The organism is Streptomyces viridifaciens, from assembly GCF_001888885.2.
In the GTDB taxonomy this organism is placed as follows: Bacteria; Actinomycetota; Actinomycetes; order Streptomycetales; family Streptomycetaceae; genus Kitasatospora; species Kitasatospora aureofaciens.
The window spans coordinates 3,053,172-3,108,802 of sequence record NZ_CP090841.1; the positions used below are offsets into that span (position 1 = coordinate 3,053,172).

At 72.8% G+C, this 55,631-nt stretch carries 51 protein-coding genes and 2 tRNA genes (2 of these 53 cut by a window edge); 23 read left to right on the top strand and 30 right to left on the bottom strand.

Translation table 11 applies throughout. The features are described from left to right. The 6 genes from BOQ63_RS20570 to BOQ63_RS20595 all read right to left on the bottom strand — a co-directional run. Window positions 1–216, bottom strand: partial view of a glycosyltransferase 87 family protein gene (locus BOQ63_RS20570; RefSeq protein ID WP_051835514.1) — the 5' end (the start) only. Its footprint begins 1,194 nt before the window's first position; only the first 216 of its 1,410 coding nucleotides appear in the window; its start codon is at window positions 214–216; its stop codon lies beyond the left edge, outside the window. Window positions 217–344: 128 nt separating this feature from the next. After that, complete coding sequence (locus BOQ63_RS20575; RefSeq protein ID WP_079183681.1) at window positions 345–1,898, bottom strand: amino acid permease; 1,554 nt, start codon at window positions 1,896–1,898, stop codon at window positions 345–347. Window positions 1,899–2,074: 176 nt separating this feature from the next. Further along, the gene (locus tag BOQ63_RS20580) at window positions 2,075–3,583 is read right to left on the bottom strand and encodes a penicillin-binding transpeptidase domain-containing protein (protein ID WP_079183682.1); all 1,509 of its coding nucleotides are present in this window, start codon (window positions 3,581–3,583) and stop codon (window positions 2,075–2,077) included. After that, a complete protein-coding gene (locus BOQ63_RS20585; protein WP_072656310.1) occupies window positions 3,583–4,944 on the bottom strand; it encodes an FtsW/RodA/SpoVE family cell cycle protein in 1,362 nt (453 codons plus the stop codon). Before BOQ63_RS20585 ends, BOQ63_RS20580 begins: the two co-directional genes overlap by 1 nt. Before the next feature lie 146 nt (window positions 4,945–5,090). After that, on the bottom strand, window positions 5,091–5,774 hold the full coding sequence (locus BOQ63_RS20590) for an ABC transporter (protein ID WP_150476018.1): 684 nt from the start codon (window positions 5,772–5,774) through the stop codon (window positions 5,091–5,093). After that, on the bottom strand, window positions 5,771–6,625 hold the full coding sequence (locus tag BOQ63_RS20595; protein WP_037830243.1) for an ATP-binding cassette domain-containing protein: 855 nt from the start codon (window positions 6,623–6,625) through the stop codon (window positions 5,771–5,773). The genes BOQ63_RS20590 and BOQ63_RS20595 overlap by 4 nt, the downstream gene beginning before the upstream one ends. Window positions 6,626–6,800: 175 nt before the next feature. Between BOQ63_RS20595 and BOQ63_RS20600 the strand changes: the two genes are divergently transcribed. The 3 genes from BOQ63_RS20600 to BOQ63_RS20610 all read left to right on the top strand — a co-directional run bounded on the left by BOQ63_RS20600 (window position 6,801) and on the right by BOQ63_RS20610 (window position 9,535). Then, entirely contained in the window at window positions 6,801–8,135 is a 1,335-nt protein-coding gene (locus BOQ63_RS20600) for a VWA domain-containing protein (protein ID WP_072654758.1), read from the top strand. Between the two features lie 2 nt (window positions 8,136–8,137). Next, window positions 8,138–9,004, top strand: coding sequence for a hypothetical protein (locus BOQ63_RS20605; RefSeq protein WP_046386537.1), 867 nt, complete (start codon window positions 8,138–8,140; stop codon window positions 9,002–9,004). Window positions 9,005–9,091: 87 nt separating this feature from the next. Then, a complete protein-coding gene (locus BOQ63_RS20610; protein WP_150476019.1) occupies window positions 9,092–9,535 on the top strand; it encodes a universal stress protein in 444 nt (147 codons plus the stop codon). A 1-nt stretch (window position 9,536) separates the two neighbouring features. Here the strand turns inward: BOQ63_RS20610 and BOQ63_RS20615 are convergent, their stop codons facing one another. The 10 genes from BOQ63_RS20615 to BOQ63_RS20660 all read right to left on the bottom strand — a co-directional run bounded on the left by BOQ63_RS20615 (window position 9,537) and on the right by BOQ63_RS20660 (window position 19,197). Then, window positions 9,537–11,156, bottom strand: coding sequence for a DUF2079 domain-containing protein (locus tag BOQ63_RS20615; RefSeq protein ID WP_223885991.1), 1,620 nt, complete (start codon window positions 11,154–11,156; stop codon window positions 9,537–9,539). A gap of 26 nt (window positions 11,157–11,182) precedes the next feature. Next, a complete protein-coding gene (locus BOQ63_RS20620) occupies window positions 11,183–12,571 on the bottom strand; it encodes a glycosyltransferase 87 family protein (protein ID WP_072654759.1) in 1,389 nt (462 codons plus the stop codon). Window positions 12,572–12,816: 245 nt separating this feature from the next. Beyond that, window positions 12,817–12,890: transfer RNA gene (locus tag BOQ63_RS20625), tRNA-Ala, on the bottom strand. A 71-nt stretch (window positions 12,891–12,961) separates the two neighbouring features. Further along, entirely contained in the window at window positions 12,962–13,966 is a 1,005-nt protein-coding gene (gene sepX, locus BOQ63_RS20630) for a divisome protein SepX/GlpR (protein WP_030286454.1), read from the bottom strand. Between the two features lie 150 nt (window positions 13,967–14,116). Then, complete coding sequence (locus BOQ63_RS20635; RefSeq protein ID WP_370863250.1) at window positions 14,117–14,701, bottom strand: GNAT family N-acetyltransferase; 585 nt, start codon at window positions 14,699–14,701, stop codon at window positions 14,117–14,119. A gap of 38 nt (window positions 14,702–14,739) precedes the next feature. After that, window positions 14,740–15,255 (bottom strand): MogA/MoaB family molybdenum cofactor biosynthesis protein, encoded by a 516-nt coding sequence (locus BOQ63_RS20640; RefSeq protein ID WP_030286455.1) that lies wholly within the window; start codon window positions 15,253–15,255, stop codon window positions 14,740–14,742. Further along, the gene (gene moaC / locus BOQ63_RS20645; protein ID WP_030286457.1) at window positions 15,252–15,752 is read right to left on the bottom strand and encodes a cyclic pyranopterin monophosphate synthase MoaC; all 501 of its coding nucleotides are present in this window, start codon (window positions 15,750–15,752) and stop codon (window positions 15,252–15,254) included. Before moaC ends, BOQ63_RS20640 begins: the two co-directional genes overlap by 4 nt. Window positions 15,753–15,955: 203 nt before the next feature. Next, complete coding sequence (gene glp / locus BOQ63_RS20650) at window positions 15,956–17,293, bottom strand: molybdotransferase-like divisome protein Glp (RefSeq protein ID WP_030552341.1); 1,338 nt, start codon at window positions 17,291–17,293, stop codon at window positions 15,956–15,958. 26 nt (window positions 17,294–17,319) lie between these two features. Beyond that, complete coding sequence (galU, locus tag BOQ63_RS20655; RefSeq protein WP_030286461.1) at window positions 17,320–18,240, bottom strand: UTP--glucose-1-phosphate uridylyltransferase GalU; 921 nt, start codon at window positions 18,238–18,240, stop codon at window positions 17,320–17,322. A gap of 51 nt (window positions 18,241–18,291) precedes the next feature. After that, window positions 18,292–19,197 (bottom strand): GGDEF domain-containing protein, encoded by a 906-nt coding sequence (locus BOQ63_RS20660; protein ID WP_050366614.1) that lies wholly within the window; start codon window positions 19,195–19,197, stop codon window positions 18,292–18,294. Window positions 19,198–19,258: 61 nt separating this feature from the next. On the opposite strand from BOQ63_RS20660, the gene BOQ63_RS20665 reads away from it, so the two are divergent. Continuing rightward, window positions 19,259–19,834 (top strand): 5-formyltetrahydrofolate cyclo-ligase, encoded by a 576-nt coding sequence (locus BOQ63_RS20665; protein WP_030552343.1) that lies wholly within the window; start codon window positions 19,259–19,261, stop codon window positions 19,832–19,834. Between the two features lie 63 nt (window positions 19,835–19,897). Here the strand turns inward: BOQ63_RS20665 and BOQ63_RS20670 are convergent, their stop codons facing one another. Then, window positions 19,898–22,621 (bottom strand): penicillin acylase family protein, encoded by a 2,724-nt coding sequence (locus BOQ63_RS20670; protein WP_072654762.1) that lies wholly within the window; start codon window positions 22,619–22,621, stop codon window positions 19,898–19,900. 308 nt (window positions 22,622–22,929) lie between these two features. On the opposite strand from BOQ63_RS20670, the gene BOQ63_RS20675 reads away from it, so the two are divergent. From BOQ63_RS20675 to mscL, 6 genes are all read left to right on the top strand, one after another. After that, window positions 22,930–24,414 carry a potassium/proton antiporter gene (locus BOQ63_RS20675; protein ID WP_030286474.1) on the top strand — a complete coding sequence of 495 codons (1,485 nt, stop codon included), beginning with the start codon at window positions 22,930–22,932 and terminating at the stop codon, window positions 24,412–24,414. Between the two features lie 18 nt (window positions 24,415–24,432). Then, entirely contained in the window at window positions 24,433–24,555 is a 123-nt protein-coding gene (locus tag BOQ63_RS20680) for a hypothetical protein (RefSeq protein ID WP_318299368.1), read from the top strand. A 223-nt stretch (window positions 24,556–24,778) separates the two neighbouring features. Beyond that, window positions 24,779–26,155, top strand: a complete 1,377-nt coding sequence (locus BOQ63_RS20685) for an MFS transporter (RefSeq protein ID WP_223885992.1) — start codon at window positions 24,779–24,781, stop codon at window positions 26,153–26,155. A gap of 125 nt (window positions 26,156–26,280) precedes the next feature. After that, window positions 26,281–26,613 (top strand): FmdB family zinc ribbon protein, encoded by a 333-nt coding sequence (locus tag BOQ63_RS20690; protein WP_072654763.1) that lies wholly within the window; start codon window positions 26,281–26,283, stop codon window positions 26,611–26,613. Between the two features lie 347 nt (window positions 26,614–26,960). Beyond that, entirely contained in the window at window positions 26,961–27,233 is a 273-nt protein-coding gene (locus BOQ63_RS20695; protein WP_141763705.1) for a hypothetical protein, read from the top strand. Window positions 27,234–27,263: 30 nt separating this feature from the next. Continuing rightward, window positions 27,264–27,680 (top strand): large conductance mechanosensitive channel protein MscL, encoded by a 417-nt coding sequence (gene mscL / locus BOQ63_RS20700; protein ID WP_030286478.1) that lies wholly within the window; start codon window positions 27,264–27,266, stop codon window positions 27,678–27,680. Between the two features lie 26 nt (window positions 27,681–27,706). Here mscL and BOQ63_RS20705 read toward each other — a convergent pair whose 3' ends face one another. Next, on the bottom strand, window positions 27,707–28,006 hold the full coding sequence (locus tag BOQ63_RS20705; RefSeq protein ID WP_141763704.1) for a hypothetical protein: 300 nt from the start codon (window positions 28,004–28,006) through the stop codon (window positions 27,707–27,709). A gap of 145 nt (window positions 28,007–28,151) precedes the next feature. Beyond that, on the bottom strand, window positions 28,152–29,123 hold the full coding sequence (locus BOQ63_RS20710) for a sigma-70 family RNA polymerase sigma factor (RefSeq protein WP_030286482.1): 972 nt from the start codon (window positions 29,121–29,123) through the stop codon (window positions 28,152–28,154). Between the two features lie 423 nt (window positions 29,124–29,546). Between BOQ63_RS20710 and BOQ63_RS20715 the strand changes: the two genes are divergently transcribed. Continuing rightward, entirely contained in the window at window positions 29,547–30,491 is a 945-nt protein-coding gene (locus tag BOQ63_RS20715) for a phosphatase PAP2 family protein (RefSeq protein ID WP_072654764.1), read from the top strand. Window positions 30,492–30,580: 89 nt separating this feature from the next. On the opposite strand, the gene BOQ63_RS20720 is transcribed toward BOQ63_RS20715, so the two are convergent. Together BOQ63_RS20720 and BOQ63_RS20725 are read right to left on the bottom strand one after the other, a co-directional pair. Continuing rightward, window positions 30,581–30,653 (bottom strand) — tRNA-Arg (locus BOQ63_RS20720). A gap of 120 nt (window positions 30,654–30,773) precedes the next feature. Continuing rightward, entirely contained in the window at window positions 30,774–33,173 is a 2,400-nt protein-coding gene (locus BOQ63_RS20725) for a hypothetical protein (RefSeq protein WP_191093579.1), read from the bottom strand. A 299-nt stretch (window positions 33,174–33,472) separates the two neighbouring features. Between BOQ63_RS20725 and BOQ63_RS20730 the strand changes: the two genes are divergently transcribed. The 3 genes from BOQ63_RS20730 to BOQ63_RS20740 all read left to right on the top strand — a co-directional run bounded on the left by BOQ63_RS20730 (window position 33,473) and on the right by BOQ63_RS20740 (window position 35,737). Continuing rightward, the gene (locus BOQ63_RS20730; protein ID WP_030286487.1) at window positions 33,473–34,213 is read left to right on the top strand and encodes a GOLPH3/VPS74 family protein; all 741 of its coding nucleotides are present in this window, start codon (window positions 33,473–33,475) and stop codon (window positions 34,211–34,213) included. A gap of 454 nt (window positions 34,214–34,667) precedes the next feature. Then, entirely contained in the window at window positions 34,668–35,531 is an 864-nt protein-coding gene (locus tag BOQ63_RS20735) for a helix-turn-helix domain-containing protein (protein WP_030286488.1), read from the top strand. Continuing rightward, window positions 35,528–35,737: a DUF397 domain-containing protein gene (locus BOQ63_RS20740; protein WP_030286489.1), complete on the top strand. Its 210-nt coding sequence runs from the start codon at window positions 35,528–35,530 to the stop codon at window positions 35,735–35,737. The genes BOQ63_RS20735 and BOQ63_RS20740 overlap by 4 nt, the downstream gene beginning before the upstream one ends. A 174-nt stretch (window positions 35,738–35,911) precedes the next feature. Here the strand turns inward: BOQ63_RS20740 and BOQ63_RS20745 are convergent, their stop codons facing one another. Next, window positions 35,912–37,027, bottom strand: a complete 1,116-nt coding sequence (locus BOQ63_RS20745; protein WP_072654766.1) for an ADP-ribosylglycohydrolase family protein — start codon at window positions 37,025–37,027, stop codon at window positions 35,912–35,914. Between the two features lie 173 nt (window positions 37,028–37,200). Beyond that, complete coding sequence (locus tag BOQ63_RS20750; protein ID WP_030286492.1) at window positions 37,201–39,789, bottom strand: bifunctional FO biosynthesis protein CofGH; 2,589 nt, start codon at window positions 39,787–39,789, stop codon at window positions 37,201–37,203. 181 nt (window positions 39,790–39,970) lie between these two features. Here BOQ63_RS20750 and BOQ63_RS20755 point away from each other — a divergent pair, with 181 nt between their 5' ends. From BOQ63_RS20755 to BOQ63_RS20765, 3 genes are read left to right on the top strand one after another with little or no spacing between them, the layout of a single operon-like run. Further along, window positions 39,971–41,236: a LolA family protein gene (locus tag BOQ63_RS20755; RefSeq protein WP_072654767.1), complete on the top strand. Its 1,266-nt coding sequence runs from the start codon at window positions 39,971–39,973 to the stop codon at window positions 41,234–41,236. Between the two features lie 3 nt (window positions 41,237–41,239). Further along, the gene (locus BOQ63_RS20760) at window positions 41,240–42,325 is read left to right on the top strand and encodes an ABC transporter ATP-binding protein (RefSeq protein ID WP_030286496.1); all 1,086 of its coding nucleotides are present in this window, start codon (window positions 41,240–41,242) and stop codon (window positions 42,323–42,325) included. Continuing rightward, the gene (locus tag BOQ63_RS20765) at window positions 42,312–43,187 is read left to right on the top strand and encodes an ABC transporter permease (protein WP_030286498.1); all 876 of its coding nucleotides are present in this window, start codon (window positions 42,312–42,314) and stop codon (window positions 43,185–43,187) included. The genes BOQ63_RS20760 and BOQ63_RS20765 overlap by 14 nt, the downstream gene beginning before the upstream one ends. A 40-nt stretch (window positions 43,188–43,227) precedes the next feature. Here the strand turns inward: BOQ63_RS20765 and rarD are convergent, their stop codons facing one another. Together rarD and BOQ63_RS20775 are read right to left on the bottom strand one after the other, a co-directional pair. Then, window positions 43,228–44,232 (bottom strand): EamA family transporter RarD, encoded by a 1,005-nt coding sequence (gene rarD / locus BOQ63_RS20770; protein WP_030286500.1) that lies wholly within the window; start codon window positions 44,230–44,232, stop codon window positions 43,228–43,230. Between the two features lie 144 nt (window positions 44,233–44,376). Further along, window positions 44,377–45,225 (bottom strand): SDR family oxidoreductase, encoded by an 849-nt coding sequence (locus BOQ63_RS20775; protein WP_030286502.1) that lies wholly within the window; start codon window positions 45,223–45,225, stop codon window positions 44,377–44,379. Between the two features lie 98 nt (window positions 45,226–45,323). Between BOQ63_RS20775 and BOQ63_RS20780 the strand changes: the two genes are divergently transcribed. Continuing rightward, on the top strand, window positions 45,324–45,728 hold the full coding sequence (locus BOQ63_RS20780; RefSeq protein WP_051824471.1) for a winged helix-turn-helix transcriptional regulator: 405 nt from the start codon (window positions 45,324–45,326) through the stop codon (window positions 45,726–45,728). Here BOQ63_RS20780 and BOQ63_RS20785 read toward each other — a convergent pair. Next, entirely contained in the window at window positions 45,715–46,482 is a 768-nt protein-coding gene (locus BOQ63_RS20785) for a TetR/AcrR family transcriptional regulator (protein ID WP_030286506.1), read from the bottom strand. The genes BOQ63_RS20780 and BOQ63_RS20785 overlap by 14 nt on opposite strands. Window positions 46,483–46,538: 56 nt before the next feature. Between BOQ63_RS20785 and BOQ63_RS20790 the strand changes: the two genes are divergently transcribed. Further along, entirely contained in the window at window positions 46,539–46,736 is a 198-nt protein-coding gene (locus BOQ63_RS20790) for a DUF6011 domain-containing protein (protein ID WP_030286508.1), read from the top strand. A 35-nt stretch (window positions 46,737–46,771) separates the two neighbouring features. On the opposite strand, the gene BOQ63_RS20795 is transcribed toward BOQ63_RS20790, so the two are convergent. Beyond that, window positions 46,772–48,688: a tetratricopeptide repeat protein gene (locus BOQ63_RS20795; protein WP_072654768.1), complete on the bottom strand. Its 1,917-nt coding sequence runs from the start codon at window positions 48,686–48,688 to the stop codon at window positions 46,772–46,774. A gap of 231 nt (window positions 48,689–48,919) precedes the next feature. Between BOQ63_RS20795 and BOQ63_RS20800 the strand changes: the two genes are divergently transcribed. Continuing rightward, window positions 48,920–49,639, top strand: a complete 720-nt coding sequence (locus BOQ63_RS20800) for a chitinase (protein WP_107048788.1) — start codon at window positions 48,920–48,922, stop codon at window positions 49,637–49,639. Window positions 49,640–49,873: 234 nt separating this feature from the next. On the opposite strand, the gene BOQ63_RS20805 is transcribed toward BOQ63_RS20800, so the two are convergent. Continuing rightward, entirely contained in the window at window positions 49,874–50,989 is a 1,116-nt protein-coding gene (locus BOQ63_RS20805) for an alpha/beta hydrolase (protein ID WP_030552363.1), read from the bottom strand. A 122-nt stretch (window positions 50,990–51,111) separates the two neighbouring features. Next, the gene (locus BOQ63_RS20810; RefSeq protein WP_072654769.1) at window positions 51,112–51,561 is read right to left on the bottom strand and encodes a hypothetical protein; all 450 of its coding nucleotides are present in this window, start codon (window positions 51,559–51,561) and stop codon (window positions 51,112–51,114) included. A gap of 294 nt (window positions 51,562–51,855) precedes the next feature. Here BOQ63_RS20810 and BOQ63_RS20815 point away from each other — a divergent pair, with 294 nt between their 5' ends. Continuing rightward, window positions 51,856–52,575, top strand: a complete 720-nt coding sequence (locus tag BOQ63_RS20815) for a hypothetical protein (RefSeq protein ID WP_051747022.1) — start codon at window positions 51,856–51,858, stop codon at window positions 52,573–52,575. 73 nt (window positions 52,576–52,648) lie between these two features. On the opposite strand, the gene BOQ63_RS20820 is transcribed toward BOQ63_RS20815, so the two are convergent. Then, complete coding sequence (locus BOQ63_RS20820) at window positions 52,649–53,302, bottom strand: TetR/AcrR family transcriptional regulator (RefSeq protein WP_072654772.1); 654 nt, start codon at window positions 53,300–53,302, stop codon at window positions 52,649–52,651. A gap of 416 nt (window positions 53,303–53,718) precedes the next feature. Here BOQ63_RS20820 and BOQ63_RS20825 point away from each other — a divergent pair, with 416 nt between their 5' ends. Both BOQ63_RS20825 and BOQ63_RS20830 read left to right on the top strand, forming a co-directional pair. Beyond that, on the top strand, window positions 53,719–54,072 hold the full coding sequence (locus BOQ63_RS20825; RefSeq protein WP_143174755.1) for a DUF6542 domain-containing protein: 354 nt from the start codon (window positions 53,719–53,721) through the stop codon (window positions 54,070–54,072). Beyond that, on the top strand, window positions 54,065–55,631 hold the 5' portion of the coding sequence (locus BOQ63_RS20830; RefSeq protein ID WP_051747024.1) for an LCP family protein. The gene runs 101 nt beyond the window's last position; the window shows 1,567 of its 1,668 coding nt (coding positions 1–1,567); the start codon lies at window positions 54,065–54,067; its stop codon lies beyond the right edge, outside the window. Before BOQ63_RS20825 ends, BOQ63_RS20830 begins: the two co-directional genes overlap by 8 nt.

Consider the following 55,631-nt stretch of genomic DNA (forward strand, 5'->3'; position numbering starts at 1 on the left):
GCGCAGCGAGGCGAGTCGGGCGGGATTCCACCGATCGGGCGTGGGCGGAAAGGTGCTCTCGCCACGCTGCCGGGGGAACGGTCGGGTCGAGAAGCCCGTCGGCGGCCGTCTCCGTCTGGACGGCAGTTCGGCGCTGATGGACTGGGCCGGCGTTCTGGCGCGGCCGGTGAAGCGGCCGCGCGGGCGGGAGAAGCCGGGCGTGCGGGTGCTCACCATGGTGGAAGGTTATGGGTGCGGGCGGGGCCCTGTCGCCATCGCGTCGGGCGGTTGATGGCGGTTTACGCGCGTAGGGCCGCCCGGTGTCGTACCTGGCGGCGGCCCTTCACGATTGGGTAACGGCACGGTCAGCCGGCGTTGGTGTCGACCGGGACGGGCTGTTCGGCCCGCTCCAGCCGGGAGTGCTTGATGCTGTAGCCGAAGTAGACGGCCACGGCGACGGCGAGGGCGATCGCCCCGGCCCGGAAGGTGTCGGCGTGCAGGCCGGTGATCAGGTAGATGCAGAAGCCGACGCTGAGCAGCGGGACGACCGGGTAGCCGGGGACCTTGAAGCCGCGCGGCAGGTCGGGCTGGGTGCGGCGCAGGACGATCACGCCGATCGAGACCACCGAGAAGGCGATCAGGGTGCCGAGGCTGGTGATGTCGGCCAGGACGTCCAGCGGGATGAACGCGGCCAGCGCGCCCACGCCGACGCCGACCACCAGGGTGTTCCAGACCGGGGTGCCGGTGCGCGGGGAGAGCTGGGCGAAACGCTTGGGCAGCATGCCGTCGCGGCCCATCGAGTACAGGATGCGGGTCTGGCCGTAGATCACCACGAGCGTGACGCTGAAGATCGAGATGATCGCGCCGACCGCGAAGATCATCGCCGGCCAGCTCTGGCCGGTGATGTTCTGCATGATCTGGGCGAGCCCGGCCTCCTGGCCGCCGAACTCGGTCCACGGCTGGGCGCCGATGCCGGCCAGGGCGACCAGGATGTAGAGCAGGGTCACCACGACCAGCGAGATGATGATCGCCATCGGCAGGGTGCGGCGCGGGTTCTTGACCTCCTCACCGGCGGTGGACACGGCGTCCATGCCGATGAAGGAGAAGAAGATGCTGGAGGCCGCCATCTGCACGCCGCCGACGCCGAGCGGCATGAACGGGGTCAGGTTGCCGGACTTGAAGCCGGTGAGGGCGACGCCGATGAACAGCAGCAGGATGACGATCTTGATCCCGACCATGGCCGCGTTGACCTTCGCCGACTCGCTGACGCCGCGGACCAGCAGGAAGCAGACCATGGCGACCAGCAGCAGCGCCGGCAGGTTGAACCAGTGGCCACCGCCGGGGGCGCCGGAGAGCTGCTCGGGGATCCTGAGCCCGAAGGCCAGGTCGAGGAACTTGTTCAGGTACTCGGCCCAGCTCACCGCGATAGCGGAGGCGGACACGCCGTACTCCATCAGCAGGCAGATGCCGACGCCGAAGGCGACGCCCTCGCCGAGGGTGGCGTAGGCGTAGGAGTACGAGGAGCCGGAAACCGGGATCGCGGAGGCCATCTCGGCGTAGCAGAGCGCGGTGAGCCCCGCGGTGATCGCGGCGACCACGAAGGACAGGATGACGGCCGGTCCGGCCTGCGGGACGGCGCTGCCGAGCACGAAGAAGATGCCGGTGCCGATGGTGGCGCCGATGCCGATGGCGGACAGCTGCCAGAGGCCGATCGAGCGGCGCAGGTGGATGCCGGAGCGTCCGCCTTCCTCGGGTGCGCCGGCCGGAAGGCCGTGGCCCTCGCTCTCCGCGATCAGGGTCGAGACGGGCTTGCGTCGCAGCAGACGCGCACCAAAGGTGTTGCTGGCCAAAACTGCGGTCCTTCTAGGCGGGGGAGGGTGTCCTAGGGGCCGGTCACCCGAGGCACTGGGAGGTGTCATCGGGAACCAACCGAACAAACATGGGACAGTACCCGGCGAAGACACCAGTGTCGCAAACAAACAATACTGATCGGCGCATTGTACGAATTGGCGTATCAGACATCACAAACCGGACACTTCGCACGCGGCGGAGTTTCCGGGCCTTGGCTAGAAGAGCAGGTCAGAGGCCTGCCGGGTCAGCGGCCCAGCACCGCCCGCATCACCGAGCGGGCGATCGGGGCGGCCAGTGCGCCACCCGTGACGTCCGTGGCGTCACTGTCCGCCACCACCACGGCCACCGCGACCGGCGGCACCGCGTCCGAGCCGGCCGGCCCGGCCCAGGAGATGAACCAGGCGTACGGTGTCCCGCTGTTGTCCACCCCGTGCTGGGCGGTGCCGGTCTTCCCGCCGACCACCGCCCCCGCGATCCGGGCGTTGCCGCCGGTGCCGTTCTCCACCACGTCGGTCATCAGCTTCCGCACCTGCCCCGCCACCGCCGGGGTGACCGCCCGCCGGTAGACGGCCGGCCTCATCAGCTCCACCTCGGTGCCGTCGCTCCTGGTCAGCTTGTCCACGAGCTGCGGACGCATCACCGTCCCGTCGTTGGCGATCCCGGCCGCGACCATCGCCATCACCAGCGGGGTGGCCGCGGTGTCGAACTGCCCGATCGAGGAGAGCGCCAGCTCGGCGGGGTCCATCGAGGTGTCCACGTTGGACCGGACCGGGCGCACCGGCACGTCCAGCCGGGGGTCGTTGAAACCGAAGCCCTCGGCCGTCGCCACCACCTTCGACAGCCCGGTCCGCACCCCGAGGTAGCCCAGCACGCTGTTGCAGCTGGCGGTCATCGCGGCGTCCAGCGACAGCCCCGGCCGGTCGCAGTCCGCGCTGTCGTTGACCAGCGGCGTGGTCGTCCCCGGCAGCACGTACGGGAAGGGCGCGTCGGTCGGCGCACCCGGATCGGTGACCACCCCGGCGCTCAGCGCCGCGGCGGCGGTGACCACCTTGAAGGTCGAGCCCGGCGGGTAGGTCTGGCGCAGCGCCCGGTTGAGCATCGGCTGGTCGGTGTCGTCCCGCAGCCGGTTCCAGGCCGTCCGGTCGGCGCCCGAGGAGCCGGCGAAGTCGCCCGGGTCGTAGGAGGGGGTGCTGGCCAGCGCCAGGATCCGCCCGGTGGCCGGCTCGATCGCGGCCACCGCGCCCTTCCGGCCGCCGAGCCCGCTCATCGCGGCCTGCTGGGCCGCCGGGTCGATCGTGGTGTGCACGTCCCCGCCGGGGTTCTGCCGGCGGGTGATCGCGTCCCACAGCGACCAGCCGGTCAGCCGGCCGTCGGTGCCGGTCAGCAGGCCGTCCTCGGTGCCCTCCAGCTGGCTGTTGCCGTACGCCTGGGAGGCGAAGCCGGTGACGGCGGCGTACGTCGGGCCGTCGGTGTAGCCGCGCTTGTACGCGTACCGCCCGCCGGTGGGCCGGGAGCCGGTCACCGGGCGGCCGCCGACCAGGATGTCGCCGCGCGGCCGGGCGTACCGCTCGATGGTGAGCCGCTGGTTGGCGGTGTTGTGGTCGAGGTCCGCGGACTCGAAGACCTGCACCCGGGTGGCCTGCACGCACAGCGCCCCGACCAGCAGCAGGCAGAAGGTGGCCGCCCGGCGCCCGGTGACCGAGATCCCGGGCAGTCCCTGCGGGCCGTTGCCCCGCGCTCGGGTCGAGGCCATCAGCCCACCTCCGGCCCGGGCGCCGGGAAGGGCGCGGGAGCGGGAGCGGGCCGCCGGGCGTCGTCGCTCATCCGCACCAGCAGCGCGACGACGATCCAGTTGGAGACCACTGAGGAGCCGCCCTGGGCGATGAACGGCATGGTCATCCCGGTCAGCGGGATCAGCGCCAGCACCCCGCCCGCCACCACGAACACCTGCAGGCCGACGGTCGCCGCCAGCCCGATCGCCAGCAGCCGCCCGAACGGGTCGCGCAGCGCGATGCCGGTCCGGAAGCCGCGCGAGACCAGCACCGCGTACAGCAGGAACACCGCGACCAGCCCGGTCAGGCCGAGCTCCTCGCCGATGGTGGCGAGGATGAAGTCCGACTTGGCGGCGAAGCCGATCAGCACCGAGTGCCCGTTGCCCAGCCCGGTCCCCAGCTCCCCGCCCCAGGCGAAGGCGAACAGCGACTGGGCGATCTGGTTGGCGCCCCTGCCGGCCGCGATCGACCCCAGCGGATCCAGCCAGTCCACCACCCGGCTGTGCACGTGCGGCGAGAGCCGGCCCACCGTCACCGCGGCGACCGCCGCCAGGCCCAGCCCGATCGCGATCCAGCCGGTGCGCGCGGTGGCCACGTAGAGCATCACCACGAACAGGCCGAAGTACAGCAGGGACATCCCGAGGTCGGTCTCCAGCACCAGCACCCCGACGAAGGCCGCCCAGATCATCAGCACCGGCCCGAGCACCCGCCCGCGCGGCAGGTGCCAGCGCCAGACCCGGCGCCCGGTGAGCGCCAGCGCGTCCCGGTGCACCGCCAGGTAGGCGGCGAAGAAGACGGCCAGCAGGAGCTTGGCGAACTCCCCGGGCTGGAAGGAGAGCGGCCCCACGACGATCCAGATCCGGGAGCCGTACACCGGCGGGAAGAGGACCGGCACCACCAGCAGGACCAGCGCCACCAGCGCCCCGAGGTAGGCGTAGCGCCGCAGCCGCCGGTGGTCGCGCACCAGCAGCAGCACCGCGATGAACAGCGCCACTCCCAGGCTGGACCAGAGCAGTTGGGCGGAGGCCGCCTCGCGGCCCGGGGTGGCCCGGTCGAGGCGGTGGATCACCACCAGTCCGATCCCGTTGAGCAGCACCGCGATCGGCAGCAGCAGCGGGTCCGCGTACCGGGCCCGCCACCGGACCACGCCGTGCGCCGCCAGGGCGAGCACACCGAACTCGGCCCCGTACCGGGCGGCGTCGGCCGGCACCTCGCCGTCGAGGTTCACCCCCACCTCGACGTAGCCGAACACGGCGGTCAGGACGGCGGCCAGCACCAGCACCAGCTCGGTGGTGCGCCGGCTCGGCACCGGCCGGTTCGGCCGGGCGGCGGATCTCGTCACGGCGGAGGGTGTCGCCACGGACCGTCCTGGGGGAGGCGGGGTTGGCCGGGTCGGGCGCCGATGCCCGGGGTTCGTCACCCTAACGAGCGCTGTCCACATGTATCGGCTCTTCACCGCGGTGTGTCCGCAATTGCGCCCGCGGTCGCCTACTCCGGCCACCGCCCGGCCAGCGCCGCCACCCCGGCCCCGACCGCGGCCGACAGCACGGCGGCCAGCAGCAGTTCGCCCCAGGGCGCGGCCGGCCGCCCGGTCCGGGCCGCCGTCACCACCCCGCGCAGCGCCGCGTTGGCCGGCGAGACCGGCACCACCAGCGCCGCCGCGGCCAGGCCCAGCGCCGCCAGGACGCCGTACGGCGCGCGGACCAGCACCGGGCGGTTGCCCAGTGCCCCGGCCAGCACCCCCAGCAGCACGCAGACCACCGAGGTGACCAGCCCGGCCAGCAGCGCCGGGCCGACCCCCGGCTCCCGCTGCGCCCCCGGACCGGCCACCGGCCCGCTGACCCACCACAGCGCCGCCACCTCGCCCACCGCCAGCAGCAGGCCCGCCGACAGCGCCGCCAGCAGCGCGCCCAGGTGCACCCGTGCCGGGCCCGCCACCGCGACCAGGCAGGCCCGCGAGGCCGGCGGCTCGGCGGTCAGCGCGCCGCGCACGTACCAGGCGCTCACCGGCACCAGGAGCCCCGCGCCGTAGCCGAGTCCGCCCAGCAGCGGGTCCCCGGCCGTCACCCCGACCACCAGCAGCAGCGCGAACGCCAGGAACGGCGGCAGCCAGGCGTGCGAGCGCACCAGCAGCTCCAGGTGGTACCGGGTCAGTGCCCCGACCTGCCTCACCCCTGCCCCTCCCGTCGACGCACCGCCAGCACCCGTACGGCCGGGCGGCCGAGCAGCAGGCTGCGCAGCAGCGCGTCCGAGTGCGCGGCCGCCACCGTCAACCGCACCGCCGTCCCACCCAGCGCGGTCGGCTCCGGCCCCCCGGGCAGGCGCTCCGGCAGCGGGGCGCCGTCCGGGACGTCCACCTCGATCTCCATCACCGGGCCGCCCCCGCCCACCGCCCGCGGTGGCGGCTCCTCCTCCGCCGGGCACAGTCCACCGTCCGCACCGACCCGGTAGGCGGCGCTGGTCCGCCCGGCCAGCCGGGCCGGGTCGTGGTCCACGAACAGCACCGCGGCGCCCGCCGCCGCCCGTTCGGCGGCCGCCTCGTCCAGCACCGCCCTGGCGCCGGGGTCCAGCCCGGTCCAGGCCTCGTCCAGCAGCAGCACCCGGGCCTCGGCGATCAGCGCCTGCGCCACCGCGACCTTCTGGCAGGTGCCCTTGGACAGCCGGCTCAGCGGGGTACCCGCCCGGTCCGCGATGCCGAACCGGTCCAGCCACTCCCCGGACCGCCGCCGTGCCACCGCCTCCGACAGCCCGTGCACCCGGCCGACCCGCAGCAGGTACGAGGCGGCGTCGAACGGCAGCGCCGGCGGGAAGCGCTCCGGCACGTACGCCGCCGCCCCGGGCCGAACCACCCGGCCGGTGCTCGGCCGCTCGATCCCGGCCACCAGCCGCAGCAGGGTCGACTTGCCGCTGCCGTTCGCCCCGGTGATCCGCACCAGCTCCCCCGACCCGACGGCCAGCCGGACACCGCGCAGGATCCACCGGCCGCCCCGTCCGTACCGCTTGCCGACCGCGGTCAGCTCCATCCGCACGCCCGCCTCCCTCCGAACCGTACGAAGGCTATCCGCCGCGGATAAGCCCGGCGTGAGCACGACGGCCCGCAAACGCCCCTCGGCGCGCCGGAGTTCACACCGGGGCAGGTGGGTGCACCGTCCGGTCCCGTTTGGCCCTGACGAACTGATGATCCCTAGGATCTGCCGGGTGAATACCGGACGACGACCGAAGACCAGGCTCGGCAGCCTGCTGGCCGCCCTGGCGATAACGGGCGCCTCGCTGCTCCTCGGCCTGCCCGCCCACGCCGACGAACCCTCAGCCGGCGCCTCCGCCGCACCCAAGGAGAACCCCAGGGTCGACCTGATCCTGGACGTCAGCGGCTCCATGAACATCGCCGACATCCAGGGCAAGAGCCGCATCTCGGTGGCCCAGAACTCGCTGAACGAGGTGATCGACGCCCTGCCCGGGGAGACCGATTTCGGCATCCGTACCCTCGGCGCCACCTACCCCGGCAACGACAAGACCGCCGGCTGCCAGGACACCAAGCAGCTCTTCCCGGTCGGCAAGACCAACAAGGTCGAGGCCAAGACCGCGGTCGCCACCCTGCGCCCCACCGGCTGGACCCCGATCGGCCTGGCCCTGCGCGGCGCGGCCCAGGACCTCGGCAAGGGCGACGCCACCCGCCGGATCGTGCTGATCACCGACGGCGAGGACGACTGCGCCCCGCCCGACCCGTGCGACGTGGCCCGCGAACTCGCCGCCCAGGGCATCCACCTGGTGGTCGACACCCTCGGCCTGGCCCACGACGACAAGACCACCCAGCAGCTGATCTGCATCGCCAACGCGACCGGCGGGAGCTTCACCGACGTCCGCACCCCGCAGCAGCTCACCGACAAGGTGAAGCAGCTGGTCGACCAGAGCAACGACACCTACACCATCAACCCGGTCAGGACCACCGGCACCGACAAGTGCGAGAGCGCCCCGGTGCTCACCCCCGGCGTCTACAGCGACCGGGAGAAGTTCTCCGAGCACCGCGTCTACAAGGTCCCGGTCAAGTCCGGCCAGGAGCTGCGCGCCTCGGTCAGCGTGGGCCTCGACCGCGCGATGGCGCGGGACTACGGCGTCCTGCTCCAGGCCACCAGCGCCACCGGCCAGGAACTGGTCCGCGGCACCGACGCCGGCAGCACCCGCACCGACGTGATCTCCACCGGCCTGCGCTGGTCCACCGACGACTCCAAGGGCTACGTCACCGCGAGCCCGACCACCTCGGCCAAGGACAAGGACAAGGACAAGCCGGACACCACCGTCTGCCTGGTCGTCAGCAACTCGCTGGCCCCGCAGGCCGGTGTCCACACCGATCCCGGCATGCCGCTGGAGCTGACCGTGGACCTCGCCTCCGCCTCGCCCGCCCCCGAGGGCGCCGCGATGGGCCTCGGCCGCGGCTGGATCCTGCTCCTCACCCTCACCCTGGCCGGCCTGTTCTCCGGCCTGGTCGCCGGCTGGATCGCGCGCTGGCGGATCGCCGTCTGGCGGGAGAACTGATCATGCGTACGACGATCCGCGGCGTCCTCGCCGCCCTCGCCCTGCTGCCCGCCCTCGCGCTGGGTGCCCCGGCCGCCTCCGCCGCCCCGCCGTCCCCGACGGCGACCGCGAGCGGCACCGCGGCCCCGGCCACCAAGGCCGGCACCTCCTTCCTGACCGCCGTCAACCTCTCCCCCGGCCAGGACGCCGACGTCGCCGTCTCCACCGGCGACTACCTGTACTGGGCGTTCGGCGCCTCCGAGGGCCAGACCCCGACGGTCAACCTGTCCGTCAACCTGGCCCCGGCGGGCGACCGGCACGGCCCGCAGACCTGGACCGTCGAGGTCTTCGACGGGCTGCGCCGCCGCCAGTCCTGCACCGCCGGCACCCAGAACGCCACCGGCGACCAGAGCGCCACCAGCCTGACGCTGAGCTGCACCCTGCGCGAGGTCCGCACCTGGGCCGAGCCGTGGTCCGGCGACCCGCTGCCCGGCACGTACTACGTCCGGCTCTCGGTCACCGACGCCCCGCAGCCCGACCTCGGCCTGGCCGCCACGGCCCACCTGCACGTCGCCGCCAAGGGCAACGCCGACAACGCCCAGCCCGAGGGCGGCACGCTCAAGGCCCCGCTGGTCCCGCCGGTCGGCGGCGGTGCGAGCACCGCCAAGGCCGCGGCCCCGGTCGCGGAGAAGGAGCACTGGTACACCGGCTGGTTCTCCGGCTGGAACAGCCGCTGGTACTGGACCATCGGCGGCGGCTTCCTGGCCGCCCTGGCCGGCGTCCTCGGCTACCACCTGACCCGGCACCCGCGCGGCCGCCGGCCCGGCCACTACGGCGCCGTCCCGCCCCAGGGCTCGCACCAGCACGGCTCCTACGCCGAGCGCCCCTGACGAACCCACTCCCACGGGGGCCGGCCGGACACCTTCCGGCCGGCCCTCCGGCGTGTCCGCCCCGACGGCGGTGTCTACGCTCGAACCATGCAGCCGCACGGCCTGATCGTGGTCGGTGTGGACGGCTCCGCGCCCGCCCGCGCCGCCGTCCGCTGGGCGGCCCGCCTGGCCGGCCTCACCGGCGGCCCGCTGGAGGCGGTGGCCGTCTGGGACTTCCCCTGCCTGCTCGGCGAGCACGGCCTCGTGCCGCCCGCCCTGGACGGCTTCGAGAGCGAGCGCCGCGCCGCGGAGATCCTCGCCGAGACGGCCGGCGCCTGCACCGTCCCGGTCCGCCGCAGGCTCAGGACCGGTCCACCCGGCCCCGCCCTGGTCGCCGCCGCGACCGGCGCCGCCCTGCTCGTGCTCGGCAACCGCGGCCACGGCACCCCGCCGGACGCCCCGCTGGGCACCGTCGCCCAGTACTGCCTGCACCACGCGCCCTGCCCGGTGGTGATCGTCCGGCGGGACCAGAGCCGTGAAGACGGGCCCTGACTCACCCCTTGAACAGGTTGTGCCCCACGTCGGACGGCACCTCGTCCTGCACCGGCTTGCTGCCCGGCCCCGGCACGTGCTCACCGGGCACCGGCTCGGTGCTCTCCCGGTGCAGCAGCACCACGCCGTCCTCGGCCCAGAGCTGCCGGTAGCCGTGCGCCAGCAGCAGTTCGATCCGGTCGGCCTGCTCCTTGTCCGTCTTGAACGGGAAGGACCGCTTGTCGGACCGGGTCAGCACGTACTCGCGTCCGCGCGGCGTCCCGTCCACCAGCACCACGTCGGTCCGGGCGGTCAGCCGCGGGGCGATCTGGTTGTCCGCCTCCACCGGGGCGCCGTCCGGGATCAGCCGGGCCGCCCGGACCAGCGCGGCCTCGCTCGCCCTGGGCTCCCAGGAGGACGGCACCGCCAGCTGCAGCAGTCCGATCGGCACCGCCGCGACCAGCGCGACCCCGACCGTGCCCAGGCCCAGCAGCCGGGCCCGCCGACGGGTCCGCTCGGGCCGTTCGACGCTGCTCATCCGCCCCAGCACCTCGACGGTGGCGGTCAGCAGGACCGGCCAGAGCATCGAGTCGTAGTGCCGGGCGATCGACCAGTGATTGGGGTTGCTGGACAGGATGCGCTCGGCCAGCAGCGGCAGCATGCACAGCACGGTGGCCGAGCGCAGCGGCAGCAGGAACAGGGTGCCGAACAGCCAGAGCAGCAGCAGCGGCTTCAGCGGCTGGTCGAAGGCTGCCTGCACCAGCAGGAACGGGTCGTGCAGCAGGTTCCGCAGCGCGTCGCCGCCGTCGTCGCCGAGCGCCTTGTAGTTCCAGTAGTAGCCCGGCTCGCCGCCCATCGCGGGGATCAGCCACTTGATCGCCACCGCCGAGGCGATCGGGCCGCCCAGCAGCAGTCCGATCCCGGTGAACCGCCCGGCCCGGTCCGCGGTGCGGCGGGTGCGCAGCAGCAGCACCAGCCCGTACGCGCCGACCAGCAGGCCCAGGTCCTCCTTGGTGCAGCAGAGCAGCACCGCGGCGAGCACCACCGTGCCGTAGCGGCGGGCCTGGCCGCGCTCCAGCATCAGCAGGGTCAGCGGGACGGCGAAGGCGACCTCGTGGAAGCCGACCCGGGAGGCGACCAGCAGCGGCCAGCCGAGCGCGTAGGCCAGCCCGGCGAGGTCGGCGGCCCGGCGGGCGGTGCGCTGCTCGGCGGCGGCGAAGGCGTGCGCGGCGATCCGCCGGATCAGCGGCACCCCGAGCGCGAACAGCAGCGCCTGCCCGATGATCAGCGAGCGCGGGTCGTCCCAGATCCAGTACAGCGGGGCGAGCAGCGCCAGCACCGGGGAGAAGTGGTCGCCCAGCAGCGAGAACCCGGGCGGGAACTCGTGGTGGTAGTACTTCAGCGTGGAGACCGGCAGGTGGAAGTGGGCGTAGCCGCGCACGCCCTGGTCGAAGATGCCCAGGTCGAATCCGCCGAGCGAGACGGAGGACCAGCCCTGCATGCCGATGGCGCACATCACCGCGAAGCACAGCACGCTGAGCAGCACGGTGCGCCGGACGGGCGGGGCCAGGACGGCCGCGGCCCTGCGGGCGGCGGGCGCGGCGGCCAGGGGCGGCGACGGGGTCGCGGTCTGGGTGGTCACGTCGGCTCCGGTCCGTCTCTGGTCCGTCAGGTCCGATTGGTCAGGGCGCGGTCACGGGCGGGGTCGTGCTCGGTGTCGTGCTCGGGACCGCGGTCGCGGTCGAGGGCGAGGTCGAGGTCACGGTCGGCGTCGGGGTCGAGCTTGGCGCCGAGCAGCGCCCAGGCCCCGGCCGAGGCGTCGGCCTCCTGCCGCCGGGCGCGGTACAGCCGCAGGCCGATGACGACCAGGACGGCGATGCCCAGCGGCGGGTAGATCGCGCCGGGCAGCTGCCAGTACCAGGCGACCCCTCGGCCCCAGCGGTGCGGCACGGCCCACATCACGTGGGAGAGGAACACCAGCAGCGTCGCACCGAGCAGCACCCTGCGCCCGGTGCTCCTGGCCTCCGCGGCCAGCAGGGCGATCAGCGGGATGCACCAGACCCAGTGGTGGGTCCAGCTGATCGGGGAGACCAGCAGCGCGGTGAGCGCGGTGCAGACGCCGCCCCAGGCGTCGGCCCGGCGCAGCACCCGGACGGAGCGCCCGGCGAGCACGGCCACCCCGAGCCCGAGCGCGGCGACCAGCCCGGTGGCGATCAGCCCTACCGTGCCGGGGTCGTTGGCGTCGAGCAGCCGGCAGACGGCCCCGCGCAGCGACTGGTTGTCCACCAGCACGGTGACGCCGACCCGGCTCGGGTCCCACAGGTACTTGGTCCAGAAGCCGTACGAGCCGTCCGGCAGGGCGACCCAGCCGATCAGGCCGGCCGCCAGGAAGGTGCCGATGGAGACCAGCGCGGCCCGGATCCGGCCGGTGAGGATCAGGTAGACGGTGAACAGGCCGGGGGTGATCTTGATCGCGGTGGCCAGGCCGATGCCCACGCCCTTGAACCGGCTGCGGTCCGGCCGGGTCAGGTCCCACAGGACCAGGCAGAGGATGGCGAGGTTGACCTGGCCGTACTGGAAGGTGGTGTACACCGGCTCCAGCCAGACCCCGAGGCCGGTCGCGAGGACGGTGGCGGCCGGGCGGTACCGGCGGGCGGGCCAGCCGGCCAGCTTGAGCGACAGGTGCACGGCCAGGCCGAGCAGCGCGTAGTTGCCGAGCATCACCAGGATGCGCAGCGGGCTCACGTCGAACCAGGTGCTCGGCACGAACAGCATCGCGGCGAACGGCGGGTAGGTGGCCGGCAGGTCCCAGCCGGGCAGCCGCATCGCGTACAGGTCGTCGCCGTTGACGACGGCCTGGCCCTCGGCCCGGTAGACGAGCATGTCGACCATGTTCGCCCCGTGCAGGTGCCGCTGGACGACGAAGGCCGTCAACGACAGCACCGCGACGCAGACCGCCGCGACGGTCCAGGAATTCGGTCTTCCGTTCGCCGGGCCGCTCTCGGGCCCCGCCGGGTTCGCCTGCCGCGTCCACCGTTTCAGACCGAACTCGCGCACCGCGATGGCACCCCGTTGAGATAGACCAGATCGTTCCCTCGTCAGCGTCTGGGCCCACCCACCATAACCGACCCCTCTGAGACTCCCCTGAGTCCCAAAGTGCGTCAGATTCCGCCTGGTGAAGGCGGTGTGAGCTCCGTCACGAGGCGAGTGCCCACCCCCGACGAGGGCCGCAAAACACGAAATCCCGCCGGGAGTTGACTCCCGGCGGGATTTGCTGGGCCGGTCGGAACCGGTCCGTTGGGTGGAGCTGAGGGGATTCGAACCCCTGACCCCCTCGATGCGAACGAGGTGCGCTACCGGACTGCGCCACAGCCCCAACGAGAAGAAACTCTAGCACCTTTCGGAGGGGGGTCGTGACCACCCCCTGGTCGGGGGCGGTCACGGCGGTCACTCGTTGGCCGCGCGGGGGCGGGGCTCCGGAGCCGGGGCCTCGGCGTACTGGTCGAAGAGCGGGGTGCTGCGGGTCTCGGCCGGGCGCCCGGCGGTCCAGGTGCCGGGGGCCGACAGGTCGAGGCCGCGGGACACCCGGGGGGCGACCGGTGCGGTGACGTAGGTCGGCAGCGGGACGGGCACCGGCTCCCAGGAGTCCGGGCCGGCCGCACCGCGCTCGCGCATGCCGTCGACCCACTCCTCGTGCTCGGTCGCCTCGGCCACCGCGGAGGCGGAGGCCATCTGGACGGTGGCCTCTCCGGCCTCGGCGGCCAGCCGCAGGTGCGGACGGCGGCCGGCCCCCTGCTCGGCGGGCGGGTCCCGGTCCGGCTCCACCGCGACGGGCGTCTCGACCGTCGGCCGGTCGTCCGTCGGGGCCTCGGCGCGCTGCCGCTCGCGCTGGCGCAGCCGCTCGGCCGCCTGGGCGGCCCGGGTGCGGTCGAGCTTCACCTCGTACCGCTGGCGCTCCAGCTTGCGCAGGTGCCCGATGTAGAGGGTGAGGAGGAGCGCCGGGACGGCCGGGACCCAGAGGAAGGCGAGGCCGGCCACCGCGGCGACCACCGCGCCGAGGGCGAAGGCGAGGAAGAGGACGGTGACCATCCGGCGCCGGCGGGCCAGCAGCCGAGCCCGGCGCTCGCCGCCGACCGCCCGCAGCGGGGCCGGCCGTTCGGCCGGGCGCTCCGGGGCGGGTTCGGGCTCCCGGGTGGCGGGGTCGCCGGAGGCGGCCTCGTCCCCTTCGGGAGGGCCGTCGTTGCTCTGCTCGCCGTCACGCGGTTCGTCGCCCAGGGCCCGGGCTGCCCGCCGCTCCAGCGCCGAACGCCCGGCCAGCAGGCGGATGGCGGTGCTGAAGCGTTCCGTCGGGCGCGCCTCGTTGAGTTCGTCCTGCCTGCGGAGCCACATCGGCACCAGATAGGCGGCCCAGGCCCCTACGATGACGGCGTAGATAAGGCCGCTACTGCTCACGATTCACACCGTACGGGCGCCGGGGAAGGCCTGGCAGCAATTTGGCGCGGCGTGTCGTGTGTTCAAGCTGATTCTCCGACTATTTTGCCGGCATTTGTGACGGTCCGCCACCGCGTCGATGCCATATCGATATTTTTTTCGAACAAATATTCAATTGCCTGGCCCGCGGCCGGAACTGAGCGCCCGCCAGCGCTCCAGCATCCCCTCCGGGACCTCCTCGGCGGTCAGGGCGTAGACCAAGTGGTCCCGCCAGTCCCCGTCGATGTGGAGATAGCGCGGGCGGATTCCCTCCGAACGGAAGCCGAGCTTTTCCACCACCCGGCGGCTGGGGCCGTTCTCCGGGCGGATGCAAACCTCGATCCGGTGCAGCCCGAGGGTGTGGAAGCAGTAGTTCACCGAAAGCGCCACCGCCGTCGGCATGATGCCCCGCCCGGCCACCGCCTCGTCGATCCAGTAACCGATGTTGGCCGAGCACATCGAGCCCCAGGTGATCCCGCCGACGGTCAGCTGACCGACCAGCTGGCCCTTGTGGATCACCACGAAGGGCAGCATCCGGCCGGCCGAGGCCTCGCCGCGCAGGAAGCGGACCATCTGCCGGTACGTCGGGCGGGGGCCGACGGCCTGACCCGCCGGGCCGGGCGGCACGGTGGCCTCCCAACGGCGCAGCCAGTCCCGGTTGCGGCGGCTCACCTCCTGCCACTCGCGCTGGTCGCGGGCCCGGATCGGGCGCAGCACGACCTCCCCCTCCTGGAGCTCTACCGGCCAGCCGGCGTTCAGTGCGCTCTCCCGGAAGCTGGTGCGTCGGGCCGGGGGTGGTCCCCGCCGCCGAGCTGGTCGACGGCGTGGGCGAGCAGCGGCTCCAGGACGGCCAGGCCGTCCTTGACGCCGCCGGTCGAACCCGGCAGGTTGACGATCAGGGTACGTCCGGCGAGCCCGGCGAGCCCGCGGGAGAGCGCCGCGGTCGGCACCTTGTCGCGGCCGTGGGCGCGGATCGCCTCGGCGATGCCGGGGATCTGCCGGTCGATGACCCGGGCGGTCATCTCGGGGGTGAGGTCCATCGGCGAGATGCCGGTGCCGCCGGTGGTCAGCACCACGTCGTACCCGGCGGCGACGGCCTCGCGCAGCGCGATCTCGACCGGCTCGCCGTCCGGAACGATCCGGGGGCCGTCCACGGTGAAGCCCATCGCGGTCAGCCCGGCGACCAGCAGCGGGCCGCCCCTGTCCTCGTACACCCCGGCCGAGGCCCGGTTGGAGACGGTCACGGCGAGTGCCCTCGTGCGCCCGCTCACTCCGCCACCTCCGGCGCGAACCAGTCGCCGCTCTTGCCACCGGTCTTGCTGAGCACCCGGACGGACTCGATGGCGGCACCCTTGTCCACCGCCTTGACCATGTCGATCACGGTCAGCGCGGCGACCGTCACCGAGGTCAGCGCCTCCATCTCGACGCCGGTGCGGTCGGCGGTCTTCACGGTGGCGGTGATCTCGACCGCGTCGTCCGCGACGGCGAGGTCGACCTTGACGCCGGAGACCGCGATCGGGTGGCAGAGCGGGATCAGGTCCGGGGTCCGCTTGGCGCCCATGATCCCGGCGATCCGGGCCACCGCGAGGGCGTCCCCCTTGGGCACGCCCTCGCCGCGCAGCAGCTCCACCACCTTCGGGGAGACCCGGACCCGCCCGGCGGCGACGGCGGTGCGCGCGGTGGTGGCCTTCCCGGACACGTCGACCATCCGGGCGGCGCCCTGCTCGTCGACGTGGGTGAGTCGGTCGCCGGGGTTCGGTGTCGTCACGGGTACTCCAGGGGCGCGCAGGTCGAATACCGCGCTACCGTACCGCTCCCCGACTCGCCCGCTCGCCTCCGGGCGCTCTTGACCCGGCGCCGACGGTCGGCGCTCCGTCGCTCCCTCGCGCTCTCCCTTTCGACGCCGGCGCACCCTGCGGCTCGGGGCGGAACCCGCACGCCGAGCGCGGCAACCACTCCCCTCCGGGGTCCTCAGGAGTCCAGCAGCACCACGTCGACCTCGCTGCCGGCCGGCAGCTCGGTGGTGTCCTCGGGGACGGTGATCAGGCAGTTCGCCCGGGCCAGTGCGCCGACCAGGTGCGAGTCGGCGCCGCCCACCGGTTCGACGGTGCCGTCGGCCGCCGAGTACCGGCCGCGCAGGAACTGCCGGCGGCCGGCCGGGGAGCGCAGCGCGGACGGGCAGAGCGCGCGCACTACCGGGCGGTGGACGTCGGCCGCGCCCAGCATGGTGCGGATGGCCGGGCGGACGAAGAGCTCGAAGGAGATGTAGGCGCTCACCGGGTTGCCCGGCAGGGCGAGCAGCGGCACCCCGGCCGCGCCGCCGATCCGGCCGAAGCCCTGCGGTTTGCCGGGCTGCATCCGGAGCCTGCGGAAGTCGATGCCCCCGTAGGACTCGAAGACCTCCTTGACCACGTCGTACGCGCCGACGCTGACCCCGCCGCTGGTGACGATCAGGTCGGCCCGGCCGAGCTGGTCCTCCAGGACGGCGCGCAGCAGGTCCGCGTCGTCGGGGACGCCGCCGACCCGGTAGGCGATGGCGCCGGCCTCCTGAGCGGCCGCGGTGAGGGTGAAGCTGTTGGAGTCGGCGATCTGCCCGGGCCCGACCGGCTCGCCGGGCTGGACCAGCTCGCTGCCGGTGGAGAGCACCACCACCCGGGGCCGCGGCCGGACCTTCACGGTGGCCCGGCCGACCGCCGCGAGCAGGCCGAGCTGAGTGGGGCCGAGCCGGGTGCCGGCCTCCAGCACGGTGGTGCCAGCCGCGACGTCGCTGCCGCGGCGGCGGATGTGGGCGCCCTCGGCGACCGGGCGCAGCACCCGGACCTCCTCGTCGGCGACCGGCGCGGTCATCGCGGCGGCGGCCGTCCCGGTGCCGGTGCCGCCGTCGGTCCACTCGACCGGGGCGACGGCCTGGGCGCCGGGCGGCAGGGGCGCGCCGGTCATGATCCGGGCGGCCTGGCCGGGGCCGACCTTGGGGAGTTCGCCCGCGCCGGCGGCGATGTCGCCGACCACGGTGAGCACCGAGGGGTAGATGTCGGTGGCGCCGTCGGTGTCGGCGGTGCGCAGCGCGTAGCCGTCCATCGAGCTGTTGTCGAAGGGCGGCAGGTCGCCGTCGGCGACCACGTCCTCCTCCAGTCGGCAGCCCTGGGCGTCGAGCAGCTGGAGCTCGATCGCGGGCAGCGGGCCGATCGCGGCCAGGATGTCGGCGCGGTGCTCGTCCACCGTCCAGAAGCGAGGAGCCGCCGGTGCCCGGTCCGCGGACCCGTCGCAGCAGGCTGCGGGGGTGGTGCTGTGTTCCGTGGACCCGGTCATCGGCGGCTCGCTCTCTGTGTGGGGGATCAGTCCTGCAGCTCGGAGCCGACGAACTCCCGGAGCCAGGAGCGGAACTCCGGGCCCAGGTCCTCGCGCTCGGCGGCCAGTCGGACGATAGCGCGCAGGTAGTCGGCGCGGTCGCCGGTGTCGTAGCGGCGGCCCTTGAAGAGCACGCCGTGCACCTGGCCGCCGGCCTCGGGGTCACGGGTGGTCAGCTCGCGCAGCGCGTCGGTGAGCTGGATCTCGCCGCCTCGGCCGGGCGGGGTCTCGCGCAGCACGTCGAAGACCAGCGGGTCGAGGACGTAGCGGCCGATGACGGCGTAGTTGGACGGGGCCTCGCCGGGCTCGGGCTTCTCGACCAGGTCGGTCACCTGGAAGACGTCCTCGCCGAAGCCGTTGGCCTTGACGGCGGCGCAGCCGTAGAGGTGGATCTGGGAGGGGTCGACCTCCATGAGGGCGACGACCGAGCCGCCGAGCTCCTGCTGCACCTCGATCATGCGGGCGAGCAGCGGGTCGCGCGGGTCGATCAGGTCATCGCCGAGCAGGACGGCGAAGGGCTGGCCGGCTACGTGCTGCTCCGCGACGGAGACGGCGTGGCCGAGGCCCTTCGGGTCGCCCTGGCGGACGTAGTGCATGTTGGCCAGCTCGACGGACTCGCGGACCCGGCGCAGGCGGTCCTCGTCGCCCTTGCGGACGAGCAGCTCCTCCAGCTCGTAGGCCCGGTCGAAGTGGTCCTCCAGCGCGCGCTTGTTGCGGCCGGTGACCATCAGTATGTCGGACAGGCCCGCCGCGGAGGCCTCCTCGACGACGTACTGGATGGCCGGCTTGTCGACGACGGGCAGCATCTCCTTCGGGGTGGCCTTGGTCGCCGGAAGGAAGCGGGTGCCCAGTCCGGCCGCGGGTACCACGGCCTTGGTTACCGGAATACGGGAGGTGGTCGTCGTCATGCGTTTACCTTACTCAGGCACGTTTTCGCCCGGCCGAGCACGGTCGGACGGCTAGGACAGCACGTTCCGGGGCACGGCCACAGTGGCAGGCGTATGGGAAGCGACCGGCTGGGCCAGGGGGTCCCCTCCGGTACAGGCCGACAGACTACCCGGCTTTCCCGAACGGTCACGTTCGGCAGTCGACGGCCGCTCCGGGGCCGAAGCCGGCCGCTCACGGGGGCCGCCGGAGGGCTGTCCGGGGCGCGGTGCGATCCGCCAGCAGTCGCCGCCGGCGGCCCGTGCCGCGGCCAGCGCGGTGTCCGCGGCGCGCACCAGGACGGCCGCGTGGGTGCCGTCCTCCGGCAGCACGGCGATGCCGGCGGCGGCGGTCAGGCCGTTGCCCGCCGGGCGGGGCGCCCGGGTGCCGGAGGACCAGTCGAGCAGCAGGTGCCGACGGACCGACCAGACCAGCCGCTCGGCGACCTGCACCGCGCCCTCGGCGCCGGTGTCCGGGAGCACCACCAGGAACTCCTCGCCGCTGTACCGGCCCAGGGTGTCGGCCCGGCGGATCTCCATCGCGAGCCGCTGGGCGAGGTCGCGCAGTACGGCGTTGGCGCGGGCGCGGCCGTGCTTGGCGATGACCGCGTCGAAGCCGGCGATCTCCAGCAGCAGCACGGCCAGCGGGCGGGGGCCGTCGGCCTGGTCGGTGTGCTCGGCGCGGCGGGCCCGTTCGATCTCCCGGTCCAGGGTGAGCTGCAGGTGGCGGTAGTTCCAGACGCCGGTGAGCGAGTCGCAGGAGGCGGTGCGCTCCAGCTCGGCGCAGCGCTCCTCCAGTTCGGCGATCCGGCCGTTCAGCCGCTCCCGGTCCTCGGCGGCCTCGGTCCGCTCCCGGCGCACGCGCAGTCCCAGCACGGTGGCGCCGGCCAGCGCGGGGGCGCTCAGCGCGGCCAGGGCGTGGACCAGCAACGGGGTGGACAATCGGGGCACCCTTTCGCGTGTCAGGCTCTGCGCGTCACGGTTTTCGGACGTGGAGGATCCGGTGCACAACGAGAAGAGCGACCTGAGGACACGGCTGTTGACGCGGCGCCGCGCCCTCACCGCCGAGGGGCGCGCCGAGGCGGCCGACGCGCTGGCCGGACACGCCTGGGAGCTGGCCGCCCCGGGCTCCACGGTGGCCGCCTACGTCTCGGTGGGCGCGGAACCCGGGACCAGGCCGCTGCTGGACGCGCTGCGGGAGAGCGGGGTGCGGGTGCTGCTGCCGGTGCTGCTGCCCGACAACGACCTGGACTGGGCCGAGTACGCGGGGCCGCAGACGCTGGTCCCGGCCGGGCGCGGGCTGCTGGAGCCGGTCGGGCCGCGGCTCGGGCCGGAGGCCGTCACCGGTGCCTCGGTGGTGCTGCTGCCGGGCCTGGCCGTGGACCGGGGCGGGCTGCGGCTGGGCCGGGGCGGTGGCAGCTACGACCGGGTGCTGGCCCGGCTGGGGCGGGCGGGGGTGCGGCCGGTGCTGGCCGTGCTGCTGTACGAGCACGAGCTGCTGGAGCGGGTCCCGGCCGAGCCGCACGACCTGCCGGTGGACCTGGCGATCACCCCCTCCGGGGTGCGGACGCTCGGCTGAGACGGCGGCGGCCCCGCTCCCCCGGCTGGGGAGCGGGGCCGCCGTGCGCGTGCCGTACGGGCGTCAACCGGTGGTGAGCACCAGCTTGTGCTTGGTGGCCTTCTCCACCGCGTCGGGGGTGAAGGCCCAGGTCAGCAGCTTGCCCTTGAGCCAGAGGTCGGTCTGGTCGTTGTAGTTCGCGTGGAAGGCGTGGCCGGACTCGCCGCCGACGTTGATCCAGCGCGAGGAGTCCAGGTCGTTCAGGTCGACCACCATCCGCATCGACGGGATCCAGTCCACCTGGTAGCCGGCCGCCGCGTTCCAGCCCGCCGCGTCGACCGCCGCCGAGCCGCCGGAGAGGCGGTACGGGCCGCGGTTGAGCAGCTTGTGGACGGCGCCGGAGGCGATCGAGGAGTTGTCGGTGCCGAGGGTCTGCTCGCGCAGCTCCAGCTTGTGCAGGCGGCCCCAGCTCCAGGTGGAGATGTCCTTGCCGAGCAGCGAGGTCAGGTCCTGCCGGGCGTTCTTCATCGCCTCCTTGAGCAGGTTGTCCAGGCCCTTCTGCTCCTTGTGCTGGGAGTCGATGTACGTCCACCACGAGCTGTCGGGCTTGTCCAGCTGGGCCCGGACGACCTCGGTCCAGCGGTCGCCGCCGTCCGGCTGGGCCTTGCCCGGGTCGCGGGTGCCGCACTGGGTGACGATCTTGCTGGAGCTGTCCGGCTTGGTCGGGTCGTCCTGCTGGCGAACCAGCAGGCAGTTGTCCTTGGCCCGGATGTCGGCCGGGAACTTCTGGCCGAAGGCGAGGCTGAGCAGGTTGCGCCAGACGCCGTTGTAGTAGGCGGCGGCGGCCGAGTCGGCGTCCTGGTGGTAGTTCCAGTCCTTCAGCAGGTCCTGGGCCCGGCGCACGTACGGGTCGTCGATCTGCTGCTTGAGCAGCAGCGGGACGAGCGTCTTGGCCATGATGCTGGTGTTGTCCAGCTGGAGGGTCTGCATGTCGTCCGGCGAGATCTTGCCGTTGTTCTTGAGCAGGCCCTCGATCTGGTCGGTGATCTCCTTGGCCCGGGTGCCGTACTCCCAGTCCTTGGTCAGGTTGTACTTGTAGTTGGGGTCGACCACGGCCTGGTTGGCGGTGACGATGTAGCCGACGGCCGGGTTGAAGCTGTACGGCAGGGCGGTGAAGGGGACCGGGTCCGGCTTCCACTGGTAGGAGGAGTCCCAGCCCGGGGCGGGCATCGAGCCGTCGCCCTTGCCGCCGCGCACCGGGATGACGCCCGGGGCCTGGTAGCCGATGTTCTTGGCGTCGGCGTAGATCAGGTTCTGCGCGGGGACGGCGAAGTCCTTGGCGGCGTTGCGGAAGTCGTCCCAGTTCTTCGCCTTGTCCAGCTCGAACACGGCTTCCATGGTCTTGCCGGGGCTGAGTGCCGTCCACTGCAGGGCGACACCGTAGCCGCCGGTGCCGCGGTCGGGGGCGGAGCTGCCGTTGGGGGCGTACTTGCCGACGTTCTGCTGCTCGGTGCTCGTGTCGGAGATGAGCGGCGCGCCGGTCCTGGTGGTGCGGACGGTGATGGTGCGGTCCTCGCCGCCGGCGACCTTGATGGTCTCCTTGCGGAGGTCGAACTTCTCGTCCTTGCCGTCCACCTGGTAGGTGTCCGGGCCGGTGACCTTCTCCAGGTAGAGGTCGGTGACGTCGGCGCCCAGGTTGGTGAAGCCCCAGGCGATGTCCTTGTTGTGGCCGATCACCACGCCGGGCATGCCGGCGAAGGTGAACCCGGAGACGTCGAACTGGCAGGCCGAGGAGAGGGTCCGGCAGTGCAGGCCCATCTGGTACCAGACCGAGGGCAGGCCGGGGCCGAGGTGCGGGTCGTTGGCCAGCAGCGGCTTGCCGGTGGTGGTGTGGGAGCCGGCGACCACCCAGGAGTTGGAGCCGATGCCCTGGCCGGGGCGGCCGAGCAGCTGCGGCATCCCGTCGATCCGGTCGGTGAGGCCCTGCATCAGCGCCTTGGTGGTGGTGGCGCCCTGGGCGGTGCTGCCGCCGGGGGCCGCGCCGGGCTGGGTGGAGCCGTCGGCCGGGCGGTAGGTGTCGCCGCTGACGGTGCCGGTCTTCACGATCGTGCCGTTGCGGGAGTACGGGTACTCCGGGTACAGCTCGGCGATCTTGTCCGGGCCGAAGTCCTGGGCGAGCAGCGAGCGGTCGATCTCCTCCTGGAGGTTCCCGGAGAGGTTCCAGGCCATCGCCTTGAGCCAGGCCACCGAGTCCACCGGGGTCCACTGCTCGGGCTTGTAGCCGCTGTTGACGGCGCCGAGCATGGCGTACTCCAGCGAGGCCTTCTCCCCGCCGGGGTGCTCGGCGAGCCAGGCGTTCACGCCGTCCGCGTAGGCCTGGAGGTACTTCTTGGTCTCCGGCGAGAGCTTGGTGTCGTACTCCTTCTGCGCCACCTGGCGCCAGCCCATGGTGCGGATGAAGGAGTCGGTGTCGACCTGGCTGTCGCCGAACATCTCGGAGAGCCGGCCCGCGGTGATGTGCCGGCGGACGTCCATCTCCCAGAAGCGGTCCTGGGCCTGGACGTAGCCCTGGGCGCGGGACAGGTCCTCGGAGGTGTCCGCGTACAGCTGCGGGATGCCGTTGGCGTCGCGTTTGACGTCGACCGGCGCGCTCAGGCCCGCCACCTTGACCGTGCCGTCCACCTCCGGGAAGGACGCACGGACCGCGGTGACCCCGCGGTAGCCGCCGTAGCCGACGCCGGCCACCAGCAGCACGACCAGCACGATCACGATCAGACGGGCGCGCCGGAACTTCTTCGAGCGGGGCATCTGGGTCCTTGCGGTCCTGACTTCGGGGCGGGCGGGCGTGTCCAGGGCCTGGGGCCGTGACAGGGAACCACATTAGGCCGAGTCGGCGGAGGGCTGTGAACGGGGGACCAAACTAAAGATATGGCAAAATGTTAGACTGAGTAACGATCCGCAACAGGAGCATTGACGACTTCTTAGCGGGTCCGTGCTCGACAGCACTCCTCTCTGTACGCACGGAACACTCCCGCACTACAGACACTGCCGCACCACCTGCCACTTCTGCACCACCTGACACCCCGCCCGCCCATGCCTGCCCGAGGTGCCACTGCGTGAACGTCGCCCATCTGAACCAGCTCCTGCTCGAAGCCTCCGTGATCCTGCTCTTCGCGGTGGTCGCCGTCCGGTTCTCGACCCGATCAGGACTGCCCAGTCTGCTGATCTACCTCGGGATCGGCGTGGCACTGGGCCAGAACGGGATCGGCGTCACCTTCAACAACGCCGAACTGACCCAGGTGCTCGGCTACGCGGCACTCGTGGTGATCCTGGCCGAAGGCGGCCTCAAGACCAACTGGCGCGACGTCAGACCGTCGTTGCCGGCGGCCACCGTACTGGCCACCGTCGGCGTCGGGATCAGCGTCTTCGTCACCGCGGCCGGCGCCCACTGGCTGGTCGGCCTGGACTGGCGGACCTCGCTGCTGCTCGGGGCGATCGTCTCCTCCACCGATGCCGCGGCCGTCTTCTCGGTGCTGCGGATGGTCCCGCTACCGCACCGGCTCACCGGCCTGCTGGAGGCCGAGTCCGGCTTCAACGACGCGCCCGTGGTCATCCTGGTCGTCGCCTTCGCCTCCACCGGCGAACCGGACACCTGGTACGTACTGCTCGGCACGATCGTCGCCGAACTGGCGATCGGCGCGGCGGTCGGCCTGGCCATCGGCAAGCTCGGCGCGTTCGCGGTGAAGCACGTCGCGCTGCCATCCTCGGGCCTCTACCCGATCGCCGTGGTGGCGCTGACCGTGCTCGCCTACGCCGGCGGCTCGCTGCTGCACGGCTCCGGATTCCTCGCCGTCTACATCAGCGCGGTGATCCTCGGGAACTCCAAGCTCCCGCACGGACCGGCCGTGCGCGGTTTCGCCGACGGGCTGGCCTGGATAGGGCAGATCGGCATGTTCGTGCTGCTCGGGCTGCTCGCCGCGCCCGAGAGCATGGGCGACGCCGTGGTGCCCGCGCTGGTGATCGGCACGGTGCTGGTCTTCCTGGCCCGGCCGCTGTCCGTGGTGCTCACGCTGACCCCGTTCAGGGTGCCCGGCCGCGAGCAGGCCCTGCTGAGCTGGGCCGGGCTGCGCGGCGCGGTGCCCATCGTGCTGGCCACCATCCCGGTGGTCTCCGGCGCCCACAAGGCCGCGGACGTGTTCAACATCGTCTTCATCCTGGTCGTCGTCTTCACCCTGCTCCAGGGACCGACCCTGCCCTGGATGGCCAAGCGGCTGAAGATCGGCGAGGGCGCGATGGGCCAGGACCTCGACATCGAGTCGGCGCCGCTGGAGAAGCTGCACGGGCACCTGCTGGCGATCACGCTCTCGCCGGCCTCGCGGATGTCCGGGGTGGAGATCAGCGAGCTGCGGCTGCCCAAGGGGGCGGCGGTCACCCTGGTCGTGCGGGAGGGCAACTCGTTCGTGCCGGACAAGGCGACGATGCTGCGCGGCGGGGACGAGCTGCTGGTGGTCACCACGGACGAGGTGAGCGAGGCGGCGGAGCGGCGGCTGCGGGCCGTGGACAAGGGCGGCAAGCTGGCCGGGTGGCTGAACGGGCGCTGACGGCCTTCGGTCCGCTGCTTGCTGCCGGTGCCGGTGCCGCTGCTGGCGCCGCAGCCGGTGCCGGTGCTGGCGCCGCAGCCGGTGCCGGTGCTGGCGCCACTGCTGGTGAAGTGGGTGGTCTGGCAGAATCTACGCGCGTAACTGTATGCTGGTTCGACTACGCCGTATAACTACCGCTAGACCACCCCCAGCATCTGCCTGACGCAGAGTTGGCGCGACCGCTCGGCGGCCGCGGTCCGGCCCCGGCCCACCAGGCCCGGCCGGCCCGGTATCTACCCCGGTCGACGCGCGAGAGGACGACTCTCGGCGCCGTCGGGGCCACCCCATGCCCTGCCGCGCTACCAGGCAGCAGGAAGGACCGACCGTGACGGCCCGCCGAACGGTCGAGATCGCCGCGGACTCCACCCCGGACACCGCTCCGGACACCGCGGCCGGCACCCCCCACAGCGCGATCGCACCGACCAAGGTCGGTTACGGCGCGCTGCTGCGCACGCCCGGCGCCTGGACGTTCCTGGCCCCCGCCTTCGTCGCGCGGCTGCCCTACGCGATGCTCAGCATGGGCATCCTGATGCTCGTCGAGAACACCTACGGCTCGTACGGCACCGCCGGCACCGTCACGGCGATCGCCGCCGTCGCGCAGGCGCTGATCGGCCCGCAGACCGGGCGGCTCGCCGACCGGTACGGGCAGGCCGCCGTCCTGCTCCCGACCGTCGCGGTGCACGCGGCCTCGGTCGGCCTGCTGATCGCGCTGGCCCTCGGCCACGCGCCGGTCTGGTGCCTGTTCCTGGCCGCCGTCCCGGCCGGCGCGAGCGTTCCGCAGATCGGCGCGATGGTCCGGGCCCGCTGGATCGCCACGATCGGCGCCGAGGGCGCGTCCGCCTCCTCGGCGGCCAAGGTGAGCACCGCGTTCGCCTTCGAGTCCGTGACGGACGAGTTCACCTTCGTGATCGGCCCGATCCTGGCCGCCAAGATCGCCACCTCGGTCAGTCCGTCCGCCGCGCTGATCACCGAGGCCGCGCTGACCTTCGTCGGCGGCCTGGTCTTCGCCACCCAGCGCCGTACCGCCCCCGCCCGGACCGCCCCGCAGCCCGGCGCGCGGCGCGCCTCAGCGCTGGCCTCGCCCGGCGTCCGCCTGCTGGCCGGGGTGATCCTCGGGGTGGGGGCCGTGTTCGGCGGCATGCAGGTCTCGGTGAACGCCTTCGCCGACTCGGTCGGACAGCACGCCGCCGCCGGCACCGTGTACGGGATCTTCGCCGGCGGCTCGATGGTGGCCGGCGTGCTCTACGGCGTCATCGCCTGGCGCCGGGCCGTCCAGCAGCGGATGGTCATCAGCTACGCACTGCTGGTGGTCGGCTGCTCGACGCTGTGGGCGATGCCCAACCTCGTCACGCTGTCGATCGCCGGGCTGTTCTGCGGCCTGGCCATCGCCCCGACCCTGATCAGCGGCTACACCCTGGTCGAGACGCTGGTCGAGGACGGGGCCAAGACCGAGGCCTTCACCTGGCTGACCGGCGCCATCGGCCTGGGCCTGGCGGTCGGCTCGATGGTGGCCGGGCGGCTGATCGACGGCCACGGGCCGTCCGCCGGGTTCCTGGTACCGCTGGCCGGCGCCGGTCTGGGGCTGGTCGCCCTGGTGTCGATGCGGCACCTGCTGGTCGCACCGAACAGGAGCGGTCACGTGGTGGCAGGGTCCGGCGAGCGCCCCGCCCCGGCGCAGCTGGCCGGCGCGGCCAAGGGCTGAGCGAGCGGTCGAACGCGGCCCGTACCGGCGCATCTCACACCGGATTCGCTGGACTGATCCAACGGAATACCGCATCATTGACCATCGTTAGCACTCATCAGGCGAGAGTGCCAGGAGGAAGACAAGTGCCCACGTACCAGTACCAGTGCACCGAGTGCGGCAACGGCCTGGAGGCGGTGCAGAAGTTCACCGACGAGGCGCTGACCACGTGCCCCGACTGCCAGGGACGGCTCCGCAAGGTCTTCTCGGCCGTGGGCGTCGTGTTCAAGGGCTCGGGCTTCTACCGGACCGACAGCCGCTCGTCCTCCAGCAGCTCGGTGGGTTCGTCCGCCGGCTCCTCGACGTCGTCGACGACGTCGGGCTCGTCGAGCGCTTCCGGTCCTTCGAGCTCGTCGAGCGCTTCCAACTCGTCCAGCTCGTCCAGCTCGTCCAGCAGCCCGGCTCCGGCCGCGAGCTGAGCTCGGCTCCCGGGGGTTTCCGGGAGCTTCCGAGGCATCACGAGAAGGCCCGTCGGCCCCGCTTCGCGCGGGGGCGACGGGCCTTTCCACGTTCTTGCGGTGGTCCCGCGCCGCTCCGTGGTCCGGTGCCGTGGTCCGGTGCCGTGGTTCCGCGCGGGGTCCCCGCGCGACGTTCGTCAGTTCTCGGAGGTCGGTCTCACTCGTGTGAGTGTACGAAGTTGTCCACAGGGGCGGAGTTTTCCACAGGTTGTGGGAACCGGCTTTCCGGCGGCGGCGGATGCGCGCATCGTGTGGGTCACCCGGCGGTGCCGACCGCACGGTGACCGAGCGAATCCGGAGGTCCCCCGATGACGACCGTGAGCCTGTCCGTTCCGCTGCCCGCACCCACCGTGCCGCCCCGACAGGAGGTGCCGAGCTTCCCGCCGATCAGACGCGGGTGCGGCGGGTGGCACCGTTGGCGGCGAGCCGTCCGCCGACGGGCCGGGGTGCCCGCGCTGGTGCTGCTCGCGGTGGCCGCGGCGCTCGCGCTCGGGCCCGCGCGGGCCGGGCTGCCACCGCCCTCCGAGGGCGCGGTGGGCCGTACGGGTTGTCAATCCCGGATTCCGGAGGATCACCCGTAACCGAGGAACGACTTCGTCGTTCGAGGCGGCATGAAAGGCTTCAAGGAATTCCTGCTGCGGGGAAATGTCGTCGAACTCGCCGTCGCCGTGGTCATCGGCGCGGCCTTCACCAACATCGTCAACGCCTTCGTCAAGGGCGTCATCAATCCGATCGTCGGCGCGTTCGGGACGAAGGACCTGGCGTCCTACAGTTCCTGCCTCAAGGGGCCGTGCGAGGTGAGCGGCACCGGTGAGGTCACGTCCGGAGTCCTCATCCTGTGGGGGTCGGTGCTCAGCGCCGCCCTGCAGTTCCTGATCACCGCCGCCGTCGTCTACTTCGTCCTGATCGTGCCGATGAACCGGATGGCGGCCAGGCGGAAGACCGTCGTCGAGGAGGCGGCCGAGGCCGAGGCCAAGGAGGTCCAACTGCTGACCGAGATCCGCGACGCGCTGGTCACGGCGCGCTAGACCCTCCCGCTACCCGTTACTGCTCGCTAGTCACCGTGGTGCGGCGGGCGCTGGCTCAGGTACCAGTCCAGCCCCCGTCCACCGCTCTCCCCGGCACCGGGGCGGTCACCCCAACCGGCGTCGGTGTCGTCCCGGGACTGCTGGTCCAGGGGGTCGCGGAAGACCAGACGGGCCTTCGCTGTGCCCTCGGCCTGGGCCTTCGCCTCGGCCGGAGTGCCCTGGGCCTTCGGCTGCCGCCGGTCCTGCTCCTCCCGGCCCTGCCCTCCGTGGCCCTGCTCTCCCTGGCCCTGCTCTCCTGGCCCCTGTTCCTGTCGCCGCTCGCTCACCCTGTCCACTCCGTCCACTCCCCTGCCGGTCCCCTGTTCACAGCCCGACCCGTCCCTCCAGCCTAAGAGGCCCGCGACGCGCCACGGGCCCCGATGCGGAGCGCTCCGCACCAAGGCCCGGGTGGTCGACCTCGGCCGCCGACCGTCAGGCGGCTTCGAAGCCCGCGTGGTCGGCGATCTTCTTCAGTTCGGCCAGCGCGTGCTTCTCGATCTGACGGATCCGCTCGCGGGTGAGTCCGTGCTGCTTGCCCACCTCGGTGAGGGTGCGCTCCCGGCCGTCCTCCATGCCGTAGCGGGAGCGGATGATCGAGGCCGTGCGGTCGTCCAGCCGCCCGATCAGGTCGTCCAGTTCCTCGCGGCGGAGCATGACCATCACGGCGTCCTCCGGGGACGTCGCCCCGGTGTCCTCCACCAGGTCACCGAACTGGGTCTCGCCCTCGTCGTCGACCGACATGTTGAGGCTGACCGGGTCCCGCGCCCAGTCCAGCACGTCCTTGATCCGGGCCTCGGTGGTGTCCAGCTCGGCCGCGATCTCGGCCGGCTCCGCCTCCCGGCCCAGTTCCTTGGACTTCTCGCGCTGCACCCGGCGGATCCGGCCGAGCTCCTCGACCAGGTGCACGGGCAGCCGGATCGTGCGGGACTGGTCGGCGATCGAGCGGGTGATCGCCTGCCGGATCCACCACGTCGCGTAGGTGGAGAACTTGAAGCCCTTGGCGTAGTCGAACTTCTCGACGGCGCGCACCAGGCCGGCGTTGCCCTCCTGGATGAGGTCCAGCAGCGGCAGGCCACTGCGCGGGTAGCGGCGGGCGACCGCCACGACCAGACGGAGGTTCGAGCGGATGAAGACGTCCTTGGCGCGCTCGGCGTCGGCGGCTATCGCCTCCAGCTCCTCGCGCGTGACGCCGTCGGGGAGTTCGCCCTCGTCCAGCATGTGCTGGGCGTACACGCCGGCCTCGATCCGCAGCGAGAGCTCGACCTCCTCGGCAGCATCGAGCAGGGGCGTCCTGGCGATCTCGTCGAGGTACATACCGACCAGATCGCGATCGGCCTCAAGGTTGGTCGGGCGGGCCGCGCGAGTCCGGTCGGCCCTGTCGCGAACGACGGCACGGGTGGCCATGCTTGCTCCCTTTGCTGGAATTTGCCGAGGTCTGCCTGCCTGCCCCGAGGGCAAGAAGTGCGGGCCCCGAGGGGCTCACACGTAACGATCCAACGAACAGATTCCGGACAACATTCCCAAGTCGCTCAGATTCTTCCCGGCGATGCAGTATCCTGCCGGTTTTCACTCCGAGTTTGGACACCGCGTGACCGGACGAACACGGGAAGTGCCCGTTCGCGACTGCCTGTCGAGCGCTTCTTCACCGGCCGCACACGCAACCGCCGCCCCTTCGTTGAACAGTTTGGCGATCGCCCGCGTTCCCGTGCGCCGCCCGGCTTCCGCCCGCACCCACACCCCGGCGTACGCAGGTCCTCCGCACAAAAGATGCCAAATCGCTATCACCCCGGCTCCCGATCGGCGCAGGACGCTGGGAAGGTACCAGGCATGCACCTGACCAACAGCACGACCTCCGTCACTGTGCGTCAGCGTCGCCTCCTTCGGGACGCGTCGCTCGCGCTGGGCTGCGCCGCGCTGTTCTGCCTCCTGGCGACGCTGGTGACGGGCCGCTGGCACCCCCTGTACCAGTTCGACCAGGACTGGACCAGCGAACTCCACGACTACGCACGGGATCACCGGATCTGGACCGCCGCGGTGCAGACCCTCTCCGACATCGGCGGACCGGTCACGATGCGTGCACTGCTGGGCATCGCGGCCGCCTGGCTCTGGCTGATCGGCGCCCGGGTGCTGGCCGGCTGGGTGGCCGCCCAGGCACTGGTCGGCTGGGGCGCCCAGTGGGCGCTCAAGCTGGCCGTCGGCCGGCAGCGGCCCGCCTTTTCCGACCCGGTCGCGCACGCCGGCGGCCCGGCCTTCCCCTCCGGACACGCGATGGCCTCGGCGATCACCTGCGCCGTCCTGGTCGGCCTGCTCTGGTACCGGGTCCAACGCCGCGGCCGTACCGCCGCCTGCGCGGTGGCCGCGGCGACGGTGCTGACCATCGGGTGGACCCGCACCGCCCTCGGGGTGCACTGGCCCAGCGACGTGCTGGCGGGCTGGCTGGCCGCCGGCGTCGTGCTGGGAGTCGTCACGGCCGCGATCGAGCTCTGGCGCCCGGGCGCACTGGCCCGTGACGTACGACGGGTCAACTGGCGCACCAGGCCCCGGGTCCAGCGGGTCATCGTGCCCTACGACCGCACTCCCCGCCCCGACGGCCCGTTGGACGACGGACCCTCGAGCGACGGCCCGTCGGATCGTGGCGCGCCGGCCGGCGACCCACTGAACGCCGACCCACGGAACCACGACCCGCTGGACGACGGCCCGCTGGCCGGTGCCGAGTCGGACGTGCCCGGCAGGGACGACCCGGCCGACCGTCCGGACGCGCCGGTCCGCTGAGACCGCGAACCGCGGCGAACCACCCCCCGAAATGCCGCAGGCCCTCCGTCCCGGGGTGGGAGGAGGGCCTGCGAGCTGCGGTTCTGCTGTGCCCCAGACAGGAATCGAACCTGCGACACCGGCTTTAGGAGAGCCGTGCTCTATCCCCTGAGCTACTGAGGCGCGGCCGGTCGGTGACCAGGCCGTTCACAGCGTACCGGATCGGGGATGGGCCGGGGGCGGTGAAGGGGGAACCGGGTGGGCCGGCTCCCCCTTCGGGGTCGGGGAGGGGGAGGTCAGGGCTCAGAGGAGGCGCAGCAGGCGGGACTGGATGGACGGCGGGCTGAGGTCGGACTGGAGGGCCACCGGAACCTCCGACTTGCTGTCGCCGGAACCCACGCGCAGGGAGCCGATCTCCTTGCCCGCCTTCTCGTTGTGGTGGAGCGGGGTCGGGTCCAGGGTGATCGTGCCGGTGACGCCCGGGAAGCCGGCCACCACGAGGTCCTTGGTCGCGACGACCGGGACCTTGCCGCCGAGGCCGTCGTCCACCGTGCCGACGACGTCGCCCTTCTTCACCACGGTCTGGCCGGTCAGCCCGTTCTGCGCGGCCTGGATCTGCTTGCCGCTGACCTTGAGCACAGTGGGCAGGATGCCGTCGCCCGGGTTGGGCGAGGTGGCCTGCTGGCCCAGGGTGACGCCGAGGATCATCCGCTTCACGCCGCCGATCTCCTTGTAGGCGGCCCACATCAGGCAGCCGCCGGCCGGGGTGCTGGAGCCGGTCTTGACGCCGATCACGCCGGTCTTCGGGTTGATCAGGTTGTTGGTGTTGGAGATCTTCACGTTGTTGAACGTGGTGTCCGGGGTGGAGACGATCTGCCGGAAGATGTCGTCCTTCATGACCTGCTCGGCCAGCTTCAGCTGGTCCTTCGCGGTGGACTTGGTGTCCGCGTTGAAGCCCGCCGGGTCGGCGTAGATGGTGTTGGTCATGCCGAACTTGGCCGCGGTGTCGTTCATCTGCTTGACGAACGCCTCCTCGCTGCCGGAGTGGAAGCGGGCGAGCAGCCGGGCCACGTTGTTGGCGGACGGCAGCATCAGCAGTTCCAGGGCCTGGTACTCGGTGAGCTCCTGACCGGCGGTGAGCGTGACCCGGGACTCGTCGCTGTTGCCGGACTCCTGCGCGGCCTGCGGGTCGACCATGATCTTGGGCCCGCTCTCCCCCTTCTTCAGCGGGAACTTCTGCAGGATCAGGTAGGCGTTCATCACCTTGGTGACGCTGGCGATCGGGGCCGGCGTCTCCTGGCCCGAGCTGCCCAGGCTGCCGACGCCGACCACCTCGGCGGCGGACTGGCCCTTGGCCGGCCAGGCGAGGTCGAGCGGGTCACCGGAGAAGCTGAAGCTGCCCGCGGTCGTCATCCGCACCTTCGCGTCCGGCAGCGGGCGCAGCAGCTGGGCCACCACGACCGCGCCGAGCACCACGGCCAGGAAGACCGTCCAGATGGTGATCCGCTTGAGCGCACGCCGTAGCGGCGTGACCGGGCGGGCGTTGAGGGTGGCCAGGACCTCCATCGCCTCAGCCGTGTTCTCGGGCGAGGGCTCGGGAGCGGGCTGGGGCTGCGGCTGCGGCGCCGGCTGGGGAGCGGGCTGCGGGGAGGGCAGCGGCTCCGGCCGGGGCAGCGGCGGGACGGGCGGCAGTGGAGGGGCCGGAGTCGGGGCCGGCTCGGGCTCGGGGAGGGGCCTGGGCGCCGGAGTCGGCTCGGGCACCGGCTCCGGGACGGGGGTCGGCTCGGGCACCGGAGCCGGCTCCGGGGGCTCGGGGACGGTCCCGGCGGCGGGGGCCGCGGGGGCGCGACGCGGCTCCGGCTTCTCCAGCTTCTCGGTCCGGCCCGACTCGGCAGACCCAGCAGACCCATTCGACTCGCCCGGCTCGTCCGCCTTCTGACCGGGCTGCCCGTTCCTGGTCAGTACGACGGTTGCGGTGGCACCGCCGGCGCGGGGGTCGGCCGCGGTGTCGGCGTCCCTGTCCGCCTCGGTGTCAGTGTCCGAGGAGGCGTCGGTGGAGGAGTCGGCGTCGGTGGAGGAGTCGGCGTCGGGCGTGTCGGCCGCGCCGCCGGTCTTCTCCGCAGCCTTCTCGTCGGCCTTCTCGGTCTTCTCCGCAGCCTTCTCGTCGGCCTTCTCGTCGGCCTTCTCCGCCGCCACCGCCGCTGTCCGCATGGCGAGACGCGGGTCGGCGACGGGCGGCCGCTCGGCGGCCTCCTTCGCTCCGTCAGCCTTCGGCGAGTCCTTCGTCTCCCTTGCCGCACCGTCGGAACTGTCATCGCCCGTAGGCTTCCGCAGTTCCTCGGGCAGCCGGAGCGCGGTGGTCTTGTTGTCCACCGGCAGCCGCAGCATCGTCGTCCGGCTGTCCACATCCCGGACACGGAGCTGTACGGTCGAACCGCCCTTGGCATCGGTCTTCGGCGTGTCGGCGGATGCCTCGGCGGGTGCGTCAGCGGGCGCCTCGGCGGGTGCCTCGACCTCGGCCTCCGCCGCGGCCTTGGCCCCGGTCTCCGCCGCACTCTCCGCCGCGGCGTCGGCCGACCCCTCCGCGGACGCGTCGGCGGAGGCCCCGGCTGACGCACCGACAGCCCGCGCACCGGTCCCTTCGCGCTCGCGGTCCTGCTTCCGCTCGCCGTCCCTCAGCACCCTGTCGGGGGACTCGCCCACGTATCCCAGCCTCCTCAACGCCCCGGCGGGGCACCGGCAGACCCGATTTCGGGAAGCCGACGCCCCGCCCCGTGTACCTGTACAGTCTCCGCCACCGACGGTCGATCCAGCCGCGCACACCCCGCCCGACCGGCGCTTATTGCCGCCGCACGGCCGCACCGCTGTCTGTTCGAGAGTCAGACGCCGGGCCGGAGGCCGCCGGTTCCGCGCCTTCACCGCAAGGTCACGATTCGGAGGCGTACTCGACAAGCCCGTGTGAGAGGCGTCACCCTGTCTCTCATCCACGCGGGGAGGCTTGGATGGGCAAGAGCCGCAGAACTGTTCCCGAGGAACTCTTGCTGCTCGCTTTGGACCCGACCACGGGTACCACGGCGCAGCCGCAGACCCTCGACCTCGGACTCGCCGGGGCGCAGCTCGTCGAGCTGTCCCTGGCCGGACGGATCGTACCGGAGGGCGACCGGATCGCCGTCGTGCTCGCACGGCCGACCGGCGACCCGACCCTTGACCACGCACTGGAGCTGCTGCGACGACGCGGCAGTCCGGTCCGCGCCGCGCACTGGATCGGCGGGCCCCGGCTGGGGCTGCGGCAGACGTACCTGGCGCACCTGGAACGCTGCGGCATGGTCACGGCCGTGCCGGGGCAGGTGTGCGGGGTGCTGCCGACGACCCGGTACCAGGCGTCGGACGACTGCACCAACGCCGCGATCAAGCAGCGGCTGGACACCGCGATCCGCACCGGCGTGCCGCCGGACCCGCGGACGGCCGCGCTCGCGGCCCTCGCCCACTCGGTGGGGCTGGGCAAGCACCTGTACCCGGGCAACGAGGGCCGGTCCTCACGATCGCGGCTGCGCGACCTGATCCGGTACGACCCGCTGGGCGGGATGGTCGCGCACGCCGTGATGGACGTGCAGAACGGCCTGCCGACACAGCAGAACCGTTCTTCCCAGAGTTCCGGGGCCGCCACCGGCCGCCCCGGTGCCCGTGCCGCGGGCCGGACCTCGGGCGGGCGGGTCGCCGCCCCACGGGTCGCGGTCCGCTGATCCGAAACCGCCGACGGCGTGCCCGGCGGCGCGTCCGGCAGCGTGCAGCACACCGTTCACGCCCGCCGAAGGCGCTGAACCACCGTCCGCGCAACTCCGTACCGCCGGCACGACCGGCACGACCGGCACGACCGGCACCACCAGTAGCACCAGGGGCGGTCGCCCCGCGACGCAAGTCGCCCGGCGACCGCCCCTCTGCCGTTCCCGGAGGCCCGCCGGGGCCCACCGGCTCACTACCGGTTCGAGTCGCCGAGCCGCATTACCACCTGGGAGCTCCCGGTGTCTCACGGACGCGCTTTTCCGATGATCTGTTCTACTGCGCTGCTGTGATTCCCCGGCGCCGAGCTGGCCCAAGGTGTCATGCTGCTCCAAGTCAGGGGGGTTGGTCCCAATGTCCGAAGTGTTCCGAGGGCTGCCGTTCCAACGATCACCAGAGGTTCGGCCGGAGGTCGACGTGTCCGCGAACATCAATCCCACCGTGCGCCGCCGGCGGCTCGGCTCGGAGCTGCGCAAGCTCCGCGAGGGCCTCGGGATGACGGCGGAGGAGGTGGCCGGCCGACTGATGGTCTCCCAGTCGAAGATCAGCCGACTGGAGAACGGCCGCCGCAGCATCAGCCAGCGCGACGTGCGCGACCTCTGCGACGTGTACAACGTCTCCGACGAGCAGATGCGCAGCAGCCTGATGGAGATGGCCAAGGAGTCCCGCCAGCGCGGCTGGTGGCACGACTTCAACGACATGCCGACGCCGTACAGCGTCTACATCGGCCTGGAGGCGGAGGCCTCCTCGATCCGCGCCTACGAGTCCTCGTTCATCCCCGGTCTGCTGCAGACCGAGCAGTACGCCCAGGCGGTGGTCGAGGGCACCCAGCCGGACACCGACGCCAACGCGGTGCAGCGCCGGGTGCAGGTGCGGATGAAGCGCCAGGAGCGCGTCCACGGCGACAACCAGCTCGGCAGCCTGTGGACCGTCATAGACGAGGCGGCGCTGCGCCGCGAGGTGGGCAGTCGCGAGGTCATGGCCCGGCAGCTGCGGCAGATGCTGGAGCTGAGCCTGCGCCCGAACATCACCATCCAGGTGATCCCGTTCTCGCACGGCGCCCATCCCGGCATGACCGGGACATTCTCCCTGCTCGAGTTCCCGGAGTCAGCCGATTCCACGGTTGTCTACTTCGAAGGTGTGACGAGCGATCTCTACCTGGAGAAGGAGGCCGATGTGCGCCGCTATACCGGTCTCTACGACTACCTGAGAGCGGCCGCACTCGGTGTCGCGGAGAGCCGGTCGCTGATAGCCGACATCGAAAAGGGATACCACGAATGAGCACCCCCGCCGAGCACGGAACCCGTTGGCGCAAGAGCAGTCACAGTGGAGGCCAGGGCGCCTGCGTGGAGATCGCCGGACCGGCCGCGGGAGCGGTGGCGGTCCGGGATTCCAAGGACCCGGACGGCCCGCAACTGCGCTTCTCCTCCGAGGCCTGGAACGCGTTCGCGTCGGCCGTGGCGGCGGGGGCATTCGGCGAGGTCTGAACCGGATCCGTGCTCGGCCCAGTTGCCCATAGCGGTGTCCGTCGCCCCGAGCGGCGGTCGCGCTACGGGCAACTGCCGTGTCGTGGGCTCCCCTTCGCAGAACGGTCGTTCCCACGGCACGACCGCCGCACCACCCGGCCACCGCACCACCCGGCCGCCGCACCGCCCGGCCGCTCAGTGCGCCACCGGGTAGCGGGCGACCCAGTCGACCCCCTCCGGGCTCTGCCGGTCGTGCAGTTCGGTGCCGTGCATCAGCTCCAGCGCGAAGTCGTCGGCGAGTTCGAGGATCGCCCCGCGCCCCTCCAGTCCCGCCACCAGGCCCGGGGGCAGCGCGGTGTCGCCGTGCAGCACCCCGAGCAGGTTGCCGCAGATCGCGCCAGTGGAGTCGCTGTCCCCGGAGTGGTTGACGGCCAGCAGCAGCCCCGAGCGCACGTCGTGGGCGACCAGCGCGCAGTAGACCGCGATGGCCAGCGCCTCCTCCGCGACCCAGCCCTCCCCCAGCGCCTCGACCCGCTCGGCGGACGGTTCGCCGGCCCGCACCGCGTCCAGCGCGGCCCGCAGGGCGGCGGTGGTCTCCTCGTGCGCCTGCCGCTCGGAGAGCAGCGCCAGCGCCAGGTGGACGCCCTCCTCCAGGGTGCCGCCGCGGGCCACGGACTGGACGATCACCGCGAGCGCGCCCGCCGCGAGGTAGCCGGTGGGGTGGCCGTGGGTGAGCACCGAGCACTCCACCGCGAGCTGGAACACCAGGCCCGGCTCCCAGGTGGTGAGCAGCCCGAACGGCGCCGCCCGGACCACCGTGCCGCAGGCCTTGGAGTGCGGGTTCTTGGGCCGTTCCAGGGTGCCGAGCCGCTCGCCGTCCGGTCCGCTGAGGCCGGTCAGGCAGCCCTGGCCCGGGGCGCGCTGGGCGTACAGCCACTCCTCGCGGCCGAGCCAGCCGAGGTCCGGGCGGCGCTCGTCGGGGCCCCAGTCGCGCTGGGTGGCGGCCCAGCGCAGGTAGGCCAGGTGGAGGTCGGTGGGCGGGTGCCAGCTGCCGGTGTCGCGCCGGATGTGGGCGCGAATCAGGCCGTCCACCGTGAACAGGCTGAGCTGGGTGTCGTCGGTGACGGCGCCGGTGCGCCCGTACGCGGGGACGTAGCCGGTGACGCCCTGCGGGCCGTGCTGGGCCCGGATCTTCTCCAGCGGTTCGAACTCGACGCCGGCGCCGAGCGCGTCACCGATGGCACCGCCGAGCAGGCAGCCGCGCACCCGGCTGCGGAAGTCCTGCTGCTGGGCTCGTGACCACAGTGGCATCACGACGGGGCGCCTTTCGTCGGGGTGGGGGCCGGTCCGCGCGACGCACGGCCGTGGCGCGCGCCCTGGCACTGTATTCGAAGGCGCGAGCGGAACGACGGCGTCCCTCGTACTTCGGTTCCCCGCCCCGGCCGCCGGCCCGACGACGACCCGGGGCCCCTGATCGACAGGTCCTAGTCCAGGACGGGCAGCAGCTCCGGCAGGTGCCCGTCCGAGGCCAGTGCCGCCTCCCGGCGCTCGGCCGGGACCTCGCCGTACAGAGTGGTGCGCTGGCGGTGCGGCCGGCCCGCGGCCTCGGCGATCGCCTGGAGGTCGCGCACCGACTTGTAGCTGCCGTACGCCGAACCGGCCATCCGCGAGATGGTCTCCTCCATCAGCGTGCCGCCGAGGTCGTTGGCGCCCGAGCGGAGCATCTCGGCCGCGCCCTCCGCGCCGAGCTTGACCCAGCTGGTCTGGATGTTGGGGATGTGCGGGTGCAGCAGCAGCCGGGCCATCGCGACCACCGCGCGGTTGTCCCGGGCGGTCGGTCCGGGGCGGGCGATGCCGGCCAGGTAGACCGGGGCGTTGGTGTGGATGAACGGGAGGGTGACGAACTCGCTGAACCCGCCCGTGCGTTGCTGGATCTCTGCGAGCAGCCGCAGGTGGCCGAGCCAGTGCGCGGGGGTGTCCACGTGCCCGTACATCATGGTGGAGGAGGAGCGGATGCCCAGCTCGTGCGCGGTGGTGACCACCTCGACCCAGGTCGCGGCCGGCAGCTTGCCCTTGGTGAGCACCCAGCGGACCTCGTCGTCGAGGATCTCGGCGGCGGTGCCCGGGATGGTGTCCAGGCCGGACTCCTGGGCCTTCTGCAGCCAGTCGCGGATCGAGAGCCCGGTCCTGGTCGCGCCGTTGACCACCTCCATCGGGGAGAAGGCGTGCACGTGGATGCCGGGGACGCGCTCCTTCACCGCGCGGGCGATGTCGAAGTAGGCGGTGCCGGGCAGGTCCGGGTGGATGCCGCCCTGCATGCACACCTCGGTGGCGCCCACCTCCCAGGCCTGGGCGGCCCGCTCGGCGACCTGCTCCAGGGACAGGGTGTAGGCGTCGGCGTCGGTGCGGCGCTGGGCGAAGGCGCAGAAGCGGCAGCCGGTGTAGCAGACGTTGGTGAAGTTGATGTTCCGGGTGACGCAGTAGGTGACGTCGTCGCCGACCGCGTCGCGGCGGACGTCGTCGGCGATCCGGCACAGGGCGTCCAGGGCCGGGCCGTCCGCGTGGAACAGCGCCAGCGCGTGGTCGTCGGTGAGCTTCACCGGGTCGTCGGCGGCCACCGCCAGCGCCTCGCGCAGGTCCCCGGCGAGGCGTTCGGGCGCGCCCTTCGCCAGCACCTGTTCGCGCAGCACCTCCCAGTCGCCGTACACGTCCTCGAAGTCGGCCCGGCGGTCGCCGGTGCGACCCTCGGTGTCGACGGCGGTGTGCAGGTCGGTCCGGCCGTACGCCTCCGGCAGGTCCTCGGGCTCCTGCCAGGGGTGGCCCTGGACGGTGGCGTCCGGGTTCGCCAGGCCGGTGGCCGGGTCGGCCAGGGCACGGACGTGCGGCAGGACCCGCGGGTCCAGCCACGGTTCACCGCGCAGCACGTATTCGGGGTAGACGGCCAGGCGCTCGCGCAGCTCGAAGCCGGCCGCGGCGGAACGTTCGGCCAGGCGGTCGATCTGCGGCCAGGGGCGCTCGGGGTTGACGTGGTCCGGGGTGAGCGGGGAGACGCCGCCCCAGTCGTCGATGCCGGCCGCGATCAGCCGCTCGTACTCGCCGTCCACCAGGTTCGGCGGCGCCTGGAGGCAGGCGGTGGGGCCCAGCAGGTGCCGGGCGACCGCCACCGTGGCCACCAGCTCGTCGAGTTCGGCGTCGGGCATGCCGCGCATCGCCGTGTCCGGCTTGGCGCGGAAGTTCTGCAGGATCAGCTCCTGGATGCCGTGGTAGGCCCGGGACACCCTGCGCAGCGCGAACAGCGACTCGGCGCGCTCCTGGTGGGTCTCGCCGATGCCGATCAGCAGCCCGCTGGTGAACGGCACGGAGCTGCGGCCCGCGTCCTCCAGCACCCGCAGCCGGACGGCCGGTTCCTTGTCCGGGGAGCCGTGGTGGGGGCCGCCGGGCTCGCTCCACAGCCGGGTGGCGGTGGTCTCCAGCATCATGCCCATCGAGGCGGAGACCGGCTTGAGCCGCTGGAAGTCCGTCCAGCTCAGCACCCCGGGGTTGAGGTGCGGGAGCAGCCCGGTCTCCTCCAGGATGCGGACGGACATCGCCCGGACGTAGGCGATGGTGTCGTCGTAGCCGTGCGCGTCCAGCCACTCGCGGGCCTCGGGCCAGCGGTCCTCGGGCTTGTCGCCGAGCGTGATCAGGGCTTCCTTGCAGCCGAGTTCGGCCCCGCGCCGGGCCACCTCCAGCACCTCGTCCGGGGACATGAACATCCCGTGCCCGGCCCGGCGCAGCTTGCCGGGGACGGTGGCGAAGGTGCAGTAGTGGCACTTGTCGCGGCAGAGCCGGGTGAGCGGGACGAAGACGCTCTTGGAGTAGGTGATGACGCCGGGACGGCCGGCCGCCTCCAGGCCGGCGTCACGCACCCGGGCGGCACTGGCGCACAGGTCGCGCAGGTCCTCGCCTCTGGCCTGGAGCAGCACGGCGGCCTCGGTCAGGTCGAGGGCGACGCCGGCCCGGGCGCGGCGCAGGGCGCGCCGCATCGCGTTAGCGGTCGGGGGGTTGCTTGCGTCCGTGGCGGTTCCGTCCATGGCGCGACCCTACGCCAGGGCGGTACGTGGGTAGTACACAACCCTGAGGCCGTCTCAGGGTCGATGTACCCATCAGGTTCACCTCGAAGTGACCCTGCAGGGCGATGACGCGGCGGCGGCACCGGCCTCTAATGGAGGAGCAGTGCCAAACGCACTCGTTCCCAGAGGAGTTGAATACGCCATGACCAATGAGACGGCGGTGGAGGACCAGTTGGACGGCGGGGTGCCGTACCGCTCACGGCGGCGCACCCTGGTGCGGGCCGGGGTGCCGGTGGCGGTGGGCGCGGTGATCGCCGCCGGGGTGGGGCTGGTGCCGGCGCTGGCCGCCGACTCGCCGCCGGACCTGCCGCAGCTGTCGGCCGAGCAGGTGGTGACCAAGGTGCTCGGGTCCGACACCCAGGCCCTGTCCGGGACGGTCTCCGTCTCCACCGACCTCGGGGTGCCCAGCCAGCTGCTGGGCGCCGCGGCCGGCGGGCTCGGTGCGGCCGCCGGGCACGGCAGCGACCAGGGCGGGGCCTCGGCGGACCCGCAGTCCAAGCTGCTCGGCCTGCTCGGCGGCGACCAGACCCTGCGGGTCGCGGTGGACGGTCCGGACCGCCAGCGGGTGGACCTGATGGAGAACATGGCGGGCTACACCCTGGTCCGCAACGGCGACCAGAGCTGGGCCTGGGACAGCTCGACCAACACCGCCCTGCACATGACGGGGCGTCCGGCCGGGCACGCCGGGGCCAAGGCACCGAAGGCGCCGCTGACCGGGGTGCCGGCCACCCCCCAGGAGGCCGCCAGGCAGTTCCTCACCGGCAGCGCCGGCACCACCTCCGTCACCGTGGCCGGGACGGCCAACGTGGCCGGACAGAAGGCGTACCAGCTGAGCGTCAAGCCGACCCAGTCCGGCTCGACCGTCTCCGAGGTGCGGATCTCGGTGGCCGCCGACAACGGGGTGCCGCTCGCGGTGGTGGTGAAGTCCACCGACGGCTCCACCGTGCTGGACGTCCACTTCACCGACGTGTCCTTCGCCGAGCCCACGGCCAAGACCTTCGACTTCACCGCGCCCAAGGGGGCCAAGGTGACGGAGAAGAAGGCGGACGAGGCGGCGGCCGGTCACGACGCCCAGAACAAGAAGGGCGACCAGGGCGGGAAGGGCGACCGGGGCAAGGGCCACGACGGGGTGAACGTGATCGGCGAGGGCTGGACGGCGGTGGTCTCCACCCAGCTGCCCACCGGCGTCGAGGCGCCCGCGCAGGGCTCGCAGGGCAACGGCAAGCAGGGCAAGCAGCACGGCCGGCCGATGAACCCGCAGGCCCTGGTGAAGTCGCTCGGCAAGCCGGTCGGCGGCGGCACCCTGATCAGCACCAAGGTCGTCAACGTCCTGCTCACCGACGACGGCCGGGTCTTCGCCGGCGCGGTGACCCTGCCGGTCCTCCAGCACGCCGCCGGGGTGAACTGACGGATGACCGAGACTCCCGTAACGGGGGACGTTACGGAGTCGGCCGGGGGCCCGGGCGCCGCGTCGCGCCCGGCCCCCGTTCCTTCCGCCACCCCCGCTCCCCTTGCCTCCCGCACCTCCGGTGCCTCCCGGACCTCCGGTGCCCCGGCCGACGACGTGATCAGGACCCGCGGCCTGACCAAGCGCTTCCGCGGCGGCCAGCTCGCCGTCGACGGCCTGGACCTGACCGTCCCGCGCGGCTCCGTCTTCGGCTTCCTCGGGCCCAACGGCTCCGGCAAGACCACCACCATCCGGATGCTGATGGGCCTGATCGCCCCCACTTCCGGCACGGCCACCGTGCTCGGCGAGTCGATGCCGCAGTCCGTCGCCACCGTGCTGCCCCGGGTGGGCGCGCTGATCGAGGGCCCGGCCCTGTACGGCTTCCTGTCCGGCCGGGACAACCTGGTCCGTTTCGACGCCGCCGACCCGACCGCCGACCCGCGCACCCGACGCGAACGGGTCGAGGCCGCCTTGGAGCGGGTCGGGCTGAGCGCCGCCGCAGGCAAGAAGGCCCGCGCCTACTCGCTGGGCATGAAGCAGCGTCTGGGCCTGGCCGCCGCACTGCTGCAGCCGCGCGAACTGCTGGTACTGGACGAGCCGACCAACGGCCTGGACCCGCAGGGCATGCGGGAGATCCGGGCGCTGGTCCGGGAGGTCGCGGCGGAGGGCACCACGGTGTTCCTCTCCTCCCACCTGCTGGACGAGATCGAGCAGGTCTGCACCCATGCCGCGGTGATGTCCCGCGGCCGGCTGGTGGTGCAGGGCACCGTCACCGAGCTGGCCGCCCGCGCGCAGGGCCGGCTGGTGGTCCGCACCCCCGACGTGGCGCAGGCCGCCGAGGTGCTGGCGGCCCACCAGGTGGGCGCGCTGGTGCCGGGCGAGGGCCGGGTGGACGGCGAGCTGGGCGCGAGCGTCGACGAGGCGCTGCCCAAGCTGTGCGCGGCGCTGGTCGAGGCCGGGGTCCGGGTACACGGGTTCGGGCTGGAGCGGGGCACGTTGGAGGACGCCTTCGTGGCGCTGACCGGGGAGGGCTTCGATGTCGCAGGCTGAGACGGTGCTGGTGGCCGGCCGGCGGCCGCAGACCACGTCCGGGTTCCTGGCGCTGTTCCGCAACGAGCTGCACCTGACCTTCCGCCGGATGCGCACCAAGGTGCTGCTGGCCATCCTGGCGGCGCTGCCGATCCTGATCGGGGTGATCGTCAAGCTCAACACGGACAGTCCGCGCGGCGGTGGCGGCGGGGCGCCGAGCTTCATCGCGCAGACCACCCAGAACGGCCTGTTCCTGGTGTTCACCGCGCTGGCGGTGGCCCTGCCGGTCTTCCTGCCGATGACGGTCGGCGTGGTCGCCGGGGACTCGGTGGCGGGCGAGGCGGCCACCGGCACGCTGCGCTACCTGCTGGTCGCCCCGGCCGGGCGGACCAGGCTGCTGGCCGCGAAGTTCACCGCCGGGCTGGTGTTCTGTCTGGCCGCCACCGCGGCGGTCGCGGTGACGGCGCTGGCCACCGGCGCCACCCTGTTCCCGCTCGGCGAGGTCACGCTGATCTCCGGGGACACCATCGGCTTCACCGACGCCCTGCTGCGGGCGGTGCTGGTGGCCGGGGTGGTCGCGGTCTCGCTGGCCGGGCTGGTGGCGATCGGGCTGTTCGTCTCCACCCTCACCGGCAGCGGCATCGCGGCGATGGCCGCGACCGTCGGGCTGGTGATCACGGTGCAGATCCTGGACGCCTTCCCGCAGCTGGACGCCGTCCGGCCGTTCCTGTTCACCCACTACTGGATGAGCTTCTCGGACCTGCTGCGCGAGCCGATGTACTGGGACGGGGTGTGGAAGGACCTCGGGTTGCAGGCCGCCTACGTCGCGGTGTTCGGCTCGGCGGCCTGGGCCCGGTTCAGCAGCCGGGACATCAGCGCCTGAGCGGCGTCAGCCGGTGGGCGGTCCCAGCCGGTGAGGGGCGTCAGCTGGTGACGGCTTCCTTGGCGGCCGCGGCCGAAGCCGCCGCCGGGGCCGCCGTCGTCGGGGCGGGCTGCGGCACGGCCGCGGCCCGCCCGGCGCGGTCGGCCCGCACCTGGCGCAGCGCGTCCCAGGTGAGCACCGCGAGGGCGGCCCACACCAGGGCGAAGCCGGCCCAGCGCGCCGGTGGCATCGACTCGTGGAACACCGCGACGCCGATCAGGAACTGGAACACCGGCGCCAGGTACTGCAGCAGGCCCATCACGGTCAGCGGCACCCGGACGGCGGCCGCGCCGAAGAACAGCAGCGGGATCGCGGTGATCACCCCGCTGAGCATCAGCAGCCCGGAGTGCCCCCAGCCGTACGAGCCGGCCACCGTGTGCCCGAAGGTGCCGCGCCCGCTGACCTCCAGGTAGACCAGGTAGCCGAGGGCGAAGGGGAACATGAAGGCGCTCTCGGCGGCCAGGCTCTCCAGGCCGCTCAGCCCGACCTGCTTCTTCAGCAGGCCGTAGGTGGCGAAGGAGAGCGCCAGGGTGAGCGCGATCCACGGCAGCTGCCCGTACGCGACGCTCAGCACCGCGACGGCGGCGGCGCCGATGCCGACGGCCGTCCACTGCGCGCCGCGCAGCCGTTCCTTGAGCACCAGGACCCCGAAGCCGATGGTGACCAGCGGGTTGATGAAGTAGCCGAGGCTGGTCTCCACCACGTGGCCGCTGTTGACGGCCCAGATGTAGACGCCCCAGTTGACGGAGATCACCGTGGCCGCGCCGGCCAGCATGGCGAGCCGGCGGGGCTGGCGCAGCAGCGGGCGTATCCAGCCCCAGTGCCGCTGGGCGACCAGCATCAGCGCCACCGCGACCAGGGACCAGACCATCCGGTTGGCCAGGATGTCGTCGGCGGCGCCGGGCTCCAGCAGCGGCCAGAAGAGGGGGAAGAGCCCCCAGATCCCGTAGGCCGCCATGCCGTACCAGAGGCCTCGGCCGCTGTCCTGCTGGGTTGTCTGTGGCATGGCCGAGTGCCCTCCCGCGCGCGTGTCGTCCTGGCGACGGTAGCGGGCGGGAGGGCAGGCTGTCATCTCCGTTTCCGGATTTTGGTCATGACATTGCTTGAATGCTGGACGGGACCGGCGTTCTCGCAGGTCGGGTGAGCTGTCTCAGGCACCCAGCGCCGCACGGACGGACTCCGCCAGCGGGACGGTCGGGCGGCCGATCAGCCGGGCGAGGTCGCCCGGGGTGCCGGCCAGCTCGCCGCGCGCGATGCCCGCGTCCACGTCGACCAGCGCCTCGGCGAAACCCTGCGGCAGGCCGGCGCCGACCAGGACGTCCAGGTGCTCGGCCGGGGTGACGTCGCGGTGCCCGACGGGCTCGCCGGAGGCCTTCGCCAGCTCGGCGGCGAGCTCGGGCAGGCTCCAGGCGGCGTCGCCGCTCAGCTCGTAGGCCCGGTTCTGCTCGCTCCCGTCCAGCAGGACGGCGACCGCCGCGTCGGCGTAGTCCCGGCGCGGGGCGGTGGCCACCCGGCCGTCCCCGGCGCTGCCCAGCACCACGCCGCGCGCCACCGTGCCGGCCGCGTCGGCCAGGTAGTTCTCGGTGTACCAGCCGTTGCGCAGGAAGGCGTACGGCAGTCCGGAGGCCAGGATCAGCTCCTCGGTCGCCTTGTGCTCCTCGGCCAGCCGGAAGGTCGCCGTGCCGAGGATGCTCGTGTAGGCGAGCAGGGCGACCCCGGCCGTCCGGGCGGCCTCGACCACGGCCCGGTGCTGCGGGACGCGGCGGCCGACCTCGCTGCCCGAGATCAGCAGCACCCGGTCGCCGGCGGCGAAGGCGCCGGCGAGGGTCCGCGGCTCGTCGTAGTCGACCACGCGGACGTCGACCCCGCGCGCGGCCAGGTCGGTCGCCTTCCCGGCGGAACGGACGGCGACCGCCACCTCGCTCGCGGGGACCCTGGCCAGCAGGCCTTCGACGACGAGGCGGCCGAGCTGGCCGGTGGCTCCGGTGACGACGTACATGGGGTGCTCCTTCTCCTGGGTGACCCTCTGGCCTCGCAACTCACCCTAGGGATGGCACTAACCTTTCGAAAGTACGCACGTCAAAGTACGGTACTGGCATGGAGGTAAGTGAGATGCGGGTGAGCCTGAGCGGACCGCCGCCGGCGAACGTCTTCGACCGGATGTGCCCGTCCCGGGGTGTGCTGGAGCACGTCACCAGCCGCTGGGGCGTGCTCGTCCTCGGTGCGCTGCGCGAGCGCGGTTACCGGTTCAGCGAACTGCGCCGACGGGTGTCGGGGGTCAGCGAGAAGATGCTCGCGCAGACCCTGCAGACGCTAGAGCGGGACGGCTTCGTGCTGCGCGAGGCGCACCCGGTGATTCCCCCCAGGGTCGACTACAGCCTCACGCCGCTCGGACGGGAGGCGGCCGAGCTGGTCGCGGCGCTCGCGCACTGGTCCGAGCAGCGGGTGGGTTCGGTGGTCGCGGCCCGCGAGGAGTACGACGGGCGGCCTACCGCTCCCTGATCAGCGCGGCCAGCCCGTCCAGGACGCGGGCCAGGCCGAAGGCGTAGGCGTGGTCCGGGCTGTACGCGCCGCCGTGGGCCTCGCCGGCGGCGGCGCCGACCCGGGCGGCGACCGGGTAGCGCTCGGGGTCGAAGACCCGGGCCAGCAGGTCGGCGTTGGCCTGCCACCACTGGGCGTCGGTCAGGGCGCTGTCCTGCTGGGCGGCCCGCTCGTCGGCGGCCATCCGGGCGCAGGTCTGGACGAAGCCCAGCAGGTGGGTCAGCGCGGCGTCCAGCTCGACGTCGGGCAGGCCGGTGCCCTCCAGGGCGCTCAGCTCGTACTCGTACTTGGCCATCAGGCCCGGGCCGAGCGGCGGGCGGCTGGTGGACACGGCGGCGACCCACGGGTGGGCGCGGAACAGCGCCCGGTTGTCGTCGGCGACGGCGGTGGCCCGGGCCCGCCAGCCGTCGTCGGCCGGGGCGGTGCGGGGCATGGTCGCGTAGACGGTGTCCAGCATCAGGTCCAGCAGCTCGGCCTTGCCCGGCACGTAGGTGTAGAGCGCCATCGGGGACAGCCCGAGTTCCTGGGCGACCCGGCGCATGGTGACGGCGTCCACGCCCTCGGCGTCGGCCAGGGCGATGGCGGTGGCGGCGATCTCACCGGTCGAACGGGCCTGCTTCGGGCCGCGCCGTCCGGGCTTCTCCTCGGCGGTCAGCCCCCAGAGCAGGGCGAGGGTGCGCGCCGGGTCTCCTGCGCTGCTGCGGTCCGTGGCCATGCGCAGGATCCTTTCACGGGATCCCTTCACCGGTGCGTGGCCGCTACCGTCTCCCCATGACCAGCCCTGAGCCGGAGCCGCTGCCCGGTACGGACACCACCCGGGCGCTCCGCCCCCGGGTGACCTGTCGGCGCTGCCACCGGCCGCTGCACGACCCGGAGTCGCGGATGCTGCGGCTGGGGCCGGAGTGCCGCGATCCGGCGGAGCGGGTCGCGCGGTTCGAGGTGGAGCAGGAGACGCTGCCGGGGGTGTAGGCCGGGACGCGCGGGCGGAAGGCGGCTGCGCGGACTCAGCCTCGGCCGAGAAGCCGCCCGAGGAATCCCGGGCGCCGCGGCTCGAGCGACGGTTCGGGCTCCGGCTGGGGTTCGGGTTCGGACCGGGGTCCGGACTTCGGGCCGTCAGCGGCCTCCTCCGCGCGGATGGCCGCCCGAGCGAGGTCGCGGTCGGCAGGTGTGACCCAGGGCGCGGCGAGCACCAGGTGGCAGACCGAGCGCAGGATCGTCACCACGCGCACCCGCCGGGCGTCGACGCTGTAGTGCAGCCGCCGCCGGAGCTGCGTGGCGATGTCGGCGCGGGCCTGCGGGTGCGTCCAGCCGATCGCGACGAGCGCGAATCCGGCCGCCTCGGCGACCCAGTCCTCCGGTCCCAGTAGCAGGTCGAGCAACACCCGGCGGCGGTCCGACTCCGGCCACGGCTGATCGGTGCGGTGGTGGGCGATGCCGAGGCAGGCGAAGGCCTGGACGGCGCGCACCCACAGTTCGGGCTGGTGGGCGAGCAGGGCCCGGCCGAGGTCGTCCTCGCGGGGCAGCGGAGGATGGACCAGGGCGCCGAGCAGGTCGTCGAGCGACAGGCCGGCGAGGCGCACGGCGTGGTCGTAGGCGGCCGGGATGGTCGGCCACACGATCTCGGCGGTGGCGCGGACGAGTTCGGCGCTTTCCGGGGCGGGCGGCGCGACGGCGGCCTTCGGGTCGGTGCCGTCCCATGCCCAGACCGCGGCGGAGGTCTTGATCAGCGGGAGCCGTGGGTCGGGTTTGTCGATGGACTGATAGACGACGGTGCAGCGCGGCAACGCGAGGTGGAGGGCCAGCTGTGAGCTGGGCGGTTCGACGGTGGAGACATCGCACTCGATCTCGGTGTCTCGGTCCGTGTCGGGCGCCGCCAGGACCTGGTGCAGCAGGTTGACGGTTGCCTCGGACGTCCCGGGGACCATGCCGAGCCAGGGCTCGCGGTGGCTGAGCCGCTCCAGCAGGTCCCGGGCGTACTCGTGGTCGGGGTGGTCGCGGTGGTGGTCGGCGAGGGCGAGCAGGTGGACGGCTTCGCCGTCGACGGCGTGGCGCAGCCCGTGCAGGGCGGGGGCGGCCTTCGGGTGGTCGGGCTCGGTGGCGAGGACGCGCTCCAGCCAGGGCAGGCCCTCGGCGGGGCGGCCGAGGGTGCCGTACAGCTCGGCGACGTCCACGGCGAGGTAGCTGCTGGAGTTGCCCTCGTCCGGCACGACCCGGGCGAGTTCGGCCTCCCAGACGGTGAGCGCCTCCTCGGGGCAGCCGTCGGCACGCAGGGCGTTGCCGAGCATCACGGAGGGCAGGTGGCCGGGAGCCAGCCGGTGGGCCCGCTCGGCGAGTTCGACGGCGCGGGCGGTGGCACCGAAGCGGCGGGTCAGGCCGGAGGCCATCGCCAGCAGCAGCGGGTGCTCGGGGTGGCGGTCCGTCACAGCCCGCACGAAACGTTCGAAGGGCCTTACGGTGTCCACCAGTTCGGCGGGCAGCGGGTCGGGCAGCGCACCGGCGGCGCGGGCCACCGCCTGGGCGACGGCGTCCGGGTCCACCAGGGCGGGCAGGTCCTCGCGGGCCAGCCAGGCGGTGTGCGCCCACGGGCGGGCCGGCTCGTACTGGATCGCCGAGGCGAGCAGGCCGACGGCGGTGTCCCAGTCCCCGGCTGCGGCCTCCACGTGGGCGCGGCAGACGACGGTGCCGAGGTAGACCTCGCCGTCCAGCGGGAACAGGTCGCGGGCCGCGGCGGGGCCGCCGACGGCGGCGCACAACTCCGCCAGTGCCTCGTGCAGTTCGGGCAGCTGGGGAGCGGCGATGATCGCGTCGGAGAGGTGGTCGGCGGCGTGGCCGAGGTCCCCGGAGTCGATCGCCAGCCGGGCCACGGCCACCTCGCCCTCGGCGGCCAGCCGCTCGTCGCCCTCGTCGTCGGTGTGCGCCATGCCCTGTCCCCCGGTCCGCTCTCGGCTCGTGCGCGGACGAGGCTATCCGGTGCGTAGGACTGGTGGATGATCACCCTGCGGTCCGAGCTGTCCCGGTTCTTCGATCGGATACAACCCGTACGAGTGGTTTAGACCTCGGAAAGGTTCAGATCCCGGGCGCCGCCCAGCACGATGAACCCCGATGCTTCGAGAGCGAAGCACCGCTCAAGTTACGACTCCTGACGAGGAATGATGACGTTCTCCCGCGCCCTCTCCGCAGTCGCCTCGGCCGCCGTCCTGAGTACCATCGCCCTCACCGGACCGACGGCCACCCCGGCGTCCGCCGCAGGCTCCTTCGTGGTCAGCGAGGCCCAGTTCAACCAGATGTTCCCGAACCGGAACCCCTTCTACACGTACAAGGGCCTCACCGACGCCCTGAGCGCCTACCCCAAGTTCGCCGCCACCGGCGACAGCGCCACCCGCAAGCGCGAGGCGGCCGCCTTCCTCGCCAACGTCAGCCACGAGACCGGCGGCCTCAGGTACGTCGTCGAGCAGAACACCGCCAACTACGGCCACTACTGCGACACCACCCAGCCGTACGGCTGCCCGGCGGGCAGGAGCGCGTACTACGGGCGCGGGCCGCTCCAGATCAGCTGGAACTTCAACTACAAGGCCGCGGGCGACGCCCTGCACATCGACCTGCTGCACGACCCGGCCAAGGTGGAGAAGGATCCGGCCGTCGCCTGGAAGACCGCCCTCTGGTTCTGGGACAGCCAGAAGGGCGCCGGGACGATGACCCCGCACGACGCCGTCGTCAACAACAAGGGCTTCGGCGAGACCATCCGCAGCATCAACGGCGACCTCGAGTGCAACGGCAAGAACCCGGACGAGCGCAACGACCGGATCAACCTGTTCAAGAGGTTCGTCGGCGTGCTGGGCACGAACGTGGGCGGCGGCAACATCTCCTGCTGAGCCCGGCGGTGGGCGAGCGGCTGTACTGCCGGATCGGCCGGTGGCGACCCTCAACCGGTGAGCGGCTCGGAGTGGCCGGTGGCCGGCGCCCAGCCCGCCGAGACCTTCACCCGGGCACTGAGCAGGCCCGGGAGAGCCGGGTGCCCTCGCCGCTGGTCCCGCTCGGTGCCGAGGCGGTGGAGGCCTGCGGGCCGGACGGCTGCGAACCGCCCCGGCGGTGACGGCCGGTGACGGTCAGCCCTTCCCGACGGTCTGGGTGAGCCAGGTGAACACCTGCGGGACGAGCGGCTCCCAGGTGGACGTCAGGTGCGGGCCGTTGACCTCCACCGGGGTGACGGCCGTCGGCGCCTTGGCATTCTTCTGGAGCGCCAGGGCGTCCTCGTAGCCGTCGCCCTTCCTCCCGGTCATGTACAGGGCGACGTCGGGCGGCGTCTGCGCGTGCTGGAGCAGGTAGACCGGGTTGGAGACCTCGCGCAGGTGCGGGTCCTTGGCGGTGAGCGAGTCCGACTCGCCCATCGGGTCGTTGTACCCGGACAGGCTCACCCCGGCGTGGTACCGGTTCGGGTGCGCCAGGGCGAGCCGGGCGGCGCAGTGCCCGCCCGCCGAGTAGCCGGCCACCGCCCAGCGCTCGGGGCCCGGCTCGGCGCGGAAGTTGTCCAGCACCATCTGCGGCACGTCCCGTGCCAGCCAGGTCTCGGCGTTGACCTTGCCCGGCACGTCCGCGCAGCCGGTGTCGACGTGCCCTTCGAGCAGCACGACGCGCGGCGAGACCAGGATGAACGGCGCGACCTGCCCGGACTTCATCAGCGGCGCCAGCTGCCTGGAGACGTTCATGCTGCCGAACCAGGCGCTGGACGACCCGGGGAAGCCGACGAGCAGCTCGACCACCGGGAACTTCCTGTCCTTGTACGCCGGGTCGTCGTACTGCGGCGGCGTCCAGACCAGCACCTCGCCGTCCACCCCGGAGACCCGGCCCTTCAGCTCGGTCGTCCTCACGTCCTTCGGCACGGCCTTGTCGTCCACCGAGGTGAACTGCTGGGTCACCTTGGGCTGGCCGGGCGCGTTCGCGGCCGCCGTCGCGTCCGCCGGCGGAGGGACGGGCACGGTGCGGACGTGGCTTCCGGTGCCGAGCAGGTCGTCCCAACTGCCGTACAGCTGGTTGTCGTTGTTGACGACCACGAACACCAGGGTGACGGCGGTGAGTTGGGCGAAGGCCACCATGAGCAGCCGACTGCCGAAACGCACCGGCTGCGGGCCGCGCACCCGGTTCCACAGGTACATCAGCAGGCCCATGGAGAGCGGGACGAGGAGGATCGCGAGGACGAGGAACGGGGTGCCGGTGAGCTTCACATCAGCTCATACGGACGGCAGCCGCTGTTCGGTTGCGCCCCGGCCCGGCGTATGTCGCCAGAAGTCGGACGGGCCGACTTCCTGCGACGTACGGCTCGACAAAAAGCATGAGGCGGGCGCGGTCAGTCGTAGAAGAACTGGCGGAGGTCCTCGACGGAGCCCGGCCCGAAGAGGAAGGCCTCCGCCTTGAGGACCTCGGCGACCGGCGGCGGGCCGTCCGCCGGGAGGCCGCGGAGCCAGATCTCACCCTGCTCTCCGACCGCGTACACGGCGGAGAGCAGGGCCGCCATGCCCGCGGGCCGGGGCGGGGCCGCTCCGGCGACGGGCGCCAGCTCCCAGCCGCCGGCCCCCGCAGCGAGCCGCAGTACGGCGGCCCAGCGGACGATGCGGGCCAGCCGGGCGCGCCACGGCAGTTCATCGGGCGAGGGCGGGCAGCCGACGGCCGCGGCGGCGATGTCGTCGATGATCCGGCGCTCGTCGTCGGTGCGGATCCACCGGCCCTCCTGGGAGTCCTCGATCGCGGCGCCCCACCACTCCCAGGCGCTGTCCATGCGCTGCTCGAACCCGTCCATGAGAGGAGGGTGTCACACCGGCAGGCGGGGGCCGGAAGACGGGCGGCGCACCATGCTGACCGGTGGCCCCCTGCGCCGGTGGCCGTCGAGGTCCCTGGGCCGATCCGCCGAGGTGGCACACGGTTCGGGCACGTGTGATCACGACTCGGCATCCCTTGTCACGGACCTGCGAGGGAGTCGTCACGGGGCCGTCAAGACGGGATCGAAATCGTGGCGGGCGCGTTGACCACTGCGCTATGAACGTCCCTCAGGAGGGCTGCCGCCACGGCGGTCCGCATTGACGGGGGACGTCACGTGAAGACCATCCGCAACAGTCGCACCATGGCCCTGGCCGGCCTGGCCGTGGTGGGCGCGCTCACCATGACCGCCTGCAACGACGACGCGGCGTCGTCCGACAGCGCCAGCACCCCGCCGGCCACCCGGGCGCCGGCCGCGCCGACCGGCGCGCCCACCACTGCGGCGGCCTCCGGTTCGGCGGCCGCGCCGGGCGGCGACGCCACCGGTGCCGTCCCGGGCGGTTCCACCGCGGGCTCCACCGGCGGGGCCCCGGCCCAGGCCGGCCCCACCGCGGCGCCCGGGACCACCCTGAAGATCGGCGACGCCGCGACCGTCCCGTTCAGCTCGGGCAGCACCAAGGGCACCGTCTCGCTCGCGGTGACCTCGATCGACAAGGGCGACCCGGCCGACCTCGCCCCGCTCAAGCTGGGCGACAAGGTCACCGGCATGGTGCCGTACTACGTCCGGTTCAAGGTCACCAACACCGGCAGCACCGACCTGTCCTTCGCCAGCCTGACCCAGGTGAAGGGCACGCTGCCGGACGGCTCGGAGGCCTCCGAGGTGATGCTGATCGGCACCTTCGACAAGTGCCCGCACCCGTCCTTCCCGAAGGGCTTCACCAACGGCCAGTCCATCACCTCGTGCGTGCTGGCGCTGGCGCCGACGGCGACCAAGGTGGCCGGCGCGGAGTACTGGGGCGATCCGTACACCCTGGGCAAGGGCGTCAACTGGAAGTGACGCGGGACGGCCGGTGGGCGGGGCGGCGTCAGGCCGCCCCGCCCACCGGCCGCTTCTCCGCGACGGCGGCCGCTCAGCCCGCCGGCCGGCCCGCCCCGGGCCCGCCGTGGATCCGCAGGAAGGCGTCCACGCCCGCCGTCGCGATCCGCTCGACCTCCTCCGCGGCCACCGGCAGCGCGCCCCAGAAGGAGCGCTCGGCCACGCCGTGGAAGGTCAGCAGGGTGAACTGCTCGGCGGCCAGCTCCCCGTCCTCGACGGCCAGCAGTCCGCGCCCGCTGAGCGCCGCGAAGTGCTGCGCGAGGTCCCGCTGGGAGGCCACCGGACCGGCCTCCAGCCAGGCCTCCAGCACGTCCACCGGGATGTTGGCCACCTCGGCGCGGATGGCCCGGCCGAGCGCGCCGTGCTCGCCCGCGGAGAGGACGGCGTTCGCCCGCTCGACCGCGAAGTCGGTCAGGTCGCGGCGCAGGTCCACCACCCGGTCGAGGTACTTCGCCATCAACTCACGGATGCGTTCGGTGAGTTCGGCTGAGTTCTGGAGCGCCACCGACAGGAAGAGGGTCTCCTTGTCGGCGAAGTGGTTGTAGACCGTGCGCTTGGACACCCCGGCCTCGGCCGCGATCGCGTCCATGCTGGCCCGGACGTAGCCCTCGCGCCCGAAGACCGTCGTCGCGGCCCGGGTGATCGCCTTGCGCTTCTCCGGTCGCCCCGCTCCGCCTGTGGTGGCCACGGCCCTCCTCCTTCTCCGTCGGCGCCCTCGCCGACCGCTCAGAAACTGCTCGGTGTAGTGTATGCAGATCCGTTCGCGATCGGACTTGCCACCGAACAGGCGTGCTCTATGCTGCGTACGATCTCTACACCTCTGTAGAGCAAATCCGAAAACGTGCCCGCCCCCGAGCAGCGACGGGAAACCGAGAACGGGAACCGGCCGGCCGAACACCAGCGTCCCGTACTGGCAGCGCCGCTACCGCTCTTCCACGGCTGACCCGGCGCAGCGCCGAGCGGCGCGCGAAGCACGGGAACACCGGGGGTGAGCGAGTGGCGGGGCAGCGAGGACGGTCGTCCGATCAGGGTTCACGGCGGCGGGCGACGGGCCGCCCCGCAGGCCCCGCGCGGCCCTTCTCCGGCGGGCCGGCCCTGCCCGGGGTGGTGGGCGTCGGGCTGCCGCTGGTCGGCGCGGTGGTCGACGAGTTCTCCGGGCCGGGCATGGGCGTCGTCTTCGCGGTGTGCGCGGTGCTCGGCACCGGCTTCGCGGCCGCGCTCAGCACCCGCCGCGGCTGGTGGTGGGTGCTCGCCGCCTCCCCGCTGGTCGTGCTCGGCGTGACGGCCGCGGTCGAGTTCTCGGCGAACTCCGAGAAGTACCGGGGCAACGCCTTGGCGACCGGCTCCGCGAAGTGGGTGGTGCACGGTTTCCCGGTGATGGCGCAGGCCGCGGCCGCGGCCGCGGTGGTGATCGTGGCCCGGGTGGTCCTGGACCGGAGGGGGCAGCAGCATGGCTGAGGACCGCGAGCAGCAGGGGGGCCGTCGGCCCGCCGCCCGCAGGAGCACGGACGACGCCCCGGCGGGCCGCCGCGGCCCCTCCCCGCTGCTGATCGCCACCCGGGTGCTGGCCACCACGGTGGGCCTCACGGTGTTCGCAGCCAGCGGCGTGGTCTGGTACGAGTACACGTCCCTCACCGACGGCATGACCACCTCCAACGCCATCGCGCAGACCAAGAAGGACGCCCCCAAGCACCTGGACAACTCGGTCAACCTGCTGCTGATCGGCCTGGACAGCCGCAAGAACATGGACGGCTCCGACCTGCCCCCGCAGTTCGTCCAGGACGAACTGCACGCCGGCCACAGCTCGGACGTCGGCGGCTACAACACCAACTCGCTGATCCTGCTGCACATACCGGCGGGCGGCGGCAAGGTGCAGGCGATCTCCATCCCGCGCGACGACTACGTGATGACCCTCAACGGGGACGGCTCCCAGCAGGGCATGCACAAGATCAAGGAGGCGTACGGGATCGCCAAGGAGAAGTTCAACGGCGGCTCGAAGGCCAAGGGGCTCAAGGGTGCCGACCTGGAGAAGGCCGGCCGCGACGAGGGCCGCGCGGCGACGATCCGCACCGTCCAGACCTTCGTCGACCAGCCCATCGACCACGTCGCCGAGGTCAACCTGATGGGCTTCTACGACATCGCCAAGGCCGTCGAGCCGATCCAGGTCTGCCTGACCCACGACACCAAGGACCCGGCCATGGAGGGCCAGGGCTCCGGCGCCGACTTCAAGAAGGGCATCAACACCCTCAACGCCTCCCAGGCGCTCGCCTTCGTCCGCCAGCGCCACAACCTGGACGACGGCAAGGGCAACACCGGCGACTTCGCCCGCACCCACCGCCAGCAGGCCTTCATCTCCTCCGTCGTGCACAAGCTCAAGCAGGACGGGATCATCAGCGACATCGGCAAGCTCAAGGACCTGTTCGGTGTCGTCCAGAAGGACCTGGTGATCGACAACGAGTGGAACGTCCTGGACTTCGCCCAGCAGGCCCCGGCCCTGACCGGCGGCAATGTCGAGTTCAACACCCTGACCTTCGACGGCTTCGGCACCAGGAACGGCCAGGACGTGAACCTGGTCACCCCGTCGAAGATCCAGAAGGTGGTCAAGCAGGTGTTCGGCTACGCCGACGCCGCCGCTCCCGCCGCCCCGGCCGACGGCGCCACCGACGCCCCGACCACCGAGGCCGCCGCCCCTTCGCCGACCGCGACCACCCCGGCCAAGGCGGTCGCCCCGGCCACCGTCGAGGTGTTCAACGGCTCCTCGGCCGCCGGGGTCTCCTCCGCCACCGAGGCCAAGGCCCTGGTCGCGATGGGGTTCAAGGAGGGCAGGACCGGCCCGGCCGCCGGCAAGCCCAAGGCCACCACGGTCACCTACGGCAAGGGCGCCAAGGACGCCGCCGACCAGATAGCCGCCCGCTACGGGGTCACCGCCACCGAGTCGGCCGCCACCCCCGCGGACCACGTCGTGGTCACCCTCGGCAGCAGCTTCACCGGCGTCGCGGGCGACAAGCCCGCCGCCC

What these genes read in the sequence shown, in the direction of transcription:
- BOQ63_RS20605 (WP_046386537.1), top strand. Translation starts at nt 8,138, where the DNA reads ATGCGTACGACGATCCGCGGCGTCCTCGCCGCCCTCGCCCTGCTGCCC.
- BOQ63_RS20760 (WP_030286496.1), top strand. Translation starts at nt 41,240, where the DNA reads ATGACCGAGACTCCCGTAACGGGGGACGTTACGGAGTCGGCCGGGGGC.
- mscL (WP_030286478.1), top strand. Translation starts at nt 27,264, where the DNA reads ATGAAAGGCTTCAAGGAATTCCTGCTGCGGGGAAATGTCGTCGAACTC.
- BOQ63_RS20595 (WP_037830243.1), bottom strand. Translation starts at nt 6,625, where the DNA reads ATGGAGCTGACCGCGGTCGGCAAGCGGTACGGACGGGGCGGCCGGTGG.
- BOQ63_RS20750 (WP_030286492.1), bottom strand. Translation starts at nt 39,789, where the DNA reads ATGGACGGAACCGCCACGGACGCAAGCAACCCCCCGACCGCTAACGCG.
- galU (WP_030286461.1), bottom strand. Translation starts at nt 18,240, where the DNA reads ATGACGACGACCACCTCCCGTATTCCGGTAACCAAGGCCGTGGTACCC.
- BOQ63_RS20670 (WP_072654762.1), bottom strand. Translation starts at nt 22,621, where the DNA reads ATGCCCCGCTCGAAGAAGTTCCGGCGCGCCCGTCTGATCGTGATCGTG.
- BOQ63_RS20740 (WP_030286489.1), top strand. Translation starts at nt 35,528, where the DNA reads ATGAGCACCCCCGCCGAGCACGGAACCCGTTGGCGCAAGAGCAGTCAC.
- BOQ63_RS20800 (WP_107048788.1), top strand. Translation starts at nt 48,920, where the DNA reads ATGACGTTCTCCCGCGCCCTCTCCGCAGTCGCCTCGGCCGCCGTCCTG.
- BOQ63_RS20790 (WP_030286508.1), top strand. Translation starts at nt 46,539, where the DNA reads ATGACCAGCCCTGAGCCGGAGCCGCTGCCCGGTACGGACACCACCCGG.
- BOQ63_RS20715 (WP_072654764.1), top strand. Translation starts at nt 29,547, where the DNA reads ATGCACCTGACCAACAGCACGACCTCCGTCACTGTGCGTCAGCGTCGC.
- glp (WP_030552341.1), bottom strand. Translation starts at nt 17,293, where the DNA reads ATGACCGGGTCCACGGAACACAGCACCACCCCCGCAGCCTGCTGCGAC.
- BOQ63_RS20755 (WP_072654767.1), top strand. Translation starts at nt 39,971, where the DNA reads ATGACCAATGAGACGGCGGTGGAGGACCAGTTGGACGGCGGGGTGCCG.
- BOQ63_RS20730 (WP_030286487.1), top strand. Translation starts at nt 33,473, where the DNA reads ATGGGCAAGAGCCGCAGAACTGTTCCCGAGGAACTCTTGCTGCTCGCT.
- BOQ63_RS20695 (WP_141763705.1), top strand. Translation starts at nt 26,961, where the DNA reads ATGACGACCGTGAGCCTGTCCGTTCCGCTGCCCGCACCCACCGTGCCG.
- BOQ63_RS20810 (WP_072654769.1), bottom strand. Translation starts at nt 51,561, where the DNA reads ATGGACGGGTTCGAGCAGCGCATGGACAGCGCCTGGGAGTGGTGGGGC.
- BOQ63_RS20580 (WP_079183682.1), bottom strand. Translation starts at nt 3,583, where the DNA reads ATGGCCTCGACCCGAGCGCGGGGCAACGGCCCGCAGGGACTGCCCGGG.
- BOQ63_RS20775 (WP_030286502.1), bottom strand. Translation starts at nt 45,225, where the DNA reads ATGTACGTCGTCACCGGAGCCACCGGCCAGCTCGGCCGCCTCGTCGTC.
- BOQ63_RS20795 (WP_072654768.1), bottom strand. Translation starts at nt 48,688, where the DNA reads ATGGCGCACACCGACGACGAGGGCGACGAGCGGCTGGCCGCCGAGGGC.
- rarD (WP_030286500.1), bottom strand. Translation starts at nt 44,232, where the DNA reads ATGCCACAGACAACCCAGCAGGACAGCGGCCGAGGCCTCTGGTACGGC.
- BOQ63_RS20745 (WP_072654766.1), bottom strand. Translation starts at nt 37,027, where the DNA reads ATGCCACTGTGGTCACGAGCCCAGCAGCAGGACTTCCGCAGCCGGGTG.
- BOQ63_RS20765 (WP_030286498.1), top strand. Translation starts at nt 42,312, where the DNA reads ATGTCGCAGGCTGAGACGGTGCTGGTGGCCGGCCGGCGGCCGCAGACC.
- BOQ63_RS20575 (WP_079183681.1), bottom strand. Translation starts at nt 1,898, where the DNA reads ATGACACCTCCCAGTGCCTCGGGTGACCGGCCCCTAGGACACCCTCCC.
- BOQ63_RS20785 (WP_030286506.1), bottom strand. Translation starts at nt 46,482, where the DNA reads ATGGCCACGGACCGCAGCAGCGCAGGAGACCCGGCGCGCACCCTCGCC.
- BOQ63_RS20710 (WP_030286482.1), bottom strand. Translation starts at nt 29,123, where the DNA reads ATGGCCACCCGTGCCGTCGTTCGCGACAGGGCCGACCGGACTCGCGCG.
- BOQ63_RS20780 (WP_051824471.1), top strand. Translation starts at nt 45,324, where the DNA reads ATGGAGGTAAGTGAGATGCGGGTGAGCCTGAGCGGACCGCCGCCGGCG.
- BOQ63_RS20610 (WP_150476019.1), top strand. Translation starts at nt 9,092, where the DNA reads ATGCAGCCGCACGGCCTGATCGTGGTCGGTGTGGACGGCTCCGCGCCC.